The sequence below is a fragment of the Mesorhizobium sp. M7A.F.Ca.US.011.01.1.1 genome (genome assembly GCF_003998295.1).
GTDB lineage: Bacteria > Pseudomonadota > Alphaproteobacteria > Rhizobiales > Rhizobiaceae > Mesorhizobium.
Genome location: NZ_RZRT01000045.1, coordinates 1 through 50,508, shown reverse-complemented (window position 1 = coordinate 50,508; position 50,508 = coordinate 1). Strand labels below are relative to the sequence as shown.

At 59.5% G+C, this 50,508-nt stretch carries 47 protein-coding genes and 5 pseudogenes; 28 read left to right on the top strand and 24 right to left on the bottom strand.

The genetic code is table 11. The features are described from left to right. The 4 genes from EOA13_RS28385 to cphA all read right to left on the bottom strand — a co-directional run. Positions 1–894 (bottom strand): FAD-dependent oxidoreductase (locus tag EOA13_RS28385; protein ID WP_164780385.1); only part of this gene is annotated, 894 nt, incomplete at its 3' end. A gap of 789 nt (positions 895–1,683) precedes the next feature. Beyond that, complete coding sequence (locus EOA13_RS28380; RefSeq protein WP_127296827.1) at positions 1,684–2,529, bottom strand: cyanophycinase; 846 nt, start codon at positions 2,527–2,529, stop codon at positions 1,684–1,686. Further along, entirely contained in the window at positions 2,526–3,389 is an 864-nt protein-coding gene (locus EOA13_RS28375) for an isoaspartyl peptidase/L-asparaginase family protein (RefSeq protein WP_127296826.1), read from the bottom strand. The genes EOA13_RS28380 and EOA13_RS28375 overlap by 4 nt, the downstream gene beginning before the upstream one ends. Continuing rightward, positions 3,389–6,163 (bottom strand): cyanophycin synthetase, encoded by a 2,775-nt coding sequence (gene cphA, locus EOA13_RS28370; RefSeq protein ID WP_245490514.1) that lies wholly within the window; start codon positions 6,161–6,163, stop codon positions 3,389–3,391. The genes EOA13_RS28375 and cphA overlap by 1 nt, the downstream gene beginning before the upstream one ends. Positions 6,164–6,475: 312 nt before the next feature. Here cphA and EOA13_RS28365 point away from each other — a divergent pair, with 312 nt between their 5' ends. From EOA13_RS28365 to EOA13_RS28355, 3 genes are all read left to right on the top strand, one after another. Further along, complete coding sequence (locus EOA13_RS28365; RefSeq protein ID WP_127296825.1) at positions 6,476–7,447, top strand: manganese catalase family protein; 972 nt, start codon at positions 6,476–6,478, stop codon at positions 7,445–7,447. Between the two features lie 271 nt (positions 7,448–7,718). After that, positions 7,719–8,852, top strand: a complete 1,134-nt coding sequence (locus EOA13_RS28360) for a M20/M25/M40 family metallo-hydrolase (protein ID WP_127296824.1) — start codon at positions 7,719–7,721, stop codon at positions 8,850–8,852. Between the two features lie 701 nt (positions 8,853–9,553). Then, positions 9,554–10,303, top strand: a complete 750-nt coding sequence (locus tag EOA13_RS28355) for a Crp/Fnr family transcriptional regulator (RefSeq protein WP_127296823.1) — start codon at positions 9,554–9,556, stop codon at positions 10,301–10,303. A 283-nt stretch (positions 10,304–10,586) separates the two neighbouring features. Here the strand turns inward: EOA13_RS28355 and EOA13_RS28350 are convergent, their stop codons facing one another. Next, a complete protein-coding gene (locus EOA13_RS28350; RefSeq protein ID WP_245490513.1) occupies positions 10,587–10,901 on the bottom strand; it encodes a hypothetical protein in 315 nt (104 codons plus the stop codon). A gap of 671 nt (positions 10,902–11,572) precedes the next feature. On the opposite strand from EOA13_RS28350, the gene EOA13_RS28340 reads away from it, so the two are divergent. After that, a complete protein-coding gene (locus EOA13_RS28340) occupies positions 11,573–12,028 on the top strand; it encodes a MucR family transcriptional regulator (RefSeq protein ID WP_127296821.1) in 456 nt (151 codons plus the stop codon). On the opposite strand, the pseudogene EOA13_RS38995 reads toward EOA13_RS28340, so the two are convergent. From EOA13_RS38995 to EOA13_RS38990, 4 genes and pseudogenes are all read right to left on the bottom strand, one after another. After that, positions 12,025–12,326, bottom strand: a pseudogene (locus tag EOA13_RS38995) (hypothetical protein). The gene EOA13_RS28340 and the pseudogene EOA13_RS38995 sit on opposite strands and share 4 nt — an antisense overlap. Next, on the bottom strand, positions 12,316–12,636 hold the full coding sequence (locus tag EOA13_RS28330; RefSeq protein ID WP_127296820.1) for a hypothetical protein: 321 nt from the start codon (positions 12,634–12,636) through the stop codon (positions 12,316–12,318). Before EOA13_RS28330 ends, EOA13_RS38995 begins: the two are co-directional and overlap by 11 nt. A 15-nt stretch (positions 12,637–12,651) precedes the next feature. Beyond that, positions 12,652–12,861 (bottom strand): hypothetical protein, encoded by a 210-nt coding sequence (locus tag EOA13_RS28325; protein WP_127296819.1) that lies wholly within the window; start codon positions 12,859–12,861, stop codon positions 12,652–12,654. 290 nt (positions 12,862–13,151) lie between these two features. Further along, positions 13,152–13,312, bottom strand: a pseudogene (locus tag EOA13_RS38990) (IS5/IS1182 family transposase); the annotation flags it as partial. A gap of 168 nt (positions 13,313–13,480) precedes the next feature. On the opposite strand from EOA13_RS38990, the gene EOA13_RS28320 reads away from it, so the two are divergent. From EOA13_RS28320 to EOA13_RS28305, 4 genes are read left to right on the top strand one after another with little or no spacing between them, the layout of a single operon-like run. Further along, positions 13,481–13,981 (top strand): hypothetical protein, encoded by a 501-nt coding sequence (locus tag EOA13_RS28320; protein WP_206535326.1) that lies wholly within the window; start codon positions 13,481–13,483, stop codon positions 13,979–13,981. Next, positions 13,978–15,501, top strand: a complete 1,524-nt coding sequence (locus EOA13_RS28315; protein ID WP_164780383.1) for an FAD-dependent oxidoreductase — start codon at positions 13,978–13,980, stop codon at positions 15,499–15,501. Before EOA13_RS28320 ends, EOA13_RS28315 begins: the two co-directional genes overlap by 4 nt. Continuing rightward, a complete protein-coding gene (locus tag EOA13_RS28310) occupies positions 15,498–16,784 on the top strand; it encodes an SDR family oxidoreductase (protein ID WP_127296817.1) in 1,287 nt (428 codons plus the stop codon). The genes EOA13_RS28315 and EOA13_RS28310 overlap by 4 nt, the downstream gene beginning before the upstream one ends. Continuing rightward, positions 16,784–17,266 (top strand): DUF2269 domain-containing protein, encoded by a 483-nt coding sequence (locus EOA13_RS28305; protein WP_127296816.1) that lies wholly within the window; start codon positions 16,784–16,786, stop codon positions 17,264–17,266. Before EOA13_RS28310 ends, EOA13_RS28305 begins: the two co-directional genes overlap by 1 nt. A gap of 820 nt (positions 17,267–18,086) precedes the next feature. On the opposite strand, the pseudogene EOA13_RS38985 reads toward EOA13_RS28305, so the two are convergent. Then, a pseudogene (locus tag EOA13_RS38985) lies at positions 18,087–18,286 on the bottom strand (transposase); the annotation flags it as partial. 217 nt (positions 18,287–18,503) lie between these two features. Here EOA13_RS38985 and EOA13_RS28300 point away from each other — a divergent pair. Further along, positions 18,504–18,791, top strand: coding sequence for a hypothetical protein (locus tag EOA13_RS28300; protein WP_127296815.1), 288 nt, complete (start codon positions 18,504–18,506; stop codon positions 18,789–18,791). Between the two features lie 654 nt (positions 18,792–19,445). Further along, positions 19,446–20,096: a hypothetical protein gene (locus EOA13_RS38065; RefSeq protein ID WP_164780376.1), complete on the top strand. Its 651-nt coding sequence runs from the start codon at positions 19,446–19,448 to the stop codon at positions 20,094–20,096. 1,287 nt (positions 20,097–21,383) lie between these two features. On the opposite strand, the gene EOA13_RS28290 is transcribed toward EOA13_RS38065, so the two are convergent. From EOA13_RS28290 to EOA13_RS28280, 3 genes are all read right to left on the bottom strand, one after another. Continuing rightward, positions 21,384–21,647: a hypothetical protein gene (locus tag EOA13_RS28290; protein WP_127296814.1), complete on the bottom strand. Its 264-nt coding sequence runs from the start codon at positions 21,645–21,647 to the stop codon at positions 21,384–21,386. A 74-nt stretch (positions 21,648–21,721) separates the two neighbouring features. Further along, a complete protein-coding gene (locus EOA13_RS28285; RefSeq protein ID WP_127296813.1) occupies positions 21,722–21,961 on the bottom strand; it encodes a hypothetical protein in 240 nt (79 codons plus the stop codon). Between the two features lie 83 nt (positions 21,962–22,044). After that, positions 22,045–22,236, bottom strand: coding sequence for a hypothetical protein (locus EOA13_RS28280; protein WP_127296812.1), 192 nt, complete (start codon positions 22,234–22,236; stop codon positions 22,045–22,047). A gap of 164 nt (positions 22,237–22,400) precedes the next feature. Between EOA13_RS28280 and EOA13_RS39445 the strand changes: the two genes are divergently transcribed. Continuing rightward, positions 22,401–22,484, top strand: a complete 84-nt coding sequence (locus EOA13_RS39445) for a terminase small subunit (RefSeq protein WP_127296831.1) — start codon at positions 22,401–22,403, stop codon at positions 22,482–22,484. Between the two features lie 101 nt (positions 22,485–22,585). Here EOA13_RS39445 and EOA13_RS39595 read toward each other — a convergent pair whose 3' ends face one another. Next, on the bottom strand, positions 22,586–22,768 hold the full coding sequence (locus tag EOA13_RS39595; RefSeq protein ID WP_348629769.1) for a helix-turn-helix domain-containing protein: 183 nt from the start codon (positions 22,766–22,768) through the stop codon (positions 22,586–22,588). 14 nt (positions 22,769–22,782) lie between these two features. On the opposite strand from EOA13_RS39595, the gene EOA13_RS39590 reads away from it, so the two are divergent. Beyond that, positions 22,783–22,959 (top strand): hypothetical protein, encoded by a 177-nt coding sequence (locus EOA13_RS39590; RefSeq protein WP_348629768.1) that lies wholly within the window; start codon positions 22,783–22,785, stop codon positions 22,957–22,959. Between the two features lie 606 nt (positions 22,960–23,565). On the opposite strand, the gene EOA13_RS28265 is transcribed toward EOA13_RS39590, so the two are convergent. From EOA13_RS28265 to EOA13_RS28245, 5 genes are all read right to left on the bottom strand, one after another. Further along, positions 23,566–23,781 carry a hypothetical protein gene (locus tag EOA13_RS28265; RefSeq protein ID WP_127296811.1) on the bottom strand — a complete coding sequence of 72 codons (216 nt, stop codon included), beginning with the start codon at positions 23,779–23,781 and terminating at the stop codon, positions 23,566–23,568. Between the two features lie 280 nt (positions 23,782–24,061). Further along, on the bottom strand, positions 24,062–24,850 hold the full coding sequence (locus EOA13_RS28260) for a GNAT family protein (RefSeq protein WP_206535325.1): 789 nt from the start codon (positions 24,848–24,850) through the stop codon (positions 24,062–24,064). Positions 24,851–25,003: 153 nt separating this feature from the next. Beyond that, the gene (locus tag EOA13_RS28255) at positions 25,004–25,798 is read right to left on the bottom strand and encodes a sigma-70 family RNA polymerase sigma factor (protein ID WP_245490512.1); all 795 of its coding nucleotides are present in this window, start codon (positions 25,796–25,798) and stop codon (positions 25,004–25,006) included. A 76-nt stretch (positions 25,799–25,874) separates the two neighbouring features. Next, complete coding sequence (locus tag EOA13_RS28250) at positions 25,875–26,348, bottom strand: carboxymuconolactone decarboxylase family protein (RefSeq protein ID WP_127296829.1); 474 nt, start codon at positions 26,346–26,348, stop codon at positions 25,875–25,877. Positions 26,349–26,464: 116 nt separating this feature from the next. Further along, the gene (locus EOA13_RS28245) at positions 26,465–27,028 is read right to left on the bottom strand and encodes a TetR/AcrR family transcriptional regulator (protein ID WP_245490511.1); all 564 of its coding nucleotides are present in this window, start codon (positions 27,026–27,028) and stop codon (positions 26,465–26,467) included. A 201-nt stretch (positions 27,029–27,229) separates the two neighbouring features. On the opposite strand from EOA13_RS28245, the gene EOA13_RS28240 reads away from it, so the two are divergent. The 11 genes and pseudogenes from EOA13_RS28240 (at position 27,230) to EOA13_RS28185 (ending at position 38,130) form a co-directional block, all read left to right on the top strand. Further along, complete coding sequence (locus tag EOA13_RS28240) at positions 27,230–27,721, top strand: DinB family protein (protein ID WP_206535324.1); 492 nt, start codon at positions 27,230–27,232, stop codon at positions 27,719–27,721. 158 nt (positions 27,722–27,879) lie between these two features. Beyond that, positions 27,880–27,984, top strand: a pseudogene (locus EOA13_RS38980) (SMC-Scp complex subunit ScpB); the annotation flags it as partial. 1,040 nt (positions 27,985–29,024) lie between these two features. Beyond that, a complete protein-coding gene (locus tag EOA13_RS28225; protein ID WP_127296806.1) occupies positions 29,025–29,330 on the top strand; it encodes a hypothetical protein in 306 nt (101 codons plus the stop codon). A gap of 195 nt (positions 29,331–29,525) precedes the next feature. Then, positions 29,526–31,739 carry an EAL domain-containing protein gene (locus EOA13_RS28220; protein ID WP_127296805.1) on the top strand — a complete coding sequence of 738 codons (2,214 nt, stop codon included), beginning with the start codon at positions 29,526–29,528 and terminating at the stop codon, positions 31,737–31,739. A 343-nt stretch (positions 31,740–32,082) separates the two neighbouring features. Beyond that, positions 32,083–32,748, top strand: a pseudogene (locus EOA13_RS38975) (spore coat U domain-containing protein). A gap of 134 nt (positions 32,749–32,882) precedes the next feature. Beyond that, on the top strand, positions 32,883–33,092 hold the full coding sequence (locus tag EOA13_RS38970) for a hypothetical protein (protein WP_245490510.1): 210 nt from the start codon (positions 32,883–32,885) through the stop codon (positions 33,090–33,092). 245 nt (positions 33,093–33,337) lie between these two features. Beyond that, on the top strand, positions 33,338–33,781 hold the full coding sequence (locus EOA13_RS28205; RefSeq protein WP_127296804.1) for an antitoxin Xre/MbcA/ParS toxin-binding domain-containing protein: 444 nt from the start codon (positions 33,338–33,340) through the stop codon (positions 33,779–33,781). Continuing rightward, complete coding sequence (locus EOA13_RS28200) at positions 33,781–34,242, top strand: RES family NAD+ phosphorylase (protein ID WP_127296828.1); 462 nt, start codon at positions 33,781–33,783, stop codon at positions 34,240–34,242. The genes EOA13_RS28205 and EOA13_RS28200 overlap by 1 nt, the downstream gene beginning before the upstream one ends. Positions 34,243–34,426: 184 nt before the next feature. Next, positions 34,427–35,836, top strand: coding sequence for an ISNCY family transposase (locus EOA13_RS28195; protein WP_127296803.1), 1,410 nt, complete (start codon positions 34,427–34,429; stop codon positions 35,834–35,836). 617 nt (positions 35,837–36,453) lie between these two features. Then, positions 36,454–37,035: a recombinase family protein gene (locus EOA13_RS28190; RefSeq protein WP_127296802.1), complete on the top strand. Its 582-nt coding sequence runs from the start codon at positions 36,454–36,456 to the stop codon at positions 37,033–37,035. A gap of 66 nt (positions 37,036–37,101) precedes the next feature. Beyond that, positions 37,102–38,130: a dienelactone hydrolase family protein gene (locus EOA13_RS28185; protein ID WP_127296801.1), complete on the top strand. Its 1,029-nt coding sequence runs from the start codon at positions 37,102–37,104 to the stop codon at positions 38,128–38,130. 336 nt (positions 38,131–38,466) lie between these two features. Here the strand turns inward: EOA13_RS28185 and EOA13_RS28175 are convergent, their stop codons facing one another. Then, on the bottom strand, positions 38,467–41,907 hold the full coding sequence (locus EOA13_RS28175) for an AAA family ATPase (RefSeq protein WP_127296800.1): 3,441 nt from the start codon (positions 41,905–41,907) through the stop codon (positions 38,467–38,469). A gap of 248 nt (positions 41,908–42,155) precedes the next feature. Between EOA13_RS28175 and EOA13_RS28170 the strand changes: the two genes are divergently transcribed. From EOA13_RS28170 to EOA13_RS28150, 5 genes are read left to right on the top strand one after another with little or no spacing between them, the layout of a single operon-like run. Next, a complete protein-coding gene (locus EOA13_RS28170; protein ID WP_127296799.1) occupies positions 42,156–42,677 on the top strand; it encodes a conjugal transfer protein TraD in 522 nt (173 codons plus the stop codon). A 24-nt stretch (positions 42,678–42,701) separates the two neighbouring features. After that, positions 42,702–44,747, top strand: a complete 2,046-nt coding sequence (locus tag EOA13_RS28165; protein WP_127296798.1) for a type IV secretory system conjugative DNA transfer family protein — start codon at positions 42,702–42,704, stop codon at positions 44,745–44,747. A gap of 11 nt (positions 44,748–44,758) precedes the next feature. After that, positions 44,759–45,847: an AAA family ATPase gene (locus EOA13_RS28160; protein ID WP_127296797.1), complete on the top strand. Its 1,089-nt coding sequence runs from the start codon at positions 44,759–44,761 to the stop codon at positions 45,845–45,847. After that, positions 45,844–46,245, top strand: a complete 402-nt coding sequence (locus EOA13_RS28155; RefSeq protein WP_127296796.1) for a hypothetical protein — start codon at positions 45,844–45,846, stop codon at positions 46,243–46,245. Before EOA13_RS28160 ends, EOA13_RS28155 begins: the two co-directional genes overlap by 4 nt. Positions 46,246–46,277: 32 nt before the next feature. Then, on the top strand, positions 46,278–47,054 hold the full coding sequence (locus EOA13_RS28150) for a hypothetical protein (RefSeq protein ID WP_245490509.1): 777 nt from the start codon (positions 46,278–46,280) through the stop codon (positions 47,052–47,054). 418 nt (positions 47,055–47,472) lie between these two features. Here EOA13_RS28150 and EOA13_RS28145 read toward each other — a convergent pair whose 3' ends face one another. The 4 genes from EOA13_RS28145 to EOA13_RS28130 all read right to left on the bottom strand — a co-directional run. Further along, the gene (locus EOA13_RS28145) at positions 47,473–47,784 is read right to left on the bottom strand and encodes a hypothetical protein (RefSeq protein ID WP_245490508.1); all 312 of its coding nucleotides are present in this window, start codon (positions 47,782–47,784) and stop codon (positions 47,473–47,475) included. Positions 47,785–47,841: 57 nt separating this feature from the next. Then, positions 47,842–48,165, bottom strand: a complete 324-nt coding sequence (locus EOA13_RS28140; protein WP_127296794.1) for a DUF736 family protein — start codon at positions 48,163–48,165, stop codon at positions 47,842–47,844. Between the two features lie 709 nt (positions 48,166–48,874). Continuing rightward, positions 48,875–49,408: a hypothetical protein gene (locus EOA13_RS28135; protein WP_127296793.1), complete on the bottom strand. Its 534-nt coding sequence runs from the start codon at positions 49,406–49,408 to the stop codon at positions 48,875–48,877. 477 nt (positions 49,409–49,885) lie between these two features. Beyond that, positions 49,886–50,508: DUF2493 domain-containing protein (locus EOA13_RS28130; protein ID WP_164780379.1), on the bottom strand; the 623-nt coding region annotated here is incomplete at its 5' end.

Genomic DNA, 50,508 nt, shown 5'->3' with positions numbered 1-50,508 from the left:
CTCCGTGAGCGCTAGCCGCCTTCGGCAGTAGATGCCGGCCGCGTCCCGCTCGTAGCCAAAAGCAACTGCCTGCTGGGCTTTCGGCAACTTTAGTGCTCCGACTGTGCCTCCCAGATGGGCCATATAGAAACGACCAAGCTGATCCCGGGCGTTGCCGATGCCAGCCGGCATCAGATCATTCGAGGCAAGTAGCAATCGGGTGGTCTCAAAGCCGCCTGCGGCTACTATGTAATGGCAAGCCGTGACCTCACGCTTTGTGCCCTTCAAGTCAACACTGTCGATGTGGTCAACCCAACGCCCATTTGGCGCCAGGCGAATTCCCGTCGCCGCGGCGTTTAACCAGATGTGGATACGACGCGAGGACCGCAGCAACCCGGAAAACCGTTTCCACACGTTGGTTGGTGGACTAAACCGCTCCAGGCGGGTCCTGAACAAATCGTCGTCGACGCCCTCTATGAGTTCAACGGGAGAACCAGGCAACGCGCTTGTTGGATCGTAGTCGTAGGACCCAGCCTCGATCACCTCGTGCGCCCGACGGTAGTAGGGCAGCAGTGTTTCATAGGTGATCGGCCAGCCCGAATTGCACACCCATTCGCGCTTCTGGAAGTCGATGCTGTCGAACGGCACGCAGCGGCCACCCCATGCCCGGCTCGATCCTCCCAACGCTCGTATCCGAAAATTCTGGACAGGCGGGTGGACGAGGGGATCTGCGACGATGCCGTGGTAGAGCTCCTGAGACCTCTTGGTCTGCCACTTGCCGCCCGCTTCAAGAACGCAGACGCGTAGCTTTGCATTTTCGAGAGCCGCGGCAATGGCCAAGCCGACAGTGCCACCTCCGACAATGCAGATATCGTAGGCAAGTCCGTCGCCCGCTGTGGTGAATTGAGCGATCAACCTTCACTCCGTCGCGATGCAAGGGATTTGTTTGATCGCCGAAGGCACGCTCCCACCCTTCGCGCCTGGCTTGGGCGAAGCAGGTAGGGCGCGAGGAGCAGTTGGCAACCACCCACTTGATCGTATTTGAAGGGCCGGCGCAAAAGAGGCGGCTTTGGTGCTGAGGTTCTTGACAACTTCAAGGGTCCCTAACCGGAAGAGTTCTTGTTGCGGCATATCACCCTCACAGGGGCACGGTTATGGTGAACGCGTTCGGATGTGGTATTCCGGTCTCCCGCGAGATATCCCGCCCATGGCTCGCCGGCGGACGCGCTGGTGCTCCCGCTGAAGCGTCGGCGTGGGACGAAGACGCTGCCGGCGAATAGCCGCCGCCGGTTCGGAGGATGACAGCCTTGACGCTGTTCGGCCGCCCTGGACGCGAAACCATCCGCGCAATGAGCCTATTAGTTGCGGCAGAAGCGCCTGCACCTGGAATTTTTCCGGGTACATGACGATGACCTCTGTTAATGCCGCAACAGCCGTTTCCCGTTCACAGCCAGTGTCGCCGCGGCCGCTACTTCGGTTCGAATAGCAAACGGCTCGGGAGTACTGCAAGCGCCGGCTCCTCTGGGCTGGCGGGGTACGTGGTCGAGCCTCGATGACGGCCAAGCACAATGTTCCCGCAGTGCGCGTTGCTGGCTCGAATTGTGGAGTGGCGTTCAGCAACGCTCGCGAAGCGCCTCGATCAGCGTCGGGCCCCCTCTTGGGAGAAGCTCATCAGGCGAATGGTAAGGACCTCGGCGTCGGACTTCACCGGTTTTCGCCCCGCTGTTCCGGGCTCCCCCTTGGACGGCGTGTCTTGAGGTCGAACGCATCGCCCGAACTCAGCACGTGAATCTTGAGGTCATAGATTGAAAGAGCAGCATCAGGTTGACCTTCAGCAATGTTCGAGTGAGTAACGCCCGTCGCGTCAACCAGGTAGACAGCGCCGCTGCCGATGACCTTGAATGTATTGCCCTGCACGACGATTGCCGTATCTTCGTCGATGCCGATGCCAAGGACCCGTGGATTCAGCGACACCGCTCCAATGAGCCTGCCAATCCGGCCCCGTTCTGCAAAATGCTGATCGATAATTACGTTCGGCAGGAGGCCCAACCCGGGAGCCATTCGGATATGGCCTATGCGAAAGGAGGCCGCGTTTGGCCCTTTCACCATCATCGTGTCGCTCATCATGGATGCACCTGCGGAGGTGCCGGCGATAATGCCCCCGCCTTGGAAAATTTCATGCACCCGATCATCGATGGGCGTATCACCGATCTGACTGGTAATCCGGAGTTGGTCGCCACCTGAAAAAAACACGGCGCTCACGTTCTCCAGCGCCTTTATTTTCTCGTCGTGCGCTGCCTCAACGCGGTCGTTGACGTAAAGTTCGATAACATCGTCGATCCCGAGCTCCCCAAAGGAGCGCTGATATTTTTCCAAATAGCCTTCCGGCTCATGCGACGCGATGGTCGCAAGGACCAGGCGCCCATCCGGGATCAGATTCGCGACCTCCTTCAGGATGACGCGATCGCCGTCGTGGTCCTCATGCCCACCGATTATTACCAAGGTTCCGGTTTTCGCCTTTGACAGGGACGTCTTCTTCTTAGTGCTCAATTTTCTTTGTCCTCCTTGCGCAGGAAGACATGTGCATGCTTGTCGTCACTGGTCATGAAAGCGACTGCGAACTCGCGGCTGTTGTGAGCCCAGCCAGATAGTCCAGCGGCAGTAAGCACTATGCCGCCCGCTTCGCCACCGATCGTTTCGAGCTCCTTGATTGAAGCCTTGAGAGCTTGCTCAGGTCCGTCGGCAAGTGCATGCATGACCCGCGCCGCGAGGGTTTTTCGCGCGATATGCTCGCCATCTCCGGAGAAGGCCACTGCTCCCAAATGATTGTCCGCATAGTAGCCGCAGCCGGGCACGGGAGAATCGCCGACGCGGCCCGGATGACTGCCGTCCAGTCCACCGGTCGACGTGCCGACTGCCAAGTTGCCGTGCTGATCGAAGGCTATGCAGCCGACCGTATCGTGCTTGCCAGTTCGCGATCGTTCGAGCTGCTCTGGGCTTACCAGATCCGCCGGATCGCAAAGCTCCATCTGTTTTTGCTGGGCAAAGCGCCTGGCGCCACCCGACGCCAGAAGGATTGGCTCTTCAAACAGCATAGCCTTCGCGACACTGATAGGATGCCACACGCCCTTGATGACAGTAACAGCACCGACGTTGACATTCTTCCCCTCCATCAGTGAGGCGCACATCTCTATCTCGCCGTCTCCGTTCAAAGCGCTACCGTAACCTGCGTTGAACGTCGGATCCGATTCCAGGACGCGGACCGCTGCTTCGACCGCGTCCACCGCCGTCCCCCCACTTGCCAGGATTGTGCGGCCTGCCTCCAGGGCGTTGATGCATCCGCTCCGATTTGCCTCTTCCTCCTCGGGACTTATCTCCTTGGCGCCGCCGTGCACGATGAGCGACCACATCAGCTGGCCCTCAGATGGTGCACATCGTGGTTGTCACGACCTCGTCTGATAACCACCGCGGGTTCGAAACCTGTAACTTGTCGCCAGACAGCTTCGACGTCATCGACGGTCAGCACAACCAGATCACGCTCCCGGGCAAGCTCAAGGCAAAAGCGAACAGCCTCCTGCTCGGGATACGAGACGTGCATTCGGGCGGGAGCGCAGCCGGCCTGCAGGGCACCTTCCCGCAGCAGCCCAGCTATCGAGCCTGGGGCTCGGCCGCGCAATTCGTTCTCGTCTTCCTTGAAGACGATGATGTCAAATATCTTCGATGCCACAGCTCCCATATTGCGAATGTCGCAATCCCGACGGTCACCGGGTATGGCGACCAGCCCAATCGTGCGCTGATGGCCGCTCCGCATATGAGAGACCAGCTTTCCGAGCGCTGTCAGCCCCTCAGGATTGTGGGCGTAGTCGACTATGGTGCGAAAACCATGCCCGTCAAAGACGTTGAGGCGGCCAGGGGAATGCTCGAACGACGTGGTGAACTCAGCCAATGCACCGCGGATCGTGGTTAGTGGGACGCCATGGCAGTACGCCATCGCAATGGCCGCCAAGCTGTTGGCGACGTTGAACTCAGCCGCGCCTTCGAATGTTGCAGGGATTTCATCGACGCACATCAGGAAGAGGGATTGACCATCTTCATGAATGAAGATGTCCCACCCATCCCCGCTGCGCTCGCGCGTCAAGGCACGTCCGCCTTCAGCCACGTGGTCCCTCAACGTATTGGGCCACTCAGTCCTGTTCGCCAGCGAAAAATAGCAAACGCTGCCCCTGGCTTCGCGCGACATTGCTGACGTATGGACATCATCCGCGTTGAGGATGCTCCACCCGCCCCGGCGCACCGACTCCACGACAACGGATTTCACCTGCGCCAGATCCTCGATCGTATCAATGCCTTTGAGGCCAAGATGATCACCATGGACGTTGAGAACCGCGCCGACATCGCACTCATCAAAGGCCAGCCCCTCGCGGAGGATCCCGCCGCGGGCACATTCCAGCACCGCAATGTCGATGCCCGGCTCGCGCAGCACGACCCTGGCGCTCTTCGGACCCGAGCAGTCCCCCGTCATGATCCGTTCGCCGTTCAGATAGATGCCGGTGGTCGACGTAAGCCCCACATTGGAGCCATTCGCCTGCAGGACATGCGCGAGCATGCGAGCGGTAGTCGACTTACCGTTGGTTCCGGTTATCGCGAAAATTGGAATTCGCCCATTCTGACCGCCAGGAAACAGAAGATCAAGCACCGGCCGCGCAACGTTGCGAGCGCGCCCCTGGGATGGTTCCAGATGCATGCGAAAGCCGGGGCCGGCATTCACTTCGATGATGCCGCCGCCGGTTTCGCTCACCGGTCGCGAGATATCGCTGCAGACAAAATCGATGCCAGCGATATCAAGTCCGATGATCTGCGCCGCCCGCCTTGCGATCAATGCGTTTTCCGGATGGATCTCGTCTGTCCGGTCTATCGCCGTTCCGCCGGTGGAAAGATTGGCAGTGGGCCGCAAGAAGACCCTTTCGCCCCGAGCAGGAATGCTCGACAGCGTAAGCTGCGATCTCGAGAGAAAGTGCTCGACGCATTCATCAATTTGAATCCGGGTGAGCACCGAGGAGTGGCCTTCTCCTCTCCTGGGATCACGGTTCGTCTCTTCCACAAGCTCAGAAATAGAGTCCCGTCCGTTACCTATGACATGCGCCGGAATCCTTTCGGCGACCGCAACCACTCTTCCTTCGATAACCAGGATCCTGTGGTCCGAGCCGACAAAGTGCTGTTCAATGATCACGCTGCGACTATGTTCGCGCGCCTGTTCGAAACCCCAGCGAACCTCTTCCACAGTCGCCAACCCAATATTGACGCCCCGTCCATGATTGCCGTCCAGCGGTTTGGTAACCACGGGGTAGCCGAGCCGGGCCGCACCAGCGACAGCTTCAGGCTCTGACCGGACCAGCTCCCCCTTTGGCACTGGCAGCCCGGCCTGGCGCAACAGCAACTTGGTGAGATCTTTGTCGGAGGCAATCTCGGTGGCAATCTCGGAAGTGAAATCGCTGCAACTCGCGCGGATACGCTTCTGGTGCCTGCCCTGGCCAAGGAGCACGAGGCTGCTCTCATCGATCCGGATTGCGGGGATGCCTCGTCTCTCGGCCTCTCGTACAAGGGAGGCGGTTGTTGGGCCGAGGGCACGCTCATCGGCAAGGACCTTCAGCAGTTGCAGCCTGGCGGCGAGTTCAAAGGGTCCGTCCGCTTCGGCAACTTCGCGCAGATCCTCGGCACCCTGCAGGTTAGCGGGCAACAGACTGTCCACCAGCTCAAGGGCAATGCGGCCGGCCAGCAGCGCGACGGCCTCGTCCTGATATGCGAACATCACATTGTAGGTGCCGGGGCTGCCTTTGACCGACCGCGTCTTGCCACGCGTTACCCGATGACCAACGACGGTCTGTAGCTCCAGAGCAACGTGCTCCACAACGTGGCCGAGCCACGTGCCTTCTTCCATGCGTCGTAGGAAGCCCCCGGCAGCGCCATAGCTGCAGCCATGAGCTGCGAGCCCAGGTAACAGGCGACCAAGATTTTCGGTAAATCCGGGCAGTTTGTCTGTCGGGAAGCCTTCCAGCGCTCCTAGATCAATCTGAATTTGCACCATCGGGGTCAAGCTGTAGAGGTGCGGCCCGCGGAACACACGGACGTCGAGCACGCGTATCGTGCGCTGCATGGCGTCCTGCGACAGTTCGTTAGCTAACATCGATGTCTCCAATCAACCAACCCGCAACCAGCGTATGATCGGTAAGTTCCGGCTTATTGGGTGAATTTATTTTTGCAGAAGATCGAAACAAAAGTTCGAAATAACATTTGTTTATCTTGGGGGTTCCCAGGGAATCGGCATTAAAGCTCAGTGAGAGCCAGCAGTTTTTTGCGGGCCAGCCACGTTGGGATCGGCTAGACACACCCGAAGCAGCGTTTGAGCGATGCCGTTTCGAAAACGCCAAAATTAAATCGAGGAGGAACATTCCTCATACCAGGATGTTGGGGCAGACAAATCTCGGAGGATTCATTGATGTTCATGCACAACAAGCGACTGCAATATACGGTACGTGTCTCTGAACCGAACCCTCGCCTGGCGTGTATGATCATGGAGCAGTTCGGTGGCGCCGATGGCGAGCTTGCAGCAGCCATGCGCTATTTCACTCAGGGGCTGGGCGAAGACGACCTTGGCCGTAAAGACATGCTGCTGGACATCGCCACCGAAGAGCTCAGCCACCTCGAAGTGGTCGGCTCTATCATCACCATGCTCAATAAAGGTCTTAAGGCGCAACTTGCCGAAGGCCAGATGAAAGAAGCTGATCTTTATCTGATGATCGGGAGCAGCGGAACATCGGTCAAGGAGTCGATCCTGTTTGGCGGCGCGCCGGCACTTTGCGACTCGGCCGGGGTTCCTTGGACCGCCTCCTATGTGGATTCGCGCGGCGAGCCGACCGTGGATTTGCGATCGAACATAGCGGCCGAAGCGCGCGCCAAGATTGTTTACGAGCGGCTAATCAACATTACCGACGATCCAGGTATCAAGGACGCGCTCGGCTTCCTCATGACACGCGAAGTCGCCCACCAGAAGTCGTTCGAAAAAGCGCTTTACGCCATCGAGAACAACTTCCCGTCGGGCAAGCTCCCTGGGGTCGAGAAGTATGCCAGCATGTATGTGAACACCTCGCAAGGGGAGGGCGACGCTAACGGCCCGTGGAACTCTGGGCAAGAATGGGACCGTATCGACGATCTCGAAGAGGTCATGCCAGCTGATGGCGGAGATGGAACTGCGACCGTCGAGCTCAGGGCCAAGGACATGAAGGTTGTGGTCAAAATGGCCGAGCGGACACTCTCGGACCCGGCAGCCAATCCTATGACCGGCGCAGATCTTGGCGCGGGCCCCGGCGCCGGACGGACCAAGAATGGCGATATGGGTGGTGCGGCTAATATCCAAGAAGCCCCCGCCATGGCTGAATCCGCGGCCAAGAAGCGCAGCAAGCGATCTTAGCCCAATGGGTAAATGGCACTTGCCGCAGAGCCACTGCGGCGAAGGGCTGGCAAATACTCTGGTTAGCAAAATGCATGGGAGAGCTCGGCCGGTTTCTGCGGACAGCTCGCTTTGAGCGGATGCGCGGATTGAATCCGGGCGCGTGGCAGCTTTCAGCGTCGTAGCGGCCGAATGTGCGTAAAGTCCTCTCCCGACAGCGCCGTTGCAGCCTAAAGACCGGCAGGAACATTGCTTGTAATTCAGAAATTAGAAATGTTGCAGGATACCTCCGATGCGGCACCAGGCATTCGATTTCTTGAAGATGATCGTCGCCACTCCATCTCCTAGCGGGTTCGAGCAACCCGTCGCGAAGCTGTACCGCGAATACGTCGAGCCATTCGCAGACAAGGTGACCACCGATGTGATGGGCAATGTCATTTCCGTCATAAATCCCGGCGCTTCTATGCGAATTATGTACGCTGGTCACATGGACGAGGTGGGGTTCATAGTCCACCATATCGACGAGAACGGCTTTTTATTCTTCAGCACTATCGGCGGGACCGACGTGGCCACCGAGATAGGGCAGCGGGTTCGGGTGCATGGAAAAGAACACGTGCTCGGAGTTGTCGGACGGAAGGCGATTCAAACCTTCCAGTTGTCCGATAGCACTCAGACACCTTCCTTGAAGGATTTGTGGATCGACATCGGAGCGACCTCGCGCGAGGAAGCTGAAACGGTTGTTCAGGTCGGCAACCCTGTAACCATAGAGTCTGCGTTCGCGGTCCTTCGCGGCAACTATGTTGTCGGCCGAGCCTTCGATAATAAGGTTGGCTTGCTGATCGGAGCCGAGGTGGTGCGTTCCCTGGCACAAAATGGCGGCCTCCACCCAGACGTGGGAATCTACGTCCTCGGCACAGTGCAGGAGGAGATCGGGTCGCGCGGCGCCCATACCGCGGCGTTCAACATCGCTCCGCAAACAGCGCTCGCGGTGGATATGGGTGTCGCCATGGATTATCCCCGTGCCAGACCGGAGGAGCAAGGCAGGCTCGATCTAGGCAAAGGCCCGGGCATTTCCCAAGGTGCCAATACGAATCCTGTTGTTCCCGGGATCTTAACGTCAGCCGCCAGAGATAGGCAGATTCCGTTTCAGCAGCAGGCCACGGGTGGGAAGAGCCCCACTGATGCTCGTGTCGTGCAGGAAAGCCGAGGCGGTGTCGCGACAGGGGTCATCTCCGTGCCACTTCGCTATATGCACACGCCGTCGGAAGTGCTGTGTCTCGATGACATCCAAGCCACCATCGAACTGGTCTGCGAGTTTTGTCGCCGAATCCGGCCTGACACTGATTTCACGCCGCTAGCGACAGCGGAACAAGCAACAAACGACTGGCAGTCTGACGCAAGAACCGAAGTTAACAATTCTCATTGATTCGACGCCCGAGCAATCCAGCCCCGTTCGAAACAGGCGCCCATAAAAACTCTGTAGATCGGCGTGTTGCGACTGTTCCCGTGCGTCGTGATCAACTCGCGCCTGATACGTTTGCGGTCATGGTAACCAGCATTTCGACTTTGGCCGCGGCAGCCCTGGTCGTTGGCGTCGTTGGAGTGCGCCGCCAGGGCCTGGCCAGCGCCCGTCGCCACTGTACTTCGGGTAGGCTTCCTGTCTAGCAGACCCGATGAGTATTTCCCGAAAAACCCACTTCTGCCTCCCTTAATGCCCGGTGTGCCAGGCTGAAAGGTTCAGGGGCGGGAGGCTCCCGGCGATCGAGGGTCGAAGCTCTGGAGTTGCGGAGCGAACCTCCTCAGACTCCGCTATGCGGACGAAGGCGACGTGCACCCATGGCGATCTCCCTGTTGGTCCCGAGAGCATGTCGCCCCCCACTTGAACGGTTTGACTGTGACATTCGGATTTGGACAATATCGCCGACAAGCCGGGCCACCCTTCAAATGCATCGCTGCACTGGTCGACCACCGGAACCCTGCAATTGGCGAGATCCGCCAGCGGAGCAGTGCCACACTTATCACAGGTTAAGTCGGGCCGGTATTTATGATATAACGTTGGGCATCATTCGCCGTTCCGCTGCGAGTGACTGAGAGACCATAGCGCTCCCGCCCAAACGGAGAGCCGACATGATTGATGAAAGCCCTTTAACTGCCAAGTTCCGTCGTGCCTTCACCCTCACGCCAGATGAGCGTCAAGCTCTCGACGCGATTAGAATAAGGATCGTTGCGATTGGCGCAAACCAAGACTTGGTTCGGGAAGGCGACCAGCCGTCCCGGTGCATAATGGTCCTGGCAGGCTTAGCTAGCACCTCGAAGATAATAGGAGACGGGAAGCGTCAGGTCACTGCCTATCATGTGCCTGGCGACATGCCCGATCTGTTGAGCCTGCACCTTGATCTTTTGGATAGCGACGTTCGAACGGTGAGCGCTTGCAGTGTTGGCTTCATAGATCACTCGGCTATCCGGCTGCTCTGCGAACGCTACCCTAGGCTGGCGGCAAATCTTTGGCGAACGACACTGGTTGATGCATCGATCTTTCGCGAATGGGTGGTCAATGTAGGGAAGCGCCAAGCGCTTGGCCGAGTGGCCCATCTTCTCTGTGAGATCATGCTGCGTATGGACGACGCCGGCCTCGCGTTCGATCAAAGCTGCGCTTTTGCTGTGACGCAAGCTGACCTTGGCGAGGCCACAGGGCTGTCAGCTGTCCACATCAACCGGACACTCAAGGCTCTTCGAGAAAAGCAGCTTACTTCGCTCGTGAATGGCCAATTGACCATCCATGATTGGGAAGGACTGGCTATTCTTGCTGAGTTCCGTCACGATTACCTGCACTCAGCAAGGACCAAGCGAAGGGTGGAGTCCTTGTCGATGCACTGATTGCTGCAGGGGGCTCTTCAGATTGCCGCGGTGAAGAGTTTTCCGGCCGCCTTTGGGGTCGATCTGCTTTGCTTGGCTACTCGGCGCGCAGTGCACAAAAATTTCCCTACGAATGACGTACCCGGCGCTTGGAAACATTCCGACGAGTCCGGTTGAAGGAAAACATCGGTAACTGTCCTCATGGAGTCCAGATCGCAAGATTCTGCCCAGCCGTAACATCCCATTTATGAATCTGGACCCTCGAACTCGGTGAGAGAGCACGTCGAGCTGCGCAGGTATTCAGTCAAACTTGCCGGCCACTGGCATTGGATGCTTCCAGGTCGAACTGGGCGCCACTGGCATGAAGCAAGGCTGCGACCAAATTCTCGTCCGCTGACTTTTTGCCGGTGTATAGGCGCACAAGCTCGTGCGCCTGGACTTTCCAATCGCACTCCGGGCTGTCCCTTATGGCTGACGTAAGGGTCCGAGAGAGTATGTCGAAATCCAACAGCGAAATACCCGGTCGGCTTCCTTTCATGACCAAATCCGTCCTGTTGATCTGTGGTGGCCGGCCTGCCAAAACAGCCGTCGAGGTCGCACTCTTCACGGCAAGAACCATTTCGGTTCCTGGCCCGCTGAGACGGCTCCACAAAAACTCAAAGGTAAGTTTTGTTTTCGATCACCCGGCAAATCGCAGGTGAGGGGGGTCTTCGGCGCACCAATCAAACTTGATCAGGCGGCATCTCTCATTTCTGCGTCGTTGACGGGAAGCTCCTGGGAAGACAGGTCACGCTGTCGAGCCCAATTCCGCTCAGCATCGAGCAGTTCATTCTCTCCAGTCAAGCCGTTCATAAACAGTCTGAGTACGTGTGTAGCTATGCGCTCTCCGTCCTGCGAAGCGACACGTACACCGCGCTCTTTACAGACCGTCCTACAAACGTGGGCAAGCACCATAATATCGCTCGGCTCCAAAAACCGACCTGGATATAACATACCGTCCTCCGTGGAAAAGCTACCGTGAGCTTTTGATTACGCAAGGTCACCGGCAGCCACAATTAACTATGATAGTCGTGTACTCGACTCTGCAGAAAGTTCGAGCGGCGCCTCCAAACGCATCCGGGATAGCACTACAGCCGAATACGGGGCTATTTAGCAAGGCGAGGTGCCCTCCAAGCTTAGAATTTAGACAAGGTTCTTCGCGTGAGAGACCCACCATGATCCGCGGGCCGTTGCACTTTGTGCACCTCCTTAATAGAGACAGAGGCACATCAGATGGGAAAGCCTTGAACCATGCAGAATGACGCTGAAGCTCAGCAGGTCCAGTTATTGCAGCTCACTGCTGACATAGTGGCGGCGTATGTTCAGAAGAACGCGATCCCGGCGGCCGTTCTCCCCGAATTGATCGCCAGTGTGAATTCTGCCTTGTCGGGATTGAGTCAGCCGGTGGAAGCGCTGCCGCCCGCGCTTGTTCCGGCAGTTAATCCAAAGAAGTCGGTGTTTCGCGATTACATCGTCAGCCTTGAGGACGGACGCAAGTTCAAGTCTATGAAGCGCCACCTTGGTTTGCTGGGAATGACACCCGACGAGTACAGAGCCAAATGGGGCCTCGCACGAGACTATCCGATAGTGGCGCCGAGCTACGCGGCTCAACGGTCGGAGCTCGCTAAGTCTTCCGGCCTTGGCCGCAAGGCAGTTGCGAAAACGCGAGCAAAGAAAGCGCCAACAAGGCAGAAGGCCAAGGTCTAGCGGCGGTCCGTATACACTCTTGCGGCAACGGTGGTCATTCCATTGTCTGGCACGTCGCCGCCGACAAAGAGGGTTGTGGGCTCCCCATATTCGCCAAGCGAAGGATTGGCATCGCGCGACCACGCAATGACGCCAGCGTGTTTACCCGCCACACCCCTCGCAGTCCTTATGGCGCGGTCCTCGGTCCGCTGCTCGGCTGACCCAAAGACGAGCTGAAGGTCGCCGCTCTCATCGCGGTCAATGCTGTGACGACGATGAGTCTCGGGGCCTTCTGTTGCGGCAGCAAGCTATCTGACATGGAGGCTCTCCCTCCGCTGGGCCACCGGCTGGCGTGACGTGACCGGCTCGCTTGGAAGAAACTCAGACGTGCCTATGATCGGTATCATCGATGACTCCCGCTCTGGCCGTGCCTGTTTAGCTCTCAGCTCAATGATTTCGTCATCTCGTCTGGAAATTCGGCTTTCCAGATTGGCAATGCGCTCTGCTAAGAAATAGCGCCCAACTGCAAATCCACCGCCTCCGAACAGCACGGCGAATGTGGCGAAGGCTGTCGGCTGGGCGATGACCAGTTCGGCGTTATTGCCAATGAAAGCGATAAGGTCGTGCATCGAGAGCCGCCTAAGTCATGCCAGCACAGGCGGCGTGGGATCGTAGCTGATCGCCACGAAGCCAGGGTACCTGTTGGCGAGAGCGAGGATTTGGGTCTCAAGCTCGCAGGTGTAGGCCATGAGCGCCTTCACGGCCTCAAGCGGGCTTTCGTAGCGAGCGATGAGCTCCTCCGCTTTCGAGTGCAATTCGGCTTCGGCGTCGGCATGCAGATGCATTGCCGCCATTTTCGGTCTCCTAGATCTAGCGACTTGCCCGGCGCGGTGCGGAGAGCGAGTCAAGCCGTTCTTGCAAATGGCAATTGAGGACAATCATTTCTGAGCAATGAACTTGTCAGCGATTGCCTGCAAAACAGCTTCCTGGCGGCTGTGAGCGTCGCAAAGTGGTCCATGAGATCGCTCCAAAAGATTGTGCGCATAGTGAACAAAAACGGAACATAATTGTCAAGGTCGAATTGGCTGGGCGTGGATGGAGTTCCTATCTGGGCTACAGTTGGGGCGAGGGATATTGGCCCTAGCAATGCTTCGGCATCGTAGCCCCCGTCGGCGAGCAGCATTGAGCCTAACCCCTTTGCCAAGCCCGCTGCGGAGGCGATGTCGCTCGCCTGGCCTGCCGTGAGCGGCCTGCCTTGGGCGTCGACAAGAGCGTGGATTTGGTTGTCAGTCCGGCTCGGGAACGTGTTGACGATCATTTCCTTGACAATCAGCCTTGAGACCCTGCCCGTCGCCTCGATAGCATTTGAACTTCCGCGGCCACCGTGCAGCAACCTTGCAATGCGATTGAGATACACCTCAAGGAACAATCAACCCGCAACCTCGTTGGGCAGGATCGCGTCAGGAGAATGCTGTGCGACACGTCATGTTGGGAGCTCTGGCCGGCCTTGCGGCAACGATGGCGATGACCAGTGCCATGCGGCGGTTCCATGGATTGCTGAACGGGACGAATCGCTACCCTTTGCCGCCGCGTGAAATTGTCGATCGCCTGAACTCCGGGCGCGATGAAAGGCAGGCGCGAACAAATACTCTGTTCGCACATTTTGGCTTCGGCGCCATCACTGGCGCCGTTTTCGCCCTTTTGCCTCGGCATCGCGGCAGCGGCATACTCTATGGCCTCGGCGTGTGGACAGCCAGTTACCTGGGTTGGATTCCTGCAGCGCGAATTCTTGCTCCCGCATGGCGTCATCCTGCAGAAAGGAATCTGCTGATGATCGCCGTGCACATCGTGTGGGGTACCGTGCTCGCGAAATCGCTCAGCGAGTTGGAAGCCGCCGAAGCCGAAGCATTCGGCAGGCCTGCCGACGCCGAACTGTCAGTCTTGGAAAGGCGCGAGAGAGGAACTGGCCCATGAAGCCGATCCCGTTTTGGCTCGATCGAGAGCCCGAGATTTCTTTCGGTGCCTTCCAAGGCAACCGTGACTTCGAAGTCGTAATCGTCGGCGCGGGCATCGTGGGCCTGCACGCTGCCTATCTGCTACGCAGCTCGGGTCTGAAGGCCGCGGTTCTTGAGGCGCGCCAGATCGGCCAGCAGGCCACCGGCCGCTCCACCGCCAAGGTCACATCCCAGCACGGGCTCAAATACGCTTCCCTCATTCGCAATTTCGGCCGCGAAGGCGCGAAGCTTTACGCGGACGCGAATGAAAAGGCCAAGGAAGAGATCGCTGCACAGTGCTTGCTTATGGTGGATAAGGCCAAGCTGGAAGCCAAATCTGCCTTCATCTATGCTGAAGACGAACAACAGGCGGACACTTTACGCCGTGAGGCCGACGCCGCCGCATCGCTTGGATTGCCCGCCGAATTCCTGTCCGATCCGGAGCTGCCCGTTACGGCGACCGCGGCGCTCCGCTTTTCCGGCCAGTACCAGTTCGATCCGTATCTTTATCTTTGCGGGCTGGCCCGTCTGGTGAGCGAGAGCACCATCTCCGTTTTCGAAAACAGCCGCGTTCTTGAGATTGCAGGCGAGGGGCCTTATCAGTTGACTCTGGCTGGCGGCATTGTGACCGCCGGTAAGGTCGTCGTCGCCACGCAGATGCCCATCATCGGAGACGGACTCTTCTTTGCCAAGGCTTTCCCATTCGCGCATCCGGTCGCGGCAGCGCCACTGCCGGAACAAGCAAGAGTGGACGGCATGTTCATCAGTGCCGGCCGGCCGTCTCATTCCTTTCGCACGACGAACCGTGACGGCAAGCGCTTTCTGGTGGCCGCCGGCGGCGAATTCAAGACCGGAGACCGCGAGGGTGCGGATCGCGCCGTCGCCGACATGCTGGCCTTCCTCAAGGCAACGTTCGCTATCAACCAACCCTCGCACCTTTGGATAAACGAAGATTTCCGATCAATGGACGGAATGGCCTTTGTCGGCTTGGCGAGTTCTTCCAAACCAGACCTTCTTGTTGCTACCGGTTTCGACGCATGGGGCATCACACAAGGTGTCGTTGCAGGAGAGATCCTCGCGTCGCAGCTTCTCGGCAAATCCCACCCTGCGGCGGAGATCTTCGACGCGACTCGTATCAAACCGCTCGCAGGCGGCCCGACGTTCATATCCGAGAACGTCAAGACGGCTACTCATTTGGTGGCCGAACGGCTCCTGGGTTCAAGAACTATGGAAATCAGCAAGATCCGCCCAGGAGAAGGGGGGGTGATCGAGCACGACGGAGAGCAACTGGCTATCAGGAAGGCGCACGACGGTACGGTAACCGCCCGCTCCGCGATTTGCACCCATCTTGGCTGCGTTGTTGGATGGAATTCGGTCGACCGGACGTGGGACTGCTCATGCCACGGATCCCGCTTCGATGAAGCTGGTGAGGTTCTTTCCGGCCCCGCCACGAGACCGCTCGAGCCGCGAGCGTCGCCGAATGCCGGGCACGCTAAATGAGAGTTCTCGTCACCGGCGCGTCGGGTTTGATCGGGACCGCGCTTTGCGCGCGGCTGGCGGCCGGGGGACATGACGTCGTTCGTGTGCTCCATCGCCCCAGTGTTGCCCCGTTCACCGGGCCTCCTCCCATCTTGCTCGACATGGCAAATGCGCTGCGGGCGCAGGACTGGATCCCTCATCTTGCCGGTGCCGATGCCGTTGTGAATTGCGCCGGCGTTCTGCAGGACAGCGTTCGCGAGAATACCCAGCATGTCCATACAGGCGGCGCCTCGGCACTCTTTGCCGCGTGTGAACAGGCAAATGTGAAAAAGGTCATCCACTTCTCGGCTATCGGCGTCGATCGCCAGCAGCCGTCCGCTTTCTCCGCCAGCAAGCTTGCTGGCGATGAGGCATTGATGGCGCGCGATCTCAACTGGGTGATCCTGCGCCCCTCGGTTGTGCTGGGGAGGCCGGCGTTCGGCGCAAGCGCGCTTTTTCGTGGTCTCGCTGCTTTGCCACTGTTGCCTGTGATGCCCGACACGGGTCGTCTTCAGGTCGTACAGCTCGACGACGTGATCTCCACCGTTCTCTTCTTTCTTAGGCCCGACAGCCCATCGCGCCTCGCTCTGGAACTGGCTGGGCCTGAAGCCCTTTCCATGAACAAGGTCGTTGCCTGCTACCGCCACTGGTTCGGATGGAACAGCGCCCGGGAATTCATCCTGCCCAATTGGGCCGCAGCAATCCTATACCGGGTTGGGGATGCGGCGGCTCGGCTCGGCTGGCGTCCGCCGATGCGCAGCAATGCCGCAAAGGAGATCGAGCGGGGCGCGGTCGGTGATCCCCAGCCGTGGATAGCGGAGACCGGCATTCAACCGTCAAGTCTTGCAACCGCACTCAGCCTTAACCCTGCCACGGTGCAGGAACGATGGTTCGCTGGTCTCTACGTTGTCAAGCCTGCCATCTTCGTTGTGCTACCCTTCTTCTGGATCATGACCGGCGTTATTTCCCTCACCACCGGCTGGCGCAGCGGAGTTGAGTTGCTCATCGACACCGCGGTCGGCGCGCTGGCCGGGCCGGCTGTCGTCGCCGGCGCGCTGGCCGACATGATCGTCGGTGCGCTGATCGCCTGGCGCCCGACCGGCCGGCTTGGTCTCTTCGGCGCAATCGCGCTGTCGCTTTTCTATGCGATCGCTGGGAGCATTCTGCGGCCGGAACTCTGGAACGAGCCGCTCGGCCCGTTGATGAAGATCCTGCCGATCCTGGTTCTGCATTTTGTCGCGCTGGCGGTGCTGGAGGAACGCTGATGGTCTATTTCGTGCTCAAATACCTGCATGTCATCGGTGCGGCTGTGCTGTTGGGAACTGGCGCCGGCATCGCCTTCTTCATGCTTCTGGCACACCGAACCGGAAATGCCGCGACCATCGCGGCTGTCGCCCGCATCGTCGTCCTCGCCGATTTTCTGTTCACGGCTACGGCCGTTGTTGCGCAACCTGTGACCGGAATCGCTCTCGCCCAGTACGCGGGCTATTCGCTTGCTGAAGGATGGATCGTTCTTTCGATCCTGCTCTACATTGCCACCGGCCTGTTCTGGCTGCCTGTGGTTTGGATGCAGATCAAGATGCGCGATCTCGCCATCAACGCCGCGACGTCCAACCAACCCCCGCCTGAGCGCTACAATCAGTTGTTCAGGCTCTGGTTCGCCTTCGGCTTTCCAGCCTTTGCGGCTGTGCTCGCCATCTTCTGGCTGATGATTGCGCGCCCGCCGATCGAGTGGCTGGCCTTTTAGCCGTCGTGGCTCGCTAAACGCTGCCCTGCGGCGTCTGGGCGAAGGAGTTGCCCAAGCCGCCATTTCAACGCCGAAACAGAAGGGTCGACACAGTGCCGGCCTTTCGCGACGCGTTCCAGTCCAGGCGCTGTCTGATTATGGCCGACGACCCTTGGCAACATCTACCTGCCGGCCATGGGACGTTCCATCTGCCAGCCTGTGGCCCACAATTCCAATCTCGACATCACCAGTTGCACTGCTGTCCCCGAGCCGGCGGACAGCCGATGAGAACCTGCCCGATCGGCGACCGGTCATTCTGATCAGGCTTACTATGATGCTTGGGTGGGCCCGGCGACTCCGAAGGAAGGACATCCTCAGCCACGATATGAAGGGTCAATTGCAGTGCAATCGCGTCGGCCGGGAGGTCAACGCGACGGTTGTCAACAAGCTTCCCTCGATCACCATGCCTTGGTGGGGCCGACCAAACCGATCTGAGCGACGAACCGCTGAGGTTTGCGGAAGGCATGACGCCGGCGCCTCACGAGCGGGCGCGGATCCGAAGCATTTCTGTGAACATGCCGATTGCGGCAAGGGTGCGCCGCGCTTCGCTAAGCCGGATCGATATTCAGCGTAGCCAGATCATTGCGGCGGCGAGGTGTACGAAGCCTGTAAGTGAACTGTGCGTCGGTCGTAGCGCGTGGCGAATCTACGGAAGTGTTTGAGGCGATTGAGCATCGTTCGATGCGGTTTCGGTGCTTGTAGATGTCGGTGTCGTGAGGGATGGCGGCTTGCGGTTGCGCTTGGATGGGATCACCGCCTTGGCCTTCATGCCGGCGATGCGTTGGCGTAAGTCGTTGCTGTCATGGGCTTTGTCGGCTAGCACGGCACAGGCCTCCTGGCCCTTTCAGAAGATCAGGAGCAGTGGTGATGTCATTGGCTTGGCCAGGTGTGATCAGAAACCGCAAGGGACGGCCGAGCGTGCCGCAAAGCATGTGGGATCTTGGTGGTCAGTCCACCTCGGGAACGCCCCAGCGCCTGATCCTTGGCCCCCCTTAACCAACAACCCCGATAGGCAATGATTTGGCCGAAGCCTAGCTGTGCTCGCTCTACACGTTATTGCAAGCCGTTCAAATTTGAGCTTCCGAACTAATGCTTTAGCGAGGGTATCTCATGTAAATCACTTAAGCCTTCTGCGCGGTGAGGTTCCACCGTTCTTGACTGGCCGTCGGCGACGCTAACGACGAAATAGGAGAACGCAATGACCCGCAGTCACGTTGAACGTCTTGATGAGTTTAGGGAAATTCTGGTCGCGGCTCGACGCGAAGGAATCCGTAATGTGCACCATACTCGCGACGCGATGCGGGCAAGTGGCTTTCAAATTGGGGATAGCGACGGCTCCAGCTACGGAGCCGAGCTGAAGGCGCTCCAAGAGGAAATTGAGGCAGTCGACCGCGCCATAGAGGACGAGAAGCGGTTGACCTTGGCCATCGAGAGCGCGGCTCAATCCCGACGACCGACCAAACCCAGAATCGTGAAGGGAACATGAAATCAGATACGGTCCTTGGCGTTCCTTGCGTCAATCGACCTGCGGCAGCCGATCTGAATAGCGCCGGCCGGCCGCGCGCACCGCTCGGCGCGTGTCGCACACGGACGAACGCGGTTGATCGGTTCCGCGCTCGTCGGTGAAGGCGGAAACGTCATCGTCGACATGAAGGTGTTGCCGATGTCGTCCCCAATCGTCCGTCCGCTGGACGATCGGACTCGACAACGAAGTCGACCGCCATGCGGGCCGTGCGTCGGTCGGGCCGACCACGGTCACCCAGAGTGCCACCGGCTCGATTAGGCCCGCGGATCGCGTAGGCGCCGGCCTCTCGTGGAGTTGCGCGAAGTGACCACCTTGCAAATGTGCTTTCTTCAATGGGAAAGCTTCATATCCGCTGTTCCTAGCTGAGCTAGCGTGCTCGCATTCACAGTAAGCCAGTTACGCGCATCCCGGCGCTCGCATAGCTCTCTTCACCACTCAAATAACGATCAACAACAGTGCGCTTCAAACTCTCGCTGTGTTTGGACATGAAAACCCCCGAAGGTGGATGTCCAACTTTCGGGGGTCAGTTCAGTTCCCGGGGTGGTTTATGGTTAGCTCTGAAGAGGCAATGGACCTCGAGTACTATACCGAAGCATGACTACGAGCCCGTCGCCATTGCGCGCGATGGGCTCCGGATATGCGATTGCGCATTTTTCTAGGAACCGTCATTTCGCAGCGAAGTTCGGTACCGAAGGGACGTTCCGATATGGAGTTGATCATGAAACAGGTTCTTTTCGCTTCAGCCATTATGGCACTGTCAACTGGCCTCGCCTTTGCGCAATCGACCACCACGACTACAGGCGGGTCGTCGAGCTCGACAACAAAGACAATGCCGAGCACTACGACCAATCAGCGGACGGATTCGACCACCACGAGTGGAACAAACTCGAAATCCGCCAAGGACTGCGCTCCGGGTCAACAAACTGGCAGCGCCAAGCAGGCAGCGCCAGGTCAACAGGATACCGATGCCAACTCGGCTGCTCCTGGCCAGATGAAAAAGACCACCGAAGGCTGCTGACTTGCCGGACGGCTGGCTTTTTCGTTTTCCGTGAACGAAAGCGCAGTCCGGCAGTTGGTTCAAAGGAGGAGCCAATGAAAAAGGATGGCCATGGACGTGTGGACAAAGACAATCAGCAACTGCTTGCCCGACGTTTGTCTGAAGAAGTCGGCATTTCAGAGCCGGACGCGCGCGGTCTGATCAAGCTTATCGGCACCGACTGGAATTCGCTACTTCGTGAAGCCCGATTTTTAAAGGAGCGCCATTAGAGTCCGCCGCCTATTGGGGCGAGGCGGCGGACACCTTATCCGACATAGGCCATCAGGCTTAATTGTAGAAATGCCGTTGTCTAGTATCATTGGACCTGGTCATTAGGCCCACCCTCGTGTCCAGCTTTGGTCGGCACGGTCACTCAACTCATGCTTTGGCTGCTTGATCGTGTCGACTACTGCGCCGATAGTGCCTAAGCGACGCGCCTGTGAAATTCCCGTGCGGCTTGCCGGTAATTGGCGTGCGGAGCTCTGGCGAAAGCCATCATCGAGACAGTCGAACGGCTGACGAACTAGGCCCGCCGCTGAGGGACACTGAAACAGCGACGGGCCTTTGCTTTGAGACCTGGCCCGGAAGCCAAGCTGCAAACCAAACTTCGATTTCACGAACAGGTTCCAACCTTACGAGAAATTTAGCGCCTGCGGAGACTCTTAGGTAGGCTCGCCAACTGAGGATCTGAAGACCGTCCTTCTAGTTGCGATGTTGCAGGGGACTACCCCGCAGCGAGCAATCAGTGAGTACTGGGGCCTTTGAGCCGGGTGCCGCCCACGAGACTGACCTGCCGTAGGCTCTCGTGTCCACTGCTTCATTCTCACTACAAGTGCCGCAATAAATGCTGCTGCCGCCGTATCGGACACCGCCTTGACGGCCCAGCCGCGCTCGATCCGAGCTTGTTCAAATACGCGTTGGCAAAGGGCGAGGTCGCTCGGATAAAGGAGGCCACGATCGGACCGTTTGCTGATGGCGAACTCAACTCCTGCCAATCCGGCAAGTCAACGAGAACAGACAAAGCGTTTAAATGTACAATTCTGCCCTGCGGATATTGTCGGCGCGCTGAAGAGAATGATCTGAGGGCTGCCAGCCATTATTTTCAGTTGTACGGAACCGGACAGACCTGCTGGTGGTTGAATGCGATAAGGCGGGCTCCCCCATGCCACTTACCCTTCGTACCACTCTATGTGAGGTGCGAGACGCGCTCCACACCCTACGCCGGTCGGTAAGTCGTCGAGGCCATATCGAGGCGATGTTCGAGATCGATTGCCTCATCGGTTTGGCTGAGGACAAGGCGGCGAGTTCGATCATAGCGATCGATGCTCGGCAACTGGATCGCAAAACCTAGCGGGTTCTTGGCTCGTTCCCGTTCTGGTCTTCCCCTACGTGATGCTCACGGCACATTCATGCTCGGAGATGCGCCGGAAGCCGCCCAAGTCAGGCGGGTTCTTTGTTAAAATCGCCCGGCAGCCCCGGAAAAGTTTCCAGCTGGTGCGGAATTGTTGACAACCCCACTACTGCTGCTCGGGCATTTCAGTATTTTCCTGAGGGTCTTTTTTCACGCCTGGGCTGGGTGACGTGTCTGCTGGCGCATTACCGCCCTGATTTTGCTCAGGAGCACGCTTGAACGGTGCCGTTTGCCAAGAGCCGTTCGATAAAGGCGTGAGTACAAAGAATGCCATCAGGCCTAGAAAAATGACGGCAATAACCGCCACGCCCCACGCCATGAGTCGTCGCGTGCCGCGTTGTTCTTCCCTGCGAGATAGGTTGTCCACCATTGATCCGGCCTTTCGTGGAGTGGCGCTGGGGAGCAACGCGCCTTCCCGAGCTCGGTTCCGCCCATTGTCCGACATCAGGCTTCGCCTTGAGGCGGCTTCCCGTCGCACTGACGGTCTACGGTTTCTGCTTTCTGCTGCGGGGGTGGCGTCTCAGCTCGGATCACCGGTTCCAGGTCGTTGGGAAAGTTGGGTGCGTCGACTGGCAGTTTCGGCAGCGAATCTTTTTCGTCCGGTGATAGCGAAGGAAGTATCTCTGCCACCTCGGCCAGGATGTGGTTTACGATCCCGTTCATCTGCGTGCCTGCTGCGAACATATCTCCTCTCGAACTTCGCTATTGCATCAAAGTTCCGCCCCAGTGCAGCATCCGAGAATTGAGCAATTTTGAAGCTTAGCAGTCTACCGCCGTTGCCGGCGCAATGGGGGAACAGGCTTCGGGTTTAACCGTTGCCACTGACCGGCTGCGAAATTCCTTGCGAATTCCTCGGTCTCGAAAAGCTGCTGCGTGATCACGCCGTCCTCGACGATCTGAACCGCCCACTGCCCGTCTAATTGCTCAATCGAAACACTGTTCTTTGGTTGGTCGTCCACCACCCGCACTCCTCCACAGACGTAACAGTAAAAAACAACCATAGCGGGCCGCCGCTAGCAATGTTCGAAACATACCAAATTCCCGCACCCGCTCAGACGAAGGAGACCATCCATGCCCGCAAACGAGTTAACCCCCCGAAGCAAGCGTGCTTCGTCGACGATTCATGATCGACCTGAACGCCACACAGGCGGCAATCCGGGCCGGCTACAGCGAATTGACCGCAGATGTGCAGGGTCCGCGCCTGTAGGGAATGTTGGTGGCGCGAGATTTAGCCCTGACGTCACGTTCAATCTGTCGACCCTCGGCTGGCGCAGCCTTTCACCGGGAGATTGATAGTCCACCTCAGTGTCAGTGAAGCTGCCCGATCAAGCGCGCGTACTCGGCTTCGGGCTTTCCGTATGAGCCGGCCGCGATCTTGATGAGACCGGCCCGGTCGCGGATGACGACCTCCCCACGCGTTGAGCGGATTAAACCCTTGCCCTCCAGTGTCTGGAGCGCGATCGTCACGCCCGGACGTCTCGTACCGAGCATCACCGACAAGATTCATGCGTTATTGCCAGACGCTCGCGTTCGACGCGGTCAGCACACATCAACAGCCATCTGGCCAGCCGCCCGACGATGTTCAGCCGGGCATTGATCAGCCCGGTGTAGCTGGCCTGCAGGTGAAAATAATGGACCTACCGGAGGAGAAAGGCCGCAAGGTCGGGCTCTTTGCCCACTGAACGTCGCAGTCATGCATGGACTGATCGTCACCCATGATGAGGGCCGATCCGGTCATCCCTTCAAAGCCGATGATGCCCACCTCGGCTTCGATCGCCGAACTCAGTTCGGCCACCACCGACCCAACCCCGCTCTCCGCCGGGATCTTTGCCCCCCGCTGTCTCAAGCTGGGTTCTCAGCGGGAGGGACACGCTTTGTAGATGAGGCCGCAGCAGTGCCAGGTCTGCTGGGTACATCCTCAGCAAGAGCTCATTCCTGTAAACAGGCTCTTGGATGATGATGGCTTGGGCAGAAATGTCCGATTGTCGATTGGAGCTAGTCATAGCCACCTGCCTGATTGGGGCGGAAGCACGATGATCGCTCACAGCCGGCGGTGCCCTGAAAACCGACCGCCGATCAACGCACGGTACGCTTATCTCAGCGGATGTCGAATCTTCTCCTTTACCTTCAGCGAGGCCTCGTGCGCTTTTTCAACGATCTGCAGCAAATCTCTTATCGATTCCGCCATGAAGGAGCGGTTACGACGGCATTCCTCCCGAAGAGCCTCGCCGTCCTCTGAAAGGACCATGTGAAGTGCAACAGCTCGTCGAGGTGTCGCCGAACCGGGTTCATTGTCCCTTGCCACGCAAGATCTCGTAGAAAGCAGCTTCGTCGAAAACCTCGCCGGTGTGTTGGAAGAGCGACATTGCTCGCGCGCTCAATTCCGCCGCGTCCGGGCTACCTTCAGGCAGCACATCTTCTCGGCAAATCCGGTCATACACCCTGCGCAATGCGGCGAGTTCTTCTGGGTACGCGATGCGAGTTGGGAGTGGGAGTGCGGTCATGGCTTCCTCCTAATTGGAGCGGAAGCGCGATGGTCGCTCAGAGCCAGCGAGGCCCTGAAAAACTTCCGCTAACAGAAATGGTAGAAGCGAATCTATGAAAGTCGAGCCGGGGTTCCCATTAGGTTAAGAACGTACAATCGGACGAATAGTGCTGATCCTTGTCGGCTACAGCAAATGTCCCGACCACCGAACGGCCTTGCGCAGATGCCGAAAAGCCCGCCGCTGAGGAAGTGGCGTGCCGGGCAATGCTGTGACCTAGGTTAGAGGAATGGCATGCGGGCTAAACGTCTTTCGCCCCTTCTCGAAGCCTGGCAAGTGTTGAGCGAGCACTGCCATCAGCATCGAAATTGTCGTCATCCAGCCATGCCAAAAGGGCGGCCTTATGCGATGGCCATTCGTCGAGGAGCATTGAGTGCCAAGCAACGTCCCTCTGCCACCCTTTGACCACGGCTGCCGCGCGCCAAACCCCCTCTGCTTTGAACCCGTAGCGCTCCGCCGCGCGACGTGAAGCTGTATTCAAAGCTTGGCAACGCCATACCAGCCTCCTGTAGCCGAGTTCGTCAAAAGCATGCTGCATCAGGAGAAAAATCGCCTCCGTTGCTGCGCGCGTTCGCTGTAGTATTGGCGAAAGCCAGATACTGCCAATTTCAATGGCTGCATCGGCCGGATAGATGTCACAGAAGGACAACCATCCCTCAACCTTGCCGTTGAACCGAGGACGTATCGCCCAGAACGGCTGATCGTTCCGTCCGGCCAGATCCCGAACATGGCTGGCCAGTGCGTCTAGTGTGGGAAATGGTCCATAGCGCAGAAAAGTCCAGGATTGTTCCGCGTCTCGAGCAGCGGTCCAGAGATCGTGAACATGATCCTCCGAAAGAGGCTCCAAAGACATCGAAACCCCGTGGTGGACCTGCCGTAGAGGAAACGGGCGAGGAATAGGATCCACAGCTATTCCGAGAACAAGCTCATTCATCGAAAAAATATCTACTCCACGTTCTTTAATTGGCCCGCATCGGTTCGCCCAAGAAATGGCACGGTTCACCGTGACACGCCGCTGATGGCCGGCCATTAGCGATACTTTCCATCTAGGCGCAAAGCCAACTCCTCTGTAGCGTCTCAAGCCATAAGCGCTTCGTTGGTTAAAGCGGCATAGGTCCGGACTCGTTTTTGGCTAGCGGTGCAGCATCATATGCTGGCATCAAGACTCGCGCAAAGTCCCTATTCAACGGTTGGCAGCCCAATGAAGGTGCTTGAGCTTGTCGGGGTTGCGCATCACATAGATGGCCGCGATCTTTCCGTCCTCGATATCGAGCGCCGTCGTCTGCAGCTCGCCATCGGCTTCCAGCGTGACGAAGCCGGGCAATCCGTTCACGAAACCGACCCGGACAAGCGTCGAGCGATTCTCCTGGAGCCAGGCAACCACACGCTCATATTGCCGGATGACTGCATCGAACCCCAGGACCACGTCCATGGCGGCCGTACGCTTGCCGCCGCCATCGGCATGCGCGCAGACGTCAGCCGTTAGCATCGCCCCGAGCGCCTTCATGTCGCCGTTGCGCGAAGCAGCGAAAAAGGCGTCGGCCAACGCCAGGCCGCGCTGCTTTTCCACCTTGAAACGCGGTCGCGCCTCACGAACATGGGCGCGCGCGCGGGCAGCAAGCTGGCGGCAGGCGGCGGGTTCGCGCTGGATGGCGGCGGCGACCTCCTCGAAGCCCAGCCCGAAAACATCGTGCAAAAGGAAGGCTGCCCGCTCAAGAGGGGAAAGACGCTCCAGCACCAGCATCAATGGCAAGGTGACGTCTTCCCCGTCGTCATCTTCCACCAGTGGATCGGGAAGCCAGGGACCGACATAGCTCTCACGCCGGCGGCGCGCCGATTTGAGCTGGTCGAGGCAAAGCCGCGTTACGGTGCGGCGCAGGAAGGCCTCGGGCTCGCGCACATCGCTGCGGTCGGCCCTCATCCAGCGGATGAAAGCCTCGTGCACGATATCCTCGGCGTCCGCCACGCAGCCGAGCATGCGATAGGCAACGCCCCTGAGCTTTGGTCCGAGAACGCCGAAATCCGGCGCTTTGTCCTCGGGTCCGCGTTCGTCATCAGGCAGCGGCCGCCTTGGCCGCGGACCTGATCGCCGCCGGATCGACCCAACCGCCGAAACCGACCGCGAGCCGGTTGTAGCCGTTGATGACATTGATCATCAAGGTGAGCTTCACCTGTTCCTCCGGCGTGAACTCGGCCTTCAGAGCATCATAGACGCTTTCGTGCGTATGTCCTTCGCTGATCCGCGTCAACGCCTCGGTCCAGCCGAGTGCCGCGCGTTCTCGATCAGTATAGCAGGGCGCCTCGCGCCACGCCGCCAACAAGTAGAGGCGCTGCTCGGTTTCGCCATCCTCGCGTGCAAACACCGTGTGCATGTTGATGCAGTTGGCGCAGCCGTTGATTTGAGAAGCACGGATCTTCACCAGCTCGGCCAGGCTGGGCTCGAGGCTGGAGGAAATGGCAAAGGCTGCGCGCTGCCATTCCTTCATCAAGGAAGGGGCAGCGGCAAAGAGGTCGAGTTTTGCAGTCATGATTGGCTTCCTTCTGTTGGTGCCGACATCATGACGAATGAGGATCCGCAAGTGTGACATGCACACGGATTTTTGGTGTTCCTGCAACGATTGCCCGGGCAGTTCGTGAAAATGCTTCAGCGTTGGAGATATCCAGTCACGAGACGGGTGGCCTCCTCGACCAGTTTCGCGGCTGCTTCGTCTGCCAGCATTGCAGGGCCGTACAAAACCGCGTGGTGCGTCAACGCCTCGATCGACGTCACGCTTATAAATGATGCGAGCTCCAGGTCGTCGACATCGAGTTCCTCCCGGTGGTGCTCAAGATACATCCTGAACAGGTCGTAGTTTTCACGACTGAAGGTTTCCAGGTCCTCAAGCTCGCCAACCCGAGGAATCTGCTCCGTGAGCACACGATGCAGCTTAGGATCGACGCCATGGGCCTTGACTGCCACGGTTACTATCATGCGCACCGCCTTTTCCAACGGCTGACTCATCACTTCAGCCAGCTGGCCGCGCACGGCCTCGGCTATTTGCTGACGGTGGCGATTGGCGACGCTGACGACCAGCGCTTCCTTGCTCGGAAAGTATTGGTAGAGCGAACCGATGCTCACGCCCGCGACCTCCGCGATGCGGTTGGTGCTGGCCTTGTCGAACCCTTCCTGGACGAGAATGCGAGCGGTTGCTTCGACCAGCGCGTTCACCGTCGCAAGGGACCGCTTTTGAGTGGCGCTTTTCCTGGGGGTCGTAAGCGGTCTTCGCGTCATTTTTCCGCGCGCCTGAATGCGAGTACAAAAAGCGAATGATCACTCGTATTCTGCCATGCAAAGGGCACAACAATCAACACCTTGTGCCTCTCGCCAACATACTGCGCTATCTAAGGAGATATTCGAATGCACAACACAATGAAGCGCATGTTCGAATTTAAAGCTTGGGCGAATGACGAGCTGGTAAGCGCGCTGGCTAGGCTCGACGACGGATCATCAATAACAGGGCTGGCTGTCCAAGCCTTGAGCCACACCTATGTCGTCGACGGGATCTTCATGGCGCACATGACGCGACAGGCTCACGGGTTCAAATCGGCCAATATGAGCGAACTGCCGACGCTTGACGGTTTGTCGGCGGATATCAGAAGAAGCGACCGGGAATACATCGACTATGTGACGGGACTTGACCGCAGCCAATTGGAGGAAAAGATTGACTTCACATTTACGGACGGCAGCCTCGGCCGCATGTCGCGTGAAGAGATGCTGCTGCATGTGATCACCCATGGCATTGGTCATCGGGGACAAGTCAGCGCGCTCATGCTGCTCAATTCTGTCACGCCGGCGAAGGACGGTTTCACCGCCTTCCTGCATGAATCCGAGCCGTCGGCGAGACGGCGAGCCGCCGCGTGACTGACGATGGCACCAAATAGCACTCGATCAGGGCTGCGTCTTTCACATCAATCCAGACGCTCATGCAATCCGCGAGCTCGACACATGAGCTGAAGCTGCAGTTCCGCGACCGATTCTTTGAGCGCGTTTCAAAGCGGCTTTCCCCGCGGCTCGCCGCGCCCGGCGCGCCTTACACCTATGTCACGACCAAAGAATTCCTGCTTGAGTTCGGCCTCGACACGCTACGCAACCTGCCGGATTTTGAGGCACTCGAGGACGCCGGCTGCTGTCGAAGGAAAAACTGCTTGCCGGGGATATTCCCGCAGGTTCTCTTCGACGGCGAAGAAGTGGCAGAGGACGCCGACATTGAGACCAATTGTTTTGAGCTGGTCGCTCCAGTAGCGCGTTCACAGACAGCCGAAGAACTCATGGCCAGTACGACTGGTTGTACGAGCGCAGCGCCGATCGTCGTCTTAGGAAGGTCCTTTTCCATCATTGACCAGCTAGAGGCGGAAGGTCTTGCGGTCGAACGTCTTGCGGCCCTGGGCGTGCAACTTCCTTATCAGGTCGTCATAGCTGAAGCCCGCTTCATCCTTGGGGATCGTTGGCATGCCTACGGCTGCAAACCGGTCGTTCAGTTGCTCAAGCAGGTCTTCGCCGGAACGGATACGCAGGTTGACGCCAAGGGTCCGGAGGAGGCGGCGAAGTTCATCATGTCAAATTGCAAGTGTCCGCTCCAAAGGTCGCGCAGCTGCCCCATCATGCTGTTGGCGCCGCGTGGCTGACTGGAATTAGATGTAGCGGCAGGTCAGGCCGCCGAGCCCTGTTCCTCTGAGCGTCGAGCAGTTCAACCTCCCCAGTCAAGCCGTTCAGAAAAAGCCTGAGTATGTGGGCAGCTATGCGAACAGATCCCGCCGCCCCATTCACGGCAGGCGGCCGCCCCGCTCGAGCGAGGTTCGGGACAGTAGCCGCCTGCGCCACATTGAAATTGGGAGACGCCGGGACTGATCTGCGCGTGTCGAGTGCCGTTGTCTCACTTGAATGATCATCGCACAACGCACCCGACCGGGGCCCACGCAGCACTATGCAGGCGCCTAAATGATTCAGGACGACGAAGGTTGCGGGTCCTCCAGACAAGGAGATCGAGAACCATCAAGCAGTGGCTCAGGCAGTCGAGGGACGAACCGGAGCCGCTCGCATCGCTCAAGGAAAGGAGATCCCACGCTGCGCAAGCCGACGAAGAAGGCGTGCTCGCCAGTCGTGACGATTTCACGCAACCAACTGAGTTTGTCGGCATTAACTTGTCACAGCACCGGAGGAACTCATGCTCCAAGTTCGCGTGCTTCAGGATTTTGAGATCGGTGACGAGGTCACGCTCACCGCTACGGTCATTGCGATCCTCCCGAGTGGTCGCGCCAGAGTAGGTATTCCGTCGTATAACGCTCCTTATGCGGTTGAACCGCCACCCAAAACCCGCGCCGGAGATCGAGTTTTCCTTGTTGGGGACATCACTCGCATCGATCGCCAAGCCAATAGGTTGACGGTACGAATCGACTGCGGTGGCGTGGTCACCGTAGATCGGTCGGCGATAACCAGCCAAAAAAGGCGCCGCGGCGCTTCAGCGCGCTGATCCTTGCTGCAAAAGGCCCACGGCCGAGAGGTTCCGGTCCGACACCGGTCGATGAGATCGGATCAATGGCCTTGCGCGCAAAAATGCATGCCGTCGGTGCGGTCCCAACTCAATATCGGGAACCTGCGCCGCTCAGCTTGTCGCATGCGTGGTGCCTTAACGGTCCAGAAGTTTTCCCGGCGTATAGCAGGGTTCATGAAACCGCTACGACACTTTGGCGAACCGACCGCCCGTCTTTTCCTGTTAAGAACGGCTCTGCCCATCATCATGGTGACGCTGCTTGTCGCGATCATCACCACAGGCCTTTTGTTTTGGTCGGCGATCAAGACTGACAGTGTTGCCGTGTCGCGACAAAAGAGCCTGGTTGCGCTGATCGTATCCAAACTGGAGCGCGGAGTAGCACATGACCAGGAGAGCGTCACGGTTTGGGATGACGCGGTCAAAGCGCTGCGGAGCCGCGATGAACAATGGCTCGATACAAATCTCGGCAGCTGGATGCACACTTATTTTGGCCACGACGAGGTCTACATTCTCGATGCGAATGACGCGCCCGTCTACGCATTCGTCGGCGGCTCGACTGTCGTGTCCTCCAGCTACCAATCCGTACACTCCACGACAGCGCCTCTTGTGGCTCTTCTCAGGGCAAGACTGAGACGTGGGGACACCGAGGGAGTTACGGAGCAGGTGCTCACGATAGGTGCTTCCGACATGGCTGTCATCTTGGGCCATCCTGCCGTTGTGAGTATCAAGCCGGTCGTTTCCGACAGTGGCCATATCGGGCAAACTCCGGGTCAGGAGTTTCTACACGTTGCCGTCCGATATCTCGATGGCAGTCTCCTTGCCTCGCTGCGCCAGGACTACCTACTCGACGGCGCGCGCTTTTCCTGGGTCGATAAGCTTGCCTCCGCAGAGGCATCTTATCCCCTTGTCGACCGATCTGGCTCGACCGTCGGCTTCTTCATCTGGCAGCCATACCGGCCCGGGACGCTCGTCCTTTTTCAACTGGTTCCAATTCTCTTCGCCTTGTTCGGGCTGATGCTGGGCGGTGTCATTGTAGCTCTGAGGGCCTTTCGCAGGCGGACTTTGAAGCTGATTGAATCCGAAGATCGAATCTTTCACCTCGCCCACAATGATCTCCTTACGGCGCTGCCCAATCGCGGCCAATTCAACGAGCGTTTATCTGATGCGCTTTCGCGGCTGCCATCGACAGGCGAGCAGCTAGCGATACTTTACCTCGACCTCGACCGCTTCAAGCAGGTTAATGATACCTTTGGTCATCCCGCCGGCGACGAGTTGCTTAGGGAGTTCGCAGATCGACTGAGGCGGCTAACCACGGGGGCCGACACGGTCGCGCGCCTGGGTGGAGATGAATTCATCATCATCCAGCGTTCGGTCACAGACGAAGATGAGGTCAAGGCCCTGTGCGAGCATTTGATCGAGTCCGCTCGCCGGCCCTTCCAAGTCGCCGGGGCTCAGGTTTTTGTCGGGGTGAGTGTCGGCGGAGCGTTCGCTCCAAGGGACGGATTGGACTGGGTCGAGTTGGTGCGCAAAGCCGACGTTGCACTGTATCACGCCAAAGCCAGGGGCCGGAGTGGTTATGCATTCTTCGAAACCGAGATGGACCAGACGCTGGCGATGCGCAAGGGTCTGGAACAGGACCTACGCAACGCGCTGCAAGCGCCCGGTCAAATCCAGGTCCATTATCAGCCGCTATACACCGCCGACACAAACAGGATGACGGGCGTTGAAGCCCTTGTCCGCTGGTCGCACGTTGAGCGCGGTTGGGTTGCCCCCGCCTTGTTCATACCGTTGGCGGAGGAGACGGGGCTGATTGAACACCTGGGCGAACTGGTTCTCCGGCGGGCGTGTCAGGATGCCGTGCACTGGCCAATAGAGACATTGGCGGTGAACGTGTCGGCATTGCAGCTGAGTAATCCGAGCTTCGCCATGAGAGTGACGAGCATCTTGTTGGAGACTCATATGGACCCCCGACGGCTCGAACTGGAAGTTACCGAAAGCACGCTATCGCAGCACCGGACTGAGTGTCAGCAGAATATCAAAGCGCTGCGTGACATCGGGGTGCGCTTTGCTCTTGATGATTTCGGGACGGGATTTTCCTCCTTTGGACGCCTGCAGAGTCTGGAAGTCGACCGGATCAAGATAGACCGAAGCTTTGTGCACGGCTTTGGCCACTCAAATGGTGACGAGGCTATCGTTCAGGCGATAATCGACCTGGCCCGGGCAACGGGCCTCAGCACCACGGCGGAAGGTGTGGAGACGGAGAGCCAATGCGACTATCTGCGCAAACTCGGCTGTGACCAGCTACAAGGCTTCTTGCTGTCCAGGCCAGTGCCCAAACAAGAGCTTGAAGATCTCCTCGCCGGCAAAGCGAAGCGCGCTTCTGCCTGAGGCTGCCGAATTCGCATGCGGGCTGCCGGAAGACGCGGAGATGCCACAGGCGATGCGCTCGGCATTGGCTGCCGTCAAATTCGGCGGGGCATCCGTCCAGCAGTCAAACGTGACTTCTCATTACGGACCGGCTACCGCGCGGGGGGGCTTTTCTCAATGTTCAAGATCACACTGAGTTGCCATCTGTGGCAAGAGGCTTTAACGGCAAACCCTGGAGTTCCATGGATGCCGCGAGCAATCTAGATTTCGCACCAAAGAGTGTCCTTCCGCCCGTCCGCGCGAGGGGGGCCTTTTTAGCTGGTGAAACTGTGGTGCCACGACAGTCCCAGCGCCGGAGTTCAGCATGTTATCAAAGCGAATAAAGCTCGCCACGCTGGTGGGGGCTACCGCCCGGTCGCTGGCAGCATACAATCACGCGCGCGCCAGGAAGGCCCTGGTTCCCGGTTTGATGGCACGCACTTTCAAGATCGATGGAGTGAAACTGCGCGTCGTCGAGAAAGGCAGCGGGCTTCCCTTGCTCCTGCTGCACGGCAATGGCTCGGTCGCGGAGGATTTTGCTATCAGCGGCATGCTCGACCTGGCGAGTGCCAGCAGCAGTTGCAGTACCGCCTCGGGCAGCGTGGCCGCTGATCCGACTCTCACCATCAATGCGACGGTCGCTGCAAACTGCCTCGTTGCGACACAGAACAACGATTTCGGTCGAAGGGGGTACTTGACGGCAATGTTGATGCCACTGGCCAGGTTTCAGTCACCTGCACACCGGCAGCAGCATATACGGTCTCGCTGAATGGCGGGATGACAGGCGCGCCACCGACAACACGCAAGATGTCGAAAGGTGCAGAAACCGTAACGTATGGCTCTACAAGGACAGCGATCGCACCCAGCCATGGGGGGCTCCTCGACACCCGGCAGCACTGTAGCGGGAACCGGAAATGGGGTGATGCAGAACTTCACAGTTTTTGGTCGTGTCCCCCCACAGACCACGCCTTCGGCAGGGGTGTACACATGAAGCAGGGGTCTCCCGACAGAATCCGGATCTGAGTTGCATCTACTTGGACGACTTGCTGACGCCCGGGTTACGGCTTAGCTTCTCAGCCTTCGCGATTTCGCTCGCCGATACGGTTTCAGGCGTCGGGGCGGGCGATGCCCGCGATCAAGCTCGTCTCGATGTCGACCACGCTCGCAATGAACGCCCTGGTCCAATGGCAGGGCGGGCGGGGCGCTCTGGTGATGATCGGATTGTCCCGACATTATCAAGTCGTGCGCGGATTGGTGCCAAAAATTTGCCCGTTGACGCCCATGGTGATGTGGCACGAGCAGCCGGACCAACAGCCACTTGAATTAGACGCCTAAGAGCGCAGCACGAATCCAACTGGGCAGCATTCATTTTCGCTATCGAACCAGCGTTTGCGCCGCAGCCGCTTGTAGGCGCGCCTTGCTCGTCGCGACAGATGAGCCAACACCGGCCCTGCTGCTCAGCCTCCACACGCAAGGGCAGGGAGTCGCATCTCGTCGTCTCGGCGTGCGCCGGCAAGCCATGCTATTGCATTTCCGGCAAGATGCCCTAACTTCTGTGGCAGATTGCCGGAGTAAGAAAAATGGCCACATCCAACGCAGTGATTGAGGAAGTCGCCCGCAAGCTGGGCGGCGTGACCGTGCTTGGAGCGGACGTTCGCTCGCAGGCCGATCTTGCGACCGTGGTGCGGCGGCGGCTTCCACTCGCCACGCTGAAGGGGCTTTCTCTCGCCGGCATGAGTGAACAGGAGATCGAGCGTTTTGTCATTCCGCAGCGCACGCGCAGACACCGCGCCGAGAAGAACCAGCCGCTGACGATAGACGAGTCCGATCGGGCCGTGCGCCTTGTCCGCATCCAGTCGCTTGCGGAAGAGACGTTTGGTGATGCCGGCAAGGCGAACCGTTGGCTGCGTAAAGAGTTGGCTGAGCTGGGGCGTGAGACGCCGCTAACTGTAGCCCAGACCGAGGCCGGCGCGCGCGTTATCGAAACCATTCTCGGCAAGATTGCCTGGGGTGCTGCTGCTTGATGCGGCTTTGGCGACTTTTGAGCCTGCAATTCGCGGAGGCCTTCGACGGGGGCTACGGTCTCCGGTTCGACGGCCGGTGGAACACGGTGGGCCGTCCTCTGACATACGCCGCGACATCGCCATCGCTCTGCGTTCTCGAAAAGCTCGTTCATGTTGAAGACCCGGAGCTGCTGCCGGCGCTCGCGATGTTGGTTTATGAGGTGTCAGATGAGATGCCCGTTGAACCCATCACTCTGGCGGATCTTCCCGAGGATTGGCGTCGGCGGGAGGCGGAAACGCAGAGAATCGGAGATGAGTGGCTCGCGAGCAATCGAGCGGCAATACTGTTCATTCCGTCTGCGATCGTTTCGATTGCGGACAGCCCAGACCAGAACGTGATCATCAATCATCGCCATCCCGCGACCGCTGGGATTCGGATAGAGCGGATTGAAGCCTTTGATCTGGATGTGCGGTTGCTGTAGTGCGTAAATAGTGTTTTGTTTCAACGCTTTACAAAGTTCCATAAGATATCTTATGCGGCTTTGGATTGTAGGAGCTAAGTTAAAATGTCCGAGTTTGGCAAAGTAGGAATGTCGCTCCTGCTTGTGCGCTGCCAATCTCTCCGCCTTCGACGGGGCGGGAGATTGCAACTTGGGACTTGTTCTGATGAGCGAACGCGAGCTGAAGCGTATCGAGGTTTTGTCGAAGGTCGTTGAACGACGCATCTCCACTGCGTCGGGCGCGAAGATCCTGGGGCTCACGGTCCGCCAGACCCAACGATTATTGAGGACATTCCAAGACGACGGTGCCGCGGCTCTCCGGCACAAGGCGCGCGGCAGATGTTCGAACAATCGCATCCTCGATAACGTTCGCGACTTTGTCCTGGAGCTCATCCGCGAACACTATGTCGATTTTGGTCCGACGCTTGTCCGCGAGAAGCTGCTCGAGCGACACCAGATAGCGGTCAGCAAAGAGACGCTGCGCAAATGGATGACCGAAGCCGCCATTTGGACATCGCGACGTGAGCGCAAGCGCCAGATTCATCAACCGCGTGGCAGGCGAGATTGCTTCGGCGAGTTGGTTCAGATCGACGGATCGCACCATTGGTGGTTCGAGAGCCGGGGGCCAAAGTGCGCCCTGCTCGTCTACATCGATGACGCCACCGGCAAGCTGCTGCATCTGCGCTTTGCCGGTTCCGAGAACACGTTCGACTATCTGATCGCCACCAAGGCGTATTTGCAGGAATGGGGCAAGCCGATCTCCTTCTACAGCGACAAGCATGGCGTGTTTCGCACGACGCATGGTTCGGAGAAGGATCGAACGACTGGCCTGACGCAGTTCGGTCGCGCGCTCTACGAACTGAACATTGACATCATCTGCGCCAACAGCCCGCAGGCCAAGGGTCGCGTCGAGCGCGCCAATCAGACGCTGCAGGACCGGCTTGTGAAGGAGCTGCGCCTGCGCGGCATCAGCACGATCGAGGCGGCGAATGCCTATGCGGCCGAGTTCGCCGCCGATTTCAATGCCCGTTTCGGCAAGGAACCACGCAATCCGAAGGACATGCATCGCCCCCTTGCCGATCATGAGAATCTGGACAGTGCGATGTGCCGCAAGGAGATGCGGACTCTGTCCCAGGCTTTGACACTGCGCTACGACAAGGTGCTGTTCATTCTCGATCCGAGCGTCTTCGCTAAGCGCTTGGCCGGTAAGAAGGTCGTTGTCTGCGACTATCCCGATGGCCGCCTCGAGATCATGGAGGGCAGCACGTCCCTGCCCTATAGAACTTTTGACAAGCTGCGCTCGGTACACAGATCGGAGATCGTCGAGAACAAACGCCTGGATGAAGCGCTTGCAATGGTGGCCGAGATGCAGGCCGGCCGTGAGCTGACACGCAGCCAACACGGACCGCGGCGCACAGGCCAGGCGAACCATTTGTTCGGCATTCCCGATGGCAGCCAGAGCAATGGCTACCAGAAGCGTGGCCGCAAGCCTGGTCGACGGACGGATTTCATGAACGATCCTGCCGTCATCGCTCGGCGAGAACAGGCATTGGCGGGGCTGTTGGCTGCGGAGTAGACGTCCAGTCCGGCACTCAAAGCTAAAGCCGAGAAGCTTGACTGGGCCGCACCCGATCAGGCTGCGCAACCCTGACCAGCTACGCCCGATCGGGCGCTCACGTCGGCGCCAAGAAACGCGTCACTGTCGCGTTTCTAAATTGCTGCGTCCTGCCCTGCGAATTGCCTCGTGGCGACATTCAGGCACATACATTTCGCCTGTCTGCTTGCGATCTCGCGCGCTTCGGCTTGTTGTTCCTCAATGGTGGCCAGTGGCTCGAAAAGCAGGTTGTTCCAGTCTCATGGATCAAGATATGGCTATCTATGGTGGATTGCACCGTCTGGCGGTCCGTTCGGGACGGATGCTTATTTCGCGTTAGGATCGGGGACAAGGGCTAGCAGTGATGCCCATCTATAATTTGGTCGTTGCCCACATTATAGATGTGCACAAGGGGGGGTGGACGTCTTGGTTCCAACCATTTCGCGCAGCTTCTTACGCAGATCGTTGCTACCTCGCATAATTCCTAAAACCTGCGACAGATCGGCCGTCCCCTGCAAATCGGGGGGTTTTTGTGTCGCATGTCTTTGTCGCAAGTGGTAATTGTCCTTGCGACATAACTTGCGAGGAAACCCGCCACGATGATGATTGGCTATGCCCGGGTCTCCACCCAGGGCCAGGACCTCGACCAGCAGCACGCGGCGCTTGGCGCGGCCGGCTGCATTCGCCTCTTTGAGGAAAAGGTTTCCGGGGGAAAGCGAGACAGGCCCGAGCTTGTGAAGCTCCTCGACCATTTGCGCCCCGGCGACGTGGTGACGGTCACCAGGCTAGACCGCCTCGCCCGATCGACGCGCGACCTTCTCGATATTGCCGAGCGGATCAGCGAGGCCGAGGCCGGCTTGCGATCTTTGGCCGAGCCATGGGCCGACACGACGACGCCGGCCGGCCGCATGGTGTTGACCGTGTTCGCCGGCGTTGCGGATTTCGAGCGATCCTTGATCGTGGAGCGCACCAGCGCTGGCAGGATCGCGGCCAGGGCACGTGGAGTGCGGTTCGGTCCTTCCCCTGCCCTATCGGCCGACCAGGTCACGCACGCCCGTCAGCTCATCGCACAAGACAAGCCAGTGACTGAGGTTGCACGGCTCCTGAAGGTGCATCGAGCAACCCTTTATCGGGCGCTAAATAGTGTGGAGGGATGGCAGCCGCCTTTGTCGAGTGAATGAAATACGGCGGGACTTCAGCATTGGTTTTATGATGATAGGTTTCCGACCTGCAAGAAAGGAGAGAAAATGATCCGTTATCTAGCGCGCCGTTATGATCGTAAGCACGTTCTGAGATCATTAGAACGCCAGAGGCGTATTCATGATAAGGCGATTCCATTTTCTCGCGATGGCTCTGACGCATTGGTCTTCAATGAAATTTCCAAGGGCGAGATGTTTTTCGCGCCGATATTTCCAGCTGTTCCGTTAAGGGAAGAAGCGGATAGTGTTATCTTCCAATCTGATATTTCAACTGAATATCAGGAGAACAATACGTTCGAATGCGTTGTTACCGACAGTGGATTTAAACAACATGCGCTTGTTGTGTTTCATCATTGGTATGCTCGGAACCGGTATCCGCGATTTTCCAAATACTTCGCTAGAAAGGGCATAACGGTTATTGAAGCTACGCTTCCGTATCATTTTGGGCGAGCTTCGAATGACTATTCGGAGGAAAAACTTTTCAACGCGAATTTAGGGCGCACCGTCCAGTCGATAAGACAGGCTGTCCTAGATGGTCGTAAGATTGTTCGTTGGCTTTATAGTCAGGGGTATCAGAAAATCTCGGTTGTAGGGATGTGTTTGGGTGGCACTGTTGCGGGTCTCGTTGCTGCCCAAGAGCAGAAGGTTGATAAGGCGGTTCTCATGGTATCGCCGGGAAGCCCTGCTGATCTCGTCTGGACTGCGGAGACCATGACGGCCTTACGTGGTCGTATTGAATCGTCCATGTCACTGGAAGGGCTAAGAACCGCTTGGGGTCTCATCGATTTAGAGAAGCATCTTTTCGGCCTTACACGTCCTCGTCTGGATTTGATGTTCTTGCTCGGTAAGGACGATACGGTTGCGCGCCCAGGAGGCTCTGAGCGTCTCATTGAGTTGCTGGCGAAGTGCAATCTTCCACCTGAGGTCGTGCGGCTGAATTGTGGGCACTCATCTATTGGAATGTTCCCCTTCAATTTGATCGCGGCTCGGAAGGTTCTTCGTTTTTTGAAAGAAACCCCGACCCTGTCAGGACTTTGGGAGGTTCGCGGGTTTCGCTACGACTTTAGCGAAGTTTGAGCTATTTGATGGCTCCGCTCCGGATCGCGGCCAAGGCGCGCGGGATGTGATTTGGTCCCTCCCCCAACCAGGTCGCGCATGCGCGACAGCTCGTCAACGACGATTTCAAGCCGGCCGAGGTCGCCCGGCTCCTGAAGGTGCATGGCGCGACCTCAGCCCTCTCAGTTCGGCCGAGAGTACAAGAGCATCTTTGGCAACTCCCCGAATGCTGATCTGCAGCTCTGAACTGTACCGGGCCCATTTGTGACAATGAACGACCACCTTGCTTAAAGAGGTAGTCATTCGCCGCGGCGTGCGACGCCGACGGGATAACGCAGCCGGCCCCACGGCGCTTCCCTACTGCTTCAGCCGTGTCGACTGAGATTCGCGCGCTGCAAGACGTTCAGTTTCGGCCTCTTGTCTGGACGCGACTTCACCCGATCGGGCTGCGGAATAGAGAGCCGCGGCCTCACCCAACCTGACCTGATCGGATTTCCGCACGGATGGATGTTCAAACGATTTGCCCGAGGCTGTCGCACGAGCGATTTCGCGTGCGCCGTCTTCACCGAAACGGACTTCAATCGATTTCTTGAAGGTGGCGATCTCCCGCCTGACCTCCTGATCGGCTGACACCGCCTTGAAGGCTTCGGCCCGCTCGCGATCATCCTTGGCCATTGCAATTTTTTCCAGGGCAGCTTTCGCCTGATCAGAAACATCTCTCACCTCAACCGCGTCAGCCTTGAGCTGCTTTTCGACCTGGGTGCGATAGGATCGTTCGGCTCGGTTCTCGAATTCGGCGGTCCGGACAATGTTCGGGCCAATCGCGGCGGCAGCCTGTTCAGCGGCGGTCCGCTCTTCCCGCGCCTTGGCACCGGCGAAGAACCCTTCCCTGCCCCGCAGCTCGCCGACCAAGCTGGTGTCCGCCGATATCCGTTGTGCAGCACTTGTCGGACCGTCTCGAGCAATGATCTCGTCGAGACGCTGCGCCGCCGATTTCGGATCACGGTAGGCGGCCTCCAGATAGATTGAGCGAGCCTCGCGCTCGCGCTGTACATCCGCATCGCGACTGACAGCAGCGGCAATGCTTTTTTCGTCGATCGATCGCCCAAGGCTGTCGCGGCGCACGCCACCAGCAGCCACATCCTGGAATGCAGCTATCAGTACCCTGGCGTCCGCTGGCCGGTCGGCTGCGGTGCTGCGCGACCGCTCTTCATTTCTGCCATCTGGAACAGCCTGCCGATCTTCGGTTCTGCTTGCCACGACCCGATCATCGGCTGGCCCGGGACGATCGCTGCCTCCTGCCTCTTTTGACTTCTGCGCCATGACGGGCTCAGGCGTCCCGCCTCGACGCTCGGGCCGACGCTGGCTCTCCGCGTCCTTGGCAATGGCGCCGGACTGCATCTCCGGTGTGCGCGGATCTGCCTGACGCATGCCCACGCGTGTCTCTTCGACAACTGAAGCCATCGGCTGCTCCTCTTGTTCCCTGCCATCCTGAGCTTGCCCAACATGCGACGCTGGCCGGGCATTCTCTGCCGCCCGTCCCTCGTCCAGCTTCGCCCGTTGTTCCGCGCTGAGCTCGTCGCGTGTTGCATAAGCCACTGACGCCGACTTGATCTCGTTGCGACCGATCTGCCGGGCGAGCTGCCGCAAATCCCGGGCGGTCTGCGTCGCTACGAAGATCGTCGCGCTCTCACGCTGCCTAGTCAGCGCGACATAGCTCGAGGCGGCGCGCCAGTGATGCGTGTGCATGAGATAGGTGTGGTCAAGCGTCTTGCCCTGGCCCTTGTAGATCGTGCCGGCATAACCGTGCCGGAAGCCATTGAACTCCGAAGCATACCATTCGACCTTCCTGCCCTCCCGGCCCGCAGCTGCATCGAGCGAGACACTGATGCGGCCAAAGTTCCGGTCAATGCTGGAGATCACGCCGGCATTGCCGTTGTAGATGCCGGCGCCCTTCAGCGTATCCGTGAACTGCACCCGGTCGCCGACAGCGAATGCAGCCTCGCCGTGCTTGGTCGTAAACACAAAATCCTCACCGAGCTCACCACGCTCGCGACGCACCGCGCGCAGATCCTTGTTCAGCGCATCGACATCCTTGTTGGTGTAGGCGAACACGAACCGCGATGCCGACGGATTCGAAGCAGCATCCCTGGCCCACCGCTCGACCAGTTTTTCTCGCAATTCGTCCTGCTTCGACGTCCACACCACCGCCTTGTTTCGCGCGAAGGCTCGCAGCGCGTCTTCGAAGCGACTGTCCGAAAGATCGCGCGCCGCCTCTCTCTGCCAGTCGACCTTCTGACGCGTGACCTGGGTGATCTCGGACGATCCGTGCTCCTTCTTCAGCTCTGTGAACAGCCCGCCGCGCTCGATCGAGCCGAGCTGCCGGTCGTCGCCGGCCAGCACAACCTTGGCGCCCGAAAGCCGCGCTTCCCGCAACACCTCGCCGGTCACCTTGGCGTCCATCATCGCTGCCTCGTCGACAACAACCAGCGTACGATGGTCCCACTGCGCGCGGCCGTTCTTCACTCGGAACAGTTCGGCATGAACGGTCGATGATCGAGCAAACCCGTCCTCCTTCATCGTCTGCGCCACCGCGTTGGTCGGCGCGAGGCCGACCACGCGATAGCCGGCCGCTTCATGCGCATCGCGGATCGAACCAAGCGCAAAACTCTTTCCCGTCCCGGCACGCCCCTCAATTATTTTTAGCCCCCCGGACCCCGTCGCATGATCGAACGCAGATAACTGATCCGGCCGCAATTCCTGCACGGACACGAGCCGCTCGCGCGCCCTTGCCCCGACATCGCGATGGGACCCTCCGGCCACGCGCCGTGCATCGGCAAGCGCCAAAACCTCCTGGTCGCGCACCGCCCGCGTTGTCCAGCGTCCTGCACTCTCGCCTGTATCCCGGTCATGCAGCGCGAGCACATCGCCACGCCCGAGCACTTTGCCCTTAACCTCCGCCCGTTCGCCCTCATCGCGAATGTGCTTTTTCAGATGCCGGTCGAGATCGTACTCGGAAAAACTCGCCTGGTTGCGCGTGAGCACTGTGAGCACATGTTCAGGATCGCGCGCCGCTTCTTCGTTCGCCCGCCTGATATGCTCGGCCCGCACATTGACCTCCGCGCCCGGCGTGCGCATGCGGATCGGTCCGATGTGTTCCTGTGGCACCGCGCTGGTCGCATCCACCCGGATCGAAAGCCCCTGTTCGGCAAAATAGCGGTTCTGATGATCGCGCCACAGTGCGCCCCACGCTTCGCCCTCCGCCACGATCGCCCGTCCCCCGCCCCGCTTGATCACCGGATCGAGATCGCGCGCCTTCTTCGCCGCAAACCCGCCCTCGCCCAGCCGCCGCGTCGTGATCAACAAATGCGCATGATAATTGGCCCGCTCGCCCTCGCTCTCCGCCCCATGCGGCGCATGAACGTCAAGCTGCACCGCCAGCCCCTTCGAGACAAAATGTTCCTGCGCAAACGACCGCGCCAGCTCCACCCGGTCGTCGTGATCGAGCTCTTGATTGGCCGGCAACGCCAAGACGAGTTCCCGCGCCAGTTGCGCGTCCTTGCGCTTTTCCATGGCCTCGGCCGCGTTCCATAGCGCATCGCTCGACGCCAGCTCTGACGGCGCGCCTTCCGGCAACAGCACCTCATGATGCTCCGGTGCCTCGCGGTGCTTGAAGTAAAACACCTCGCCGGTGCGCTGCGCCTTGATTGCCTCGCGGCCGTTATAGGCGGCCGAGCGCACCGCGCTGCCGCCGTCGGAGCGTGAGATGTATCGGGCACGTGCGAAAGCGATGGCCATTGCCGCAGAATGCCATCACCAGCGCGCCGCCGCAAGCAAGCATTCGAAGAATGCATATTGCGTCTGCAATAATCCACCGACCGTGCATCGACGATCGATTGGCGATGTGGCAGAACCCATAGCGGCGGAATGCGCCGAAGGTCCTGGTTGCATCCGCCGGCATATACAAAAGGGGGTTGAAGAGACGCGCCACGGCTGGCAAAGTCCCCTCGGGCTTGGCGGACGGAGAAAAGACGGAGATTCTCGTCATGGCCCGCACCTCGCTTGCCGAACGCATGAGCCGCTTGGAACAGCAGCGGGCGAAACTCGCCGAGCAGGAAGCAAAACTCAAGGCGGACGAACGCAAGCAGCGCACCCGCCGCCTCGTTGAAGCCGGAACCCTCGTCGAACGGGCCGGATTATTGGACCTAGAGGAAGCGGCCCTTTATGGTGGCTTGTTGTCGCTTGCCAATGACGAGGGCAACAGCGCAATAATTACCGAGTGGATCAAGGCTGGCAAAACCGCGCTCGCTGGAGAAACAATCGGCAATGGCGCAACAAACGAACCGTTGACCCTCACCTTCCCCGCTCCGCTGCCGACCCCATTCGCGACCCGCCTGCGCGGCGCCGGCCTGCGCTGGAACAAAGTCATGCAGCACTGGGAAGGACTGGCGGAACACGACGCCGTCGCAGCATTGGCCGCCGAGCAGAACGGCACCCTACACCGCGTTCATTCCACCGCGCCGTCCAATCGGGAGCCGGATCGCGGCAGGAAGTCTGAACGCTCATAGCGCCGACGCCTAGGAGCCAAAAAAATGTTCGGGCGGCTGTCCTATGATCTCGTCAAGACACTGTTCAAGGCCACCTTCGCCATCCTGCCGCTCGTCATCTGGTACCCGGCCTGGCGCTACGCGCATGCTCTGTGGGGCGGCGCCTTGCTCGACTGGCATCGCACGGGTCTGTCGCCGGCATCGGTGATTTACAGACTTGGTTACGCGGCATGGCCATCGATCGCGCTGCTCGGGCCGGCCATTACGATGGCGACGGCTCTGCTGCTGCGTCGATCCGGCATGGTGCTGCCCCTCACTGCCATCGCCGGCGTGTTGGGCATGGCCGCGGCAACGGTTTTCACCGTCTGGCCGGAAGCGACACGACTGCTCGGCTACCGATCAGACTTTGCCTGGTCCGCCATTTTGAACGCAGCCGACATGGCCATCTTTTATGCCGGGGTTGTCGGCTTTCTCGCGACCACGGCCGGCGTCAGGATGCTGATGGGAAAATCGCTGCACGCCCAAAGCGTAAAGCCGGTTGAGCGTGCCTCCTCTGACATCTTTGGCCACGCGGACTGGATGGACATTCGCGAGTCACAAAACCTGTTCGGTGGTTCGGCCAAGTCGACAGCCAATCCGCGCGGCGGCGTCGTCATCGGCGAAGCCTACCGCGTCGATCAGGATGCGCCGGCCCGGCGCGGACAAAAGTTTGATCCGTGCGATCCAAAAACATGGGGCAAGGGTGGCAAGTCGCCTTTACTCACCTTTGATCTCTCCTGGGGCGGCACCCACGGCCTCGTCTTCGCCGGTTCGGGCGCCTACAAAACCGTCTCCGTCTGCGTGCCGACGCTGCTCACCTGGCGCGCCTCAATTGTCACCCTCGATCCCTCCTCCGAGCTGGCGCCGATGCTGACGGGCGCACGCACGGCGATGGGCCGGCGTGTCATCTCAATTGATCCGATGACGGGCAGCGGAGCCTTCAACGCGCTCGACTGGCTGACAAAAAGTTCGCCGCTCATCGATGGCGACCTCCGCTCGGTCGTCGACTGGATCTGCGGCGAGAAACACACCGCCACCCGTGATGCGCCGCACGGCGCCTCTGGCAAGGCCTTCTTCGAGGGCCGTGGCAAGGCCATCGTCGAGACCCTGCTTTCCGACATCGTCTTCGACAAAAATCTGTCCGACGACAAACGCAATCTCGTCACTCTGGCGCAACGGCTCGCCTTGCCGGAGGCAAAAATGCGGAACGAGCTAGCACGCATTTTTGAACACTCCTCCTCGCACCGCGCCCGCCATCTCGCAGGCCAGTTGATGGGGCTGGTCGCCGAGACGTTCTCCGGCGTCTACGGCAACATGAGCGAGCAAACCGAATGGCTCGCCAATCCCGCCTACGCAAAACTGGTGTCGGGTAACAGTTTTCGCACTGCTGATCTGGTCGCCGGCAAGCTCGACCTCTTTATCAACATCCCGATGAAGGTGCTGGAATCGACGCCGGCCCTCGCCCGTGTCGTTGTCGGATCCCTGCTCAATGCCGTCTATGAGGCCGACGGCGTCTTGCCGGGCGGGCGTATCGTCTTCCTACTCGATGAGGTCGCCCGCCTCGGTTACATGACCTCACTGGCCCGCGCCCGCGATGCCGGCCGCAAATACGGCATTACGCTGGTCATGCTCTATCAGTCCGAAGGCCAGCTGCGCGAACAATGGGGCGATGGCGGCAAGAGCGCCTGGTTCGAAAGCGCTTCCTGGCGATCCTACGCCGCGATCGGCTCGCTCGAACAGGCCCGCGCTGTCTCCGAAGCGCTGGGCGAACATGGCGTCGTGCTGAACTCCGAGACAAAAAACCGGGGAAAAAGCGCAAAGCCGGTCGAGATCGGCACGGCCTCGACCGGCGCCTCGGAACAGCGCTCCGAGCGTGGCAGACGGTTGGCGACCGTCTCCGAAATTCTTGCCGATGCCAGAGCCGACGAGCAGTTCGTCTTCGTCCAGGGCCGAAAGCCGTTGCGCTGCGGCAGAGCGATTTATTTCCGCAGGCCGGAAATGGTCGCCAAGGTCGAGCGGAACCGTTTCGCGCCCCAAGCCGCGTCGGGTTGAGGCGGCAAGAGATGCAGCGCATTCTGGCCCCGATTATCCCTGGCCTTGCCGTCCTGATCGTCGTGCTCGCCCTGCTGGAAACCTATTCCGGCGTCATTCTTATCGTCGGGGTTATCGTCATGGGCTGGCGGCTGGCGCATGCTGCAAAGCATGGCGTGCCGGTATCGCCGAAATTCTCGAAGGGTGAATGGGACGCGCAAGCAGGCGTTGAACGGAAACCGGCTCTGCCGATCCGTGCAGCAAGACATCGGCCGCTCGATGACGTGCTGGCCGAACTCGACGCCATGACCGGGTGGCGCTCCGTCAAGGATGAGGTCAAGAAGCTGGTCGCGGTGCTGCAGGCCGAGCAGGAACGTCGGCGCCACGGCATCAACGCCGCACCCCCAAGCCTGCACCTGATCTTCCTCGGCAATCCAGGGACCGGAAAAACAACGGCGGCGCGTCTTATGGGCGAGATTCTTTTCGCACTCGGCCTGCTCAGATCCGGCCATGTCGTCGAGGTCGACCGCAGCCAGCTTGTCGCCGGCTATATCGGACAGACCGCAATCAAGACACGGGAGGCGGTCGAGGCGTCGCTCGACGGCGTGCTGTTCGTTGACGAAGCATATGCATTGGCCCCCGAGGGCCAAAATAACGATTTTGGCCGCGAGGCGATCGACACGCTGCTGAAGCTGATGGAGGATCATCGGGATCGATTGTGTGTCATCGCCGCCGGCTATACCGGTGAAATGCGCCCATTTCTCGAAGCAAATCCCGGCCTGCGCTCCCGCTTCACCAGGACAATAATGTTCGAGGACTATTCGGCTGAAGAGCTGGCGGGGATTTTTCGCAACCTCGCCAACCGTGAAGGCTTTGTGCTCGACGCCGCGGCCGAGAACTCGGCTAACCTTGCCTGCGTCCGCATCCAACCAGAGCGTGGAGACGATTTCGGCAATGCCCGCGCAATCCGCACGCTTTGGGAAAGCACGCGCGAGGCGCAAGCCATGCGTCTTGCTACCCACGGCATCGGCAGTGCTGGCCGCGACGCCATCATTACCATCGAGCCAGGTGACATTGCGGCGGCGATAGCATCACACGAGCGGCAGGGATCAACTACATGACGGCTCAAACCCTCCTCTCATCTGTGCGAGCCACGCTGGTGCGCTGGCTCCAACTTGTTCCCGCCCTGTTCCGGCGCGATCCGCTGTTCCGCTATGCCACGATCGCCGCCGTTCTGGCTTTGATCTTTCTGGCTATTAGTATTGTTCGGGATGTCGCCGGCAATCGCGACGGCCCCGTTGCCGGCGCTGGAAAGAACGCCGGCACGCCGACGTCGATTTCGGAAAAATTCGAACAGGGCAATGCATCTACAGCCGCAGGGTCGCGGACCCAACCGCCCGCGCCTGGATCAACCTCGGAGCCGGCTCAAGACCATACGCCTGCTGTCGCTCCAGGCCGGCCGCTGCAAGGAATAAAGGTGGCGCCCGCGCCGCACGACGATTTTGGAACCGTACCGTAGGAAGGATCATCCCCATGATGCAAAGGAAAAGCGTGGGCAGGCTGGCGCTCGGCATTGCAATCGCAGCGTTGAGTTTCGTTGAGGGCTCCGGCTTTGCCTTGGCGCAAGACCAGCAGGCAAACCAGCAGCAATTGGACCGCATCGAGCAAAAACTCGATCGAATTATCGAGCATCTCGGCATCCCCGGACAGGACGGTGCGTCGGCAAAGAGCAACGGCAGCTTGCCCGCCACCGCAAACGATGGCGCGAAGAAGCAGGCTTCCTCCGAAGCCGGTGCCAGCCAAGGTTACCAGCGGGGCGCGCTCGCCATCGCCCGGGTTGCGCCGGCCAAAAAAGACGATCTTCCAGAGATCCCTGCCGACAGCGTCGGCAGCTTTGTCTATATCGGCGGCGCCATTCCCCTCAATGAACTGTCGCGCAAAGGTGTGCTCTACACCGGCCTCACCTCAGTCGAACTCCAGGGCTGGCTGAAGGTCGCAGAACCCGGCCGCACGCAACTCGCCGTCGAATACCGCGCCACCACCGGATCCAACGTTTTTGTCAATGCCGGCTGCATAGCCTCGCTGTGGCTCGAAGATCGCTCGATCGGCTCCCAGCATGGTGAAATTCCGATGCCGGCCAGAGAGCAAAAAAGCGTCTCCTTCATCTTTGGCGCCGATCTTCACCCCGGTCTTTACAAGCTTCGCGCCTGGCTGGCCTGCACCGAGCCGCGTGACCTGCATGTTCTCAATGCCCAACTGCTCATCAAGACCCCCGCCGACATGAACCTGCGCATGATCGACAGCGGCGAATTGCTGCACCAGGGGTAGCAAAAGGTCATGGCGAGAACCAAAAAGCACCACAGCCGCCGTCAATCAGGGTCCGTCGAAACGGATGAACGAGGTTTTGAAAAGCCGATGTTCCGCAGGCCTGGCTTCAACGGGTTGTGTCTTTCGGTGAAATGGAAAAGAAGCTCAGCAAGCAAACGCCCAAAAGCCGCAAGATGCGCGGGCTCGCCGCGAACAGCTTGCCGCCATGCTGGGTCTGTCGACGGGCGTTCTCGCAATTCGCGATCGCGGAAATCTCGGTTAAGCGCTCCCGCCCGTCTGCCTGTCGACCGTCCGCACCGGCCGATAGGCATTGGTCTTCAGCCACGCTTTGCATAAGAAAACGCCGGCGACGGAGCGATGCGTCGCCGGCGTTTTGGGCGCGTTCGCCTAGCCGGGCTCATTGAGGCGATTCAGGAATTCAGCCAGATCTCCTTCGCGGGGCGCCCGGGCTAGCAACAGCCACCTTGTCTTTGATGAGTTTCGCCGCGACAACCGCCGGCAGTGGCATGAAGCCATAGTCGTGAGCGACGGCTGCGTCGTGAAGATCTTGCAGCGTCTCGAACGCGTGATCGTGGGTGCCGAGCCAGAGCGCCGGGTCGTCGGTCACGTCGTGGGGGAACGCCTGCAGGAAATAGGTCCGAAGCGGCGGGTCGTAACCGATGACAGCGTCTGGATCCGAGCGGCCCTGTCTGGTGGCGGTGCCAGTGACGGTGATGGTGTAGCGGCTCATTGCAACCTCCTTGTGCCGGTGGCGAGCCGACCCCTTGCGGGGCCGGCCACCGATGCCTCACTGGGGGTTGTTCCAGAGGATGACCCTCTTGTTCTCCTCGCCGCCCGGGGCGGGTGCAAGATTGCCGAAGATCACGCCGATCTCGGGGGCTTCCAGCTTGACCGAGAGGTACTCCTCGCCCGAACGCTGGGAGATGCGGTGCCAGCCGGCTCCGATCTCGAAGCCTGTGCGCTTGTTGACGATCCGGTAGTCGGGCGCGTCCTCGCGCGACTTGTTGGTGTTCGGGATGAGGGTGATCGGGGCGTTGACCCGGAGCGTGGCAAAGACGCCTTCCATCGAGCCGTCGGCCTTGGTGGTGAGGTTTGCGATCGTGGTGGCCATGGTAGTTCTCCTTCGGTTGCATCGGGACCATTCCCGATGGCGCCAAAGGAGAGGGCCGTCCTGCTGCGGTCATCTCGGCGAAAATTCTGGAAAATTCTATTTGCCGAAAAATAGCGGGCAGGCCCTTCGCCTGTCCGCAGACAAAAAACAGAAATCGAATTTTCCTGAATATTCGCCGAGTGTACCCCCAACGGGGGTTGACCGCACAAAGCAGACGGTCGTCTACAAAGGCGACATGAAACGGGAATGGCCCCGGATGCGACCGAAGGAAAAGAACTCAGGCCGCCATCGCTAGACCGCCGACGCAACGCTGCCGGATCGCCGGAACATGCAGCAGCCTCTCGGGTCATGTCGTCGGCATCGCCAACACATCGAACAGCAGCCCGGCGAGTGACCGCCTGGCGTGTTCGGTATGGCGGCACAGCGGTTTCGAGATCGGAGCCGACTGGCAGCGAAGTTAACGCCCCTCGGGGACGAGCCTCGCAGCCAGGTTGGATGACCCGGCACGCCAGGATGTTCGGCACGCTTGCCCCCGCCTCAGAGGCGAGAAGCGTCAAGATGATCATCCTGCACAACGCCCCGCGGCTCTGCGCGGGCCGGCTTCGAAAGAGGTCGGCTCCGGCCGTTCATAACAGTGGAGTAGGCGGCGCGGGGCCGGATAAAGCCTATCGGATCGGACCGCCGGGCTGTCGGGGGGACCGCGCGTACATCATCCCGGCAACGCTAGACGCTCGTCCGGCATCATGCGGGCTTCGGCCTGGCGGCGAATGTCCGGACCGGCATGGCGGAGCATGGCGCACCAGTCTTGCACATTGTACGTCGTCGCCACGCTGCCCCTTGCCAGATCGTATATGACGCACGGCTTGTTCGCGATGGCGAGCCGAAGCACGTTGACGGCCGTGCCGGGTGATGCGCCATCCCAGACCATCATGCCAAAGTCGGCGCGCCGCGCCATCTCCCGGTCTTTGGCGGCGTGGAACCAGTATCCTTCGGCGCCCTCAAGAGAAGGAACATGGTAGGCGGCCCAGTCGCCCAGATTGTTGCGGGGTTCCTTGCCGGTATGGAAGACCCCGACATGCTCGTAGCCGTAGCCCGCGAGCAGGCCCTGCGCCTCGGCATCGGCTCCAGACTCGTCGCCAATCAGCACGCCGTGCTCGGCAGCGACGATTGCGCCGATCCGAGCGATGGAAGGTTCCGGCAGCTCGAATATCTCGCGCGATCCACCTATGAATATCATCGCCATCGTGACTTTCCTTTCTCTCCAGCGCCCCCGCCTCGCTCTGGCCGCCCTGTCCCTCCGGCCCTTCGCGGGGGATCGTCACCCGAAGCCGAGACGGCGAAGCCGGCTCGGGGAGCGGCGGGAGGCCGCGACTAGAGGCCGGCCGGCCGCAGGCCGGCGCGCCCGGATCGGATGGGAACGAAAGACGACCTGTCGAAGATCTAGGGGGTGGTGTTTGCCAGTCAGAGGCGCACGTCCTGAATCGAGCGCATGAGAACGGAAGAATTGTCGCTTGAAGCAATGAACTCCCAACTCTGCCATTAGCACTCGGCCTCGGCACCGATTGCCCTGACCCCGACCGACGACGACATTGGCCGCGTCGAGCGGCGTTACGCGACTGGTTCGGACAGGTGCACGCGACGAATCCGACCGCCAGCGGTCGGGTTCGTCGACATGGCGATGGAAGCGAGTTCTGAGCGCGGACGCAAGGAAGACGGCGCTTCACGCGCCGTCCTCCGCGAACCGCCAGACGGGGATGCCGAGCCGACGGGCCTTGTCGGCAAGGTTGTCGGTGATCCCGGAGCCGGGAAAGACGATCAGGCCGTAGGGCACCACTGAGAGAAGCTGGTCGTTGCGGCGGAACGGAGCCGCCTTGGCGTGCCGGTTCCAGTCCGGCTTGAAGGCGATCTGGGTGACCTTCCTGTTCTCGGCCCAGCAGGCGGCGATGCGCTCAGCTCCGCGCGGGCTGCCACCATGGATCAGAACCATGTCGGGATGCTTCTCGCGAGCCTTGTCGAGCGCGTCCCAGATCCGGTCGTGATCGTTGCAGTCGAGGCCGCCGGCGAAGGCGATCTTGGTGCCGGCCGGGACGAGCCCCTCGGTTTCGGCGTGGCGGCGGGCGGCGAGGAAGTCTCTGGAGTCGATCACCGACGCGGTCATCGCCTGGTGGCTGACCTTGGAGCCGGTGCGCGGCCGCCATGCCGATCCGGTCTGCGCCTCGTAGAGGTCGGCGGCCTCATCGCGCATGATTTCGAGCACGTTGCGGCGCTCGATATAGGTGATGCCTTCCGCAGTCAGCCGCTCCAGCTCGACGGACTTCACTTCGGAACCGTCCTGTTCCTGCT

Coding starts and splice junctions, on each gene's coding strand:
- EOA13_RS28250 (WP_127296829.1), bottom strand. CDS start 26,348: ATGACTGCAAAACTCGACCTCTTTGCCGCTGCCCCTTCCTTGATGAAG.
- EOA13_RS28175 (WP_127296800.1), bottom strand. CDS start 41,907: ATGGCCATCGCTTTCGCACGTGCCCGATACATCTCACGCTCCGACGGC.
- EOA13_RS28285 (WP_127296813.1), bottom strand. CDS start 21,961: ATGTTCGCAGCAGGCACGCAGATGAACGGGATCGTAAACCACATCCTG.
- EOA13_RS39595 (WP_348629769.1), bottom strand. CDS start 22,768: ATGCTCGGTACGAGACGTCCGGGCGTGACGATCGCGCTCCAGACACTG.
- EOA13_RS28190 (WP_127296802.1), top strand. CDS start 36,454: ATGATGATTGGCTATGCCCGGGTCTCCACCCAGGGCCAGGACCTCGAC.
- EOA13_RS28260 (WP_206535325.1), bottom strand. CDS start 24,850: ATGGCCGGCCATCAGCGGCGTGTCACGGTGAACCGTGCCATTTCTTGG.
- EOA13_RS28170 (WP_127296799.1), top strand. CDS start 42,156: ATGGCCCGCACCTCGCTTGCCGAACGCATGAGCCGCTTGGAACAGCAG.
- EOA13_RS28330 (WP_127296820.1), bottom strand. CDS start 12,636: ATGCACGACCTTATCGCTTTCATTGGCAATAACGCCGAACTGGTCATC.
- EOA13_RS28160 (WP_127296797.1), top strand. CDS start 44,759: ATGCAGCGCATTCTGGCCCCGATTATCCCTGGCCTTGCCGTCCTGATC.
- EOA13_RS28135 (WP_127296793.1), bottom strand. CDS start 49,408: ATGGCGATGATATTCATAGGTGGATCGCGCGAGATATTCGAGCTGCCG.
- EOA13_RS28365 (WP_127296825.1), top strand. CDS start 6,476: ATGTTCATGCACAACAAGCGACTGCAATATACGGTACGTGTCTCTGAA.
- EOA13_RS28300 (WP_127296815.1), top strand. CDS start 18,504: ATGACCCGCAGTCACGTTGAACGTCTTGATGAGTTTAGGGAAATTCTG.
- EOA13_RS28325 (WP_127296819.1), bottom strand. CDS start 12,861: ATGGCGGCAATGCATCTGCATGCCGACGCCGAAGCCGAATTGCACTCG.
- EOA13_RS28225 (WP_127296806.1), top strand. CDS start 29,025: ATGCTCCAAGTTCGCGTGCTTCAGGATTTTGAGATCGGTGACGAGGTC.
- EOA13_RS28265 (WP_127296811.1), bottom strand. CDS start 23,781: ATGACCGCACTCCCACTCCCAACTCGCATCGCGTACCCAGAAGAACTC.
- EOA13_RS28360 (WP_127296824.1), top strand. CDS start 7,719: ATGCGGCACCAGGCATTCGATTTCTTGAAGATGATCGTCGCCACTCCA.
- EOA13_RS28240 (WP_206535324.1), top strand. CDS start 27,230: ATGAAGCGCATGTTCGAATTTAAAGCTTGGGCGAATGACGAGCTGGTA.
- EOA13_RS28140 (WP_127296794.1), bottom strand. CDS start 48,165: ATGGCCACCACGATCGCAAACCTCACCACCAAGGCCGACGGCTCGATG.
- EOA13_RS28255 (WP_245490512.1), bottom strand. CDS start 25,798: ATGCTCGGCTGCGTGGCGGACGCCGAGGATATCGTGCACGAGGCTTTC.
- EOA13_RS39445 (WP_127296831.1), top strand. CDS start 22,401: ATGATCGACCTGAACGCCACACAGGCGGCAATCCGGGCCGGCTACAGC.
- EOA13_RS28165 (WP_127296798.1), top strand. CDS start 42,702: ATGTTCGGGCGGCTGTCCTATGATCTCGTCAAGACACTGTTCAAGGCC.
- EOA13_RS28310 (WP_127296817.1), top strand. CDS start 15,498: ATGAGAGTTCTCGTCACCGGCGCGTCGGGTTTGATCGGGACCGCGCTT.
- EOA13_RS28185 (WP_127296801.1), top strand. CDS start 37,102: ATGATCCGTTATCTAGCGCGCCGTTATGATCGTAAGCACGTTCTGAGA.
- EOA13_RS39590 (WP_348629768.1), top strand. CDS start 22,783: ATGCGTTATTGCCAGACGCTCGCGTTCGACGCGGTCAGCACACATCAA.
- EOA13_RS28305 (WP_127296816.1), top strand. CDS start 16,784: ATGGTCTATTTCGTGCTCAAATACCTGCATGTCATCGGTGCGGCTGTG.
- EOA13_RS28145 (WP_245490508.1), bottom strand. CDS start 47,784: ATGAGCCGCTACACCATCACCGTCACTGGCACCGCCACCAGACAGGGC.
- EOA13_RS28375 (WP_127296826.1), bottom strand. CDS start 3,389: ATGTGGTCGCTCATCGTGCACGGCGGCGCCAAGGAGATAAGTCCCGAG.
- EOA13_RS28195 (WP_127296803.1), top strand. CDS start 34,427: ATGAGCGAACGCGAGCTGAAGCGTATCGAGGTTTTGTCGAAGGTCGTT.
- EOA13_RS38970 (WP_245490510.1), top strand. CDS start 32,883: ATGCCCGCGATCAAGCTCGTCTCGATGTCGACCACGCTCGCAATGAAC.
- EOA13_RS28220 (WP_127296805.1), top strand. CDS start 29,526: ATGAAACCGCTACGACACTTTGGCGAACCGACCGCCCGTCTTTTCCTG.
- EOA13_RS28355 (WP_127296823.1), top strand. CDS start 9,554: ATGATTGATGAAAGCCCTTTAACTGCCAAGTTCCGTCGTGCCTTCACC.
- EOA13_RS28155 (WP_127296796.1), top strand. CDS start 45,844: ATGACGGCTCAAACCCTCCTCTCATCTGTGCGAGCCACGCTGGTGCGC.
- EOA13_RS28200 (WP_127296828.1), top strand. CDS start 33,781: ATGCGGCTTTGGCGACTTTTGAGCCTGCAATTCGCGGAGGCCTTCGAC.
- EOA13_RS28205 (WP_127296804.1), top strand. CDS start 33,338: ATGGCCACATCCAACGCAGTGATTGAGGAAGTCGCCCGCAAGCTGGGC.
- EOA13_RS28315 (WP_164780383.1), top strand. CDS start 13,978: ATGAAGCCGATCCCGTTTTGGCTCGATCGAGAGCCCGAGATTTCTTTC.
- EOA13_RS28350 (WP_245490513.1), bottom strand. CDS start 10,901: ATGGTTCTTGCCGTGAAGAGTGCGACCTCGACGGCTGTTTTGGCAGGC.
- cphA (WP_245490514.1), bottom strand. CDS start 6,163: ATGTTAGCTAACGAACTGTCGCAGGACGCCATGCAGCGCACGATACGC.
- EOA13_RS28290 (WP_127296814.1), bottom strand. CDS start 21,647: ATGGTGGACAACCTATCTCGCAGGGAAGAACAACGCGGCACGCGACGA.
- EOA13_RS28340 (WP_127296821.1), top strand. CDS start 11,573: ATGCAGAATGACGCTGAAGCTCAGCAGGTCCAGTTATTGCAGCTCACT.